Below are 55,071 nucleotides of genomic sequence, written 5' to 3' on the forward strand. Positions count from 1 at the left end.
CCCCCGGCTCCGCGGCTCCCGCGTTTCTGGTGTTGGGGGGCGCTGGGGCCGCAACCCCCCCCTTTGGGGGGTGCCCGCCCCGCGCCCGGCACTACCTTCCTTCATCCACCGGGTTCAGCGCGCCAATCCGTCCAGCAAGGGCACGCGCTGCGCGATGGCATCCCCCACCTGCAGCTCAGCGTCACTGGTTTCCAGCGGCAGTACCGCCAGCGCCAGTTCGCCGGCCACGCTGGCAATGGTGCCCAGCACCGCGCCGTCCTGCTGCACGCCATCACCGGCCTGGGCCGGTGCTGCGGTATGCAGCAGCTGCACCGCGCGCTTGGCCTTGCCGAGGAAGTGGGTGCGGGCAACGATCTCCTGGCCCGGATAGCAGCCTTTCTTCACGCTGTAACCATTCAGGCGGTCCAGCCCCAGCTGCTGCGGCGTCCACACCTCCCGCTGGCTTTCTTCCAGCCGCGGCAGGCCATAGCGCAGGTCGGCCTGGCGCCAGGCAAGAGCGAAAGCGGCCTCATCGGCCTCGCTGCCGGCGTCGAAGGCCTCGGTCGCGCCAATGCGCAGGGTGCGCGGCAGCGCGTCGCTGCCGAGGTCCAGCTCCCAGCCGTCACCTGTGATCTGCGCAATGGCGGCGCCGCTGGCGGCCTCGGGCGCAGTGAACGCACCGGCCACGGCCAGATCGCTGCGCACCAGCACTTTCACCTTGCGCCGGAACACGAAGCGCTGCAGTTGCGACGCAATCGCATCGGCGTCGCCGTCGGCCAACACCAGCAACACATGGTCTTCGGTCAGCCTAAGCAGCTGGAACACCGCCAGGGTGCGGCCCTTGGCGCTCAGCCAGGCGCTCCACTGCCAGTGCAGCAGGGGCAGGGCAGTGACATCACCACTGAACTGGGCATGGGCGAATACGGCCGCATCCGGGCCCTGCAGGCTCAGCAACTGGTGGCCGGGCAGGCGCGGATATCCGACGAAAGCAGGGGGCAGGTTGTCAGGCACGTGAACGAGGTCTAAAATTTGTGCGTTGCGAGACCAACAATGATAGGCCAAACAACCCCCACTCCCGACGACGAATCTGAAGCCCCGCTGGTCCCCGCGGCACCCGTGCCCGTGGAACAGGAAAAAGCAGAGGAATTCGGCGGCCGCGGCGGACTTGATCCGGTGCGGTATGGCGATTGGGAGAAAAACGGACGCTGCATCGATTTCTGATCAGCATTGAGCCAACGCGGCCGTGTGCCGCCCAGCCGAGACAACGAGCCCAGCGAATGGCGACCAGACAACGCCCACTTTCCCCGCACCTTCAGGTGTATCGCTGGCAGATTCAGATGGCCACCTCGATCCTGCATCGAGCCACTGGCGTCTTTCTGTCTGTTGGTGCCCTCATCATCGCCGCCGGCCTGCTGGCCCTGATGATGGGGCCCGATTCCTGGAACTGCTTCACCGGCCATGCCGGGGCCTGGTATGGCCGCGTGTTCCTGTTCGCGTGGACATGGTCGTTCGCCTATCACCTGTGCAATGGCATCCGCCATGTGGTGCAGGACTTCGCCATCGGCTTCAGCATCCCCGCCTTCATCCGCAGCAGCTGGCTGTCGGTCACCGGCAGCCTGGTGATCACCCTGCTGGTGTGGGCCTATGTGATGTTCGGAGGTGCCGCGTGAGCAAGTTCCGTACTCCGCTGAAGGGTGTGCGCGGCCTTGGTTCGGCCAAGACCGGCACCGAGCACTTCGTGCACCAGCGCCTGACCGCCGCCGCCCTGGTGGCGCTGGGCATCTGGTTCCTGGTCTTCGTGCTGGGCCTGCTTGGCTCGGACTACGCGACCGCCGCCGCCGCCGTGGCCAAGCCGTGGAACGCAGTGCCGCTGATCGGCCTGCTGATCGCCATGTTCTGGCACGCGCAGCTCGGCATGCAGGTCGTGCTGGAAGACTACATCCACGAATCGCTGCTGGCCCTGGTGCTGCAGACCGCGGTGAAGTTCGTCGCCGTGCTCGGCATGATCGTCAGTGTGTTTGCGGTGGGCCGCATCGCCCTCGGCGTTGCCTGAGCCCAGGCACCTACACAGGAATCCAGATTAGATGTCCGCTTACAAGATCACCGAACACAAGTACGACATGGTCGTGGTGGGCGCCGGCGGTGCCGGCCTGCGCGCCACGTTCGGCCTGGCCGCCAAGGGCCTGCAGACCGTGTGCCTGACCAAGGTCTTCCCGACCCGTTCGCACACCGTTGCCGCCCAGGGCGGTATCTCGGCCGCACTCGCCAACATGGGCGAGGACGACTGGCGTTACCACTTCTTCGACACCATCAAGGGCTCGGACTGGCTGGGCGACCAGGACGCCATCGAGTACATGTGCCGTGAGGCCATCCCGGCCATCATCGAGCTCGAACACTACGGCGTGCCGTTCTCGCGTACCGCCGAGGGCAAGATCTACCAGCGTCCGTTCGGTGGCATGACCACCAAGTACGGCGAAGGCCCGGCGGCGCAGCGTACCTGCGCGGCGGCCGACCGTACCGGCCACGCGATGCTGCACACCCTGTACCAGCAGTCGCTGAAGCACGACGCGCGCTTCATGATCGAGTACTTCGCGCTCGACCTGATCTTCGATGACGAAGGTGCCTGCCGCGGCGTGCTGGCCCTGGACATGTCCGACGGCACCCTGCACCTGTTCCGCGCCCAGGGCGTGGTGCTGGCCACCGGCGGTTACGGCCGTGCCTACTTCAGCGCCACCTCGGCGCACACCTGCACCGGCGACGGTGGCGGCCTGGCCATGCGTGCCGGCATCGCCATGCAGGACATGGAGTTCGTGCAGTTCCACCCGACCGGCATCTATGGCGCCGGCTGCCTGATCACCGAGGGTGTCCGCGGTGAAGGTGGCATCCTGCGCAACAGCAGTGGCGAGCGCTTCATGGAGCGTTACGCACCGCACTACAAGGATCTGGCCTCGCGCGACGTGGTCAGTCGTTCGATGACCATCGAGATCCGCGAAGGCCGCGGCGTTGGCGAGCACAAGGACCACATCCTGCTCGACCTGACCCACCTCGGCCCGGGCGTGATCGACGAGAAGCTGCCGGGCATCGCCGAGAGCGCCCGCATCTTCGCCGGCGTCGACGTGCACAAGCAGCCGATCCCGGTGATCCCGACCGTGCACTACAACATGGGCGGTATTCCGACCAATTACCACGGCGAAGTGGTGCGCAAGGATGGCGACAACCCCGATGCGGTGATCCCTGGCCTGTACGCGATCGGCGAAGCCGCCTGCGTGTCGGTGCATGGTGCCAACCGCCTGGGCTCGAACTCGCTGCTGGATCTGGTGGTGTTCGGTCGTGCGGTGGCCAACCGCTGCGCCGAGACCATCAAGCCGGGCGCGTCGCACAAGCCGCTGGCGTCTGATGCCTGCGACAAGGCACTGGGCCTGCTGGACAAGCTGCGCCACGCCAACGGCGATACCCCGACCTCGGTCATCCGCGATCGCATGCAGCGCACCATGCAGGCCGACGCGGCCGTCTTCCGCACCAGCCAGACGCTGAAGGAAGGCTGCGAGAAGATGGACAAGATCTTCGACTCGTTCCAGGACGTGAAGGTCTCCGACCGTTCGCTGGTATGGAACTCGGACCTGATCGAGACCTACGAGCTGAACAACCTGCTGCTCAACGCGGTGGCGACGATCAACTCGGCCGAACAGCGCAAGGAAAGCCGCGGCGCGCATGCGCACGAGGACTTCCCGGACCGCGACGACGTCAACTGGCAGAAGCACACCCTGGTCAGCGTCGACGAGAAGGGCAAGTGCAGCTTCGACTACCGTCCGGTGCACATGTACACGTTGACCGACGACGTGTCCGTAGTGCCGCCGAAGCCGCGCGTGTACTGATCCGACCCCGCCTACCATGCAATCCGCGCCCAAGGGCGCGGGCCGCCTGAGCCAACGAGAGCAGCCATGGCCGAGTTTTCACTCCCCAAGAATTCCAAGATCACGAAGGGCAAGCACTTCCCCGTCAAGAACGGCGGCAAGAACGTGCGCACCTTCAAGATCTACCGCTGGAGTCCGGACGACGACAGCAACCCGCGCACCGATACCTATGAAGTCGATCTGGACGCCTGTGGCCCGATGGTCCTGGACGCCCTGATCAAGATCAAGAACGAGATCGACCCGACCCTGACCTTCCGCCGCTCCTGCCGCGAAGGTATCTGTGGTTCGTGCGCGATGAACATCGACGGCACCAACACCCTGGCCTGCACCCGAGCCATCTCGGACTGCAGCAAGAAGGAAGTGCCGATCTACCCGCTGCCGCACATGAACGTGGTCAAGGATCTGGTTCCGGACCTGACCCACTTCTACGCGCAGTACGCGTCGATCAAGCCGTGGATCCGCACCCAGACCCCGGCACCGCCGGACCGTGAGCGCCTGCAGTCGCCGGAAGACCGCAAGAAGCTCGATGGTCTGTACGAATGCATCCTGTGCGCCTGCTGCTCGACCAGCTGCCCGAGTTACTGGTGGAACGGCGAGCGTTACCTGGGCCCGGCGATCCTGCTGCAGGCCTACCGCTGGATCATCGACTCGCGCGATGAGGACACCGGTGCGCGCCTGGACGATCTGGAAGATCCGTTCAAGCTGTACCGCTGCCACACCATCATGAACTGCGCCCGCACCTGTCCGAAGGGCCTGAACCCGGCGCTGGCGATCGCCGAGATCAAGAAGCTGATGATGGAACGCCGCGCCTGATCGGGCCTGGCCGTACCCGGTAGAGCCACGCCACGCGTGGCTGTGCCACCCCAGTAGAGCCACGCCATGCGTGGCTTTGCTGTATCTGGAGAAACACGATGGAAGAAGATGTTCTGCTGAAGAAGCTGCGCTGGCGCTGCCGCCGCGGCATGCGTGAGCTGGACCAGCTGTTCGGCCGTTACCTGGACCACGAGTGGAGCACTGCGCCGACCGAAGAGTGCGAGGTTTTCCTGTTCCTGCTCGACTGCGAGGACGATAAGTTGTGGCGCTGGTTCATGGGCTATGAGGCCTGCCCGCATGCGCACGCGATCCCCCTCATGCAGAAGATCCTCGCCCTCAAGCCTTGAGTGGCGGCCATCGCGGCTGCAGGCCGCTGTCCAGTTGGCGGTGCTGCTGGCCGCGCCCTGGCTCCTGCGCGCGACGGAGTTGCCGCCGCGCCTGCTGATGCCGGCCGTGCTGCTGGCTTGGCTGATGGGGCTGGCGGAGCTGGCCTGGCGCCAGCGCAGGCCACGCGTGCAGGTGCTTCTGCCAGTACCGCCCGACCCGCTGCAGGTGGCAGGGCAGGGCGTCGATGCACCACGGCTGGTCGTGCGTGGGCCTTGGCTGCTGTTGCTGTGGCGTGAGGATCGGCGCCGGCGGCGCCTGTTGTTCTGGCCCGATGTGCTCGATCCCGGGCAGCGACGTGAACTGCGACTGGCCGTGGCCGCACGTGCCGTTTCCCGTAGGCCCCGTACGATGGCACCATAAGCTGAATTGACTGGCGTGCCTGCATGTTCAAACCCATTCCCGTGGCGATCGGCCTGCGCTACCTGCGCGCCAAGCGCCGCAACGGCTTCATCTCTTTCATCTCGATGGCATCGATCCTGGGCATTGCGCTCGGCGTCACCGTGCTGATCACCACCCTGGCGGTGATGAGCGGTTTCCAGAAGGAAATCCGCAGCCGCCTGCTGCAGATGACCGCGCACACCACCATCAGCCGCGACGGCGAGCCGATGCCGGACTGGATGCGTGTGGTCGACGTGGCCCGCAAGGACCCGCGCGTGGCCGGTGCCGCGCCTTACATCGAGATCCAGTCGATGATCAGCGGCCCGCGCGTGCAGGGCGCGATCATCCAGGGCATCGACCCGGCGCTGGAGCCGAAGGTGTCGGTGATCGACAAGAAGGTCACCAAGGGCAGCTACGACAGTCTCAAGCCGGGCAGCTTCAACCTGCTGCTGGGCAAGGAACTGGCGATCTGGCTGGGCGTGGACGTCGGCGACCAGGTGCTGGTGACCTTCGCCGAAGTGCAGGGCACGCCTGCTGGCGCGGTGCCGCGGATGAAGCGCTTTACCGTGAGCGGCATCTTCGAGGCCGGCTACAACGAGGTCGACCGCGGTGTCGGCTTCGCCAACATGAAGGATCTGGAGCGCGTGCTGCGTTCCGATGGTGCTACCGGCGTGCGGCTGAAACTGCATGACATGGACCGCTCGCTGGAAGTGGGCGTGGACCTGGCACAGAACCTTGGCGGCGCCTACCGCGTGAGCGACTGGACCCAGCAGAACGCCAACCTCTACCACTCGCTGCGCATGGAGAAGGTGGTGATGGGCATCCTGCTGTCGTTGATCATCGCCATGGGCGCGTTCAACCTGGTGTCCTCGCAGGTGATGCTGGTCACCGACAAGCAGGCCGACATCGCCATCCTGCGCACGCTCGGCCTGACCCCGGGCGGGGTGATGCAGGTGTTCATGGTGCAGGGTTCGCTGATCGGCATCTTCGGCACCCTGGCCGGCCTGATCGGCGGCATCACCCTGACCCTCAATCTGGAACGCATCCTCGGCGCCATCGAGAGCGTGTTCAACGTCAAGCTGATGCCGGAGGATGTCTACTACATCACCGGCCTGCCGACCGACATGCAGACCGGCGACGTGGTGGCGATCACCGTGGTCGCGCTGCTGATGAGCTTCCTGGCCACCCTGTATCCCGCCTGGCGGGCAGCACGCACCCAGCCGGCGGAGGCCCTGCGTTATGAATAAGGTCTTCAACCGCGGCGATGAAGTGATCCGCGCCGAGGCATTGGGCAAAACCTATGCCGAGGGACGCATGCAGACCCCGGTGTTCGATGGCCTGGGCCTGACCGTGACCGCAGGCGAGACGGTGGCGATCATCGGTGCCTCCGGCGCCGGCAAGAGCACGCTGCTGCACCTGCTTGGCGGGCTGGATACTCCGACCGCCGGTGAGGTGTACGTGACCGGCCAGCGCATGTCGGCGCTGTCCGATACCGTGCGCGGCCTGCTGCGCAACCAGGCGCTGGGCTTCGTCTACCAGTTCCACCACCTGCTGCCGGAATTCACCGCGTTGGAAAACGTGATGATGCCGGTGCTGCTGGCCGGCACCGCGGTGGCCGAAGCGAGCAGCCGTGCAACGACCCTGCTGGAGGCGGTCGGCCTTGGCCATCGTCTGGACCACAAGCCGGGCGAACTGTCCGGCGGTGAGCGCCAGCGCGCGGCGGTGGCGCGAGCGCTGGTCAACCACCCGGCCTGCGTGCTCGGCGACGAGCCGACTGGCAATCTCGATGACCGTACCGCCGCCACCGTGTTCGAGCTGATGCTGGAGCTCAACCGGGCGCGGCATACCAGCCTGGTGCTGGTGACTCACGACCGCAGCCTGGCGCGCCGCCTGGACCGGGTGCTGGAGCTGCGCGAAGGGCGCCTGCACGCGCTGGCCCACGCCGACGTCTGAGGCGTTGGGCCCGCTTTGGTAGAAGCCGACCTTGGTCGGCTGCTCCTGCAGGGCAAGCGCCAACCAGGGTTGGCGACTGCCGGAATCCGGAGCCTTGGGCCTGCTTTGGTCGACCGCCGACCGGCTGCTGAATGGGGTACTGGCTTTCGCGCCGGCGTTGTCTGCGCAGGCGCATGATGGCGACAGTTCCCCGAGGAGATCGCCATGAAGACCCCGCTTCTGATGGCCGGCCTCTGCTTGGCGCTGGCCGCCTGCGCGACCACCGGCCGGCTCAGCACTGCCGAAAAGCTTGACCTGTACCGTGCCCATGCCGGCGCGCCGCAGAACGACATGCAGTTCTTCGGCAGCCTCAATGGCTGGACCGAACTGGGTGACAGCGCGCTGGCAGTGTGGACGCGTCCCAGCGAAGCCTATCTGCTGGAACTGAGAGGTCCCTGCCAGGACCTGCCGTATGCCACCGCCATCGGCCTGACCAGCCAGATGAACCGTGTTTCGGCGCGTTTCGACAAAGTGCTGGTGCGCGACCCTACCGGCGGCCCGCGCATGCCGTGCTTCATCGACAGCATCCGCAAGCTGGACGTAAAGGCGCTGCGTGCCTCCGAGCAGGAGCTGCGCCAGGCGCAGGTGCAGGAGCGCGAGGAAAGCACGAAATAGCGTGGAAGTGCCGGCCGCTGGCCGGCATCGCGAAGATGCCAGGTTGCCGGCCAGCGGCCGGCACTACCTGTGTGTCAGGCTTCCGGGGTGAAGCCTGCCGGCTTTTCCGCGTCTTTCTCGAACAGGAACTTGACCAGTTCGCCTTCGAGGAAAGCGCGATGCTCCGGCGTGCGCGGCGACAGGCGGTTTTCGTTGATCAGCATGGTCTGGTGCGCCAGCCATGCGGCCCAGGCCTGCTTGCCGATGTTGTTGAAGATGCGCTGGCCCAGCTCACCGGGGTAGGGCACGAAGTCCAGGCCCTCGGCATCGCGTTGTTCGTACTGGCAGAAGACGGTTCGGGGCATGGCACTCACTCGTGGTTGCGGGGTTTCGTGGATTTTCGTTTCGGTGCCTTGGTCGTGGCACCGTCGAGTAGTTTGCGGATCGGTGCCGGCAGGCCCAGCGCGGGCAGCTCGTCGGCGGCCACCCAGCGCAGCGTCGGTTCTTCCACGCGCAGGCCGTGCACCTGCCGCGACAGTACCTGCAGATGCAGCTTGTAGTGACTGAAGGTGTGCTGCAGCACTGGCAGCTCTTCGGCCTCTTCCAGCGAGCCGTCGACGTGCAGGTCGAACCAGTCCTGGAGCACGCTGCCGGCCTCGGCCTGTGGCAGCGTCCACAGCTGCGCCCAGATGCCGGTATCCGGCCGCTTCTGCAGCAGCACGCGCTGCTGGGCGTCGCGCAGCAGCAGCGCAACGGCCTCGCGCTCGGGCAGGGTCTTGCTGGGCTTGGGCGTGGGTAGTTCAGCGGTGCGGCCTTCGCGGCGTGCCACGCAGTCATCCTGCAGCGGGCAGATCACGCACGCCGGCTTGGCGCGGCTGCAGACCGTTGCACCCAGGTCCATCTGCGCCTGTGTGTAGTCGGCCATGCGCCCATCCGGCACCTGTGCCACATGCGCCTCGGCAATGGCCCATAGCTGCTTCTCGATCGCAGGCAGGCCCGGGAAGCCGTCGATGCCGTGGTAGCGGCAGAGCACGCGCTTGACGTTGCCGTCGAGGATCGCGAACGGATCGTTCCAGGCCTGGCTGAGGATCGCGCCGGCGGTACTGCGGCCTATGCCGGGCAGCGCGTGCAGCGCGTCGAAATCACGCGGCAGATCACCGTCGTGCAGTTCCACGCAGCGCTTGGCCGCGGCATGCAGGTTGCGCGCGCGGGCGTAGTAACCCAGCCCAGCCCACTGCGCCATGACCGCATCGTTGCTGGCCGCGGCGAGGTCAGGCAGGGTCGGGAAGTGTTGCAGGAACCGGTGGAAGTACGGGATGACCGTGGTCACCTGGGTCTGCTGCAGCATGATTTCCGACAGCCAGACCCGATAGGGGCTGCGCGGGTGCTGCCAGGGAAGGTCGTGGCGGCCGTGGTCGTCGAACCAGTGCAGCAGGCGGGCAACGAAGCTGTCTCTTTTGACCATCTCGGCGCTGGCGTGCGGCTGGCGTGGCATCGGCGTTCCGGAGGTGGGCAGCCACGCATGGGGTGGCTCTACCGGTTTCAGTAGAGCCACGCGATGCGTGGCTGCACGGTGTATCAGGCGCCCAGCGCCTCAGGCAGCAGGGCGTCGACGAAGGCTTCCGGATCGAACACGCGCAGGTCTTCCGGGCGCTCGCCGATGCCGGCAAAACGGATCGGAATGCCGAACTCGCGGGCCAGCGCGAACACCACACCGCCCTTGGCGGTGCCGTCCAGCTTGGTCACCACCAGGCCGGTAACGTTCACGGCGGCGTTGAACTGGCGCAGCTGCGACAGCGCGTTCTGGCCGGTGGTACCGTCGATCACCATCAGCACTTCGTGCGGTGCAGTGGGATCAATCTTGCCGAGCACGCGGCGGATCTTGCCCAGCTCATTCATCAGACCGGACTGGGTATGCAGGCGGCCGGCGGTGTCGGCGATCAGCACCGAAGTGCCGCGGGCCTTGCCGGCCTGCAGCGCGTCGAATGCCACCGAAGCGGCGTCGGCGTTCTGACCCTGCGCGACCACGGCCACGCCGTTGCGCTCGCCCCAGGCCTGCAGCTGGGCCACTGCAGCCGCGCGGAAGGTGTCACCGGCGGCAAGCATCAGGCTGTGGCCTTCGTCCTTGAAGCGCTTGGCCAGCTTGCCAATGGTGGTGGTCTTGCCGACGCCGTTGACGCCGACGGTCAGCACCACGAAGGGCTTGGCAGTGCGGTCGATCACCAGCGGCTTGGCCACCGGCTGCAGGATCGCGATCAGTTCGGCACGCAGCGCGGCCAGCAAAGCGTTGGCATCGACGAATTCACGCGCCTTCATGCGCTTGCGCAGGCCCTCCACCAGATCGGTGGTGGCGCCGACGCCGACGTCGGCAGTGATCAGTGCGGTTTCCAGCTCGTCCAGCAGGTCGTCGTCGAGCTTGGGATTGCGCGAGAACAGGCCGCCGAAGCTGCGCGCGATGACACTGTTGCGCAGGCGTTCGCGCCAGCCGGGCTTGCCGGCCGTGGCCGGCACGGCGTCGACAGAGGCTGCGGCAGGCAGATCGTCGGCGATCGGTGCCGGGGTCGGCGCAGGCGTGGGCTCCGGCAGCGGCGCAGGCACCGGCTCGATGGCCGGGGTCGCAACAGGGGCGACGTCGATCTGCGCGGTCGGGCTCGGAGCGGTGGGAGCCGGGACTGCCGGGACCACCGGCGCTGGAGCCACCGGGGAGGGCTCGACGGTTGCCGGTGCGACCGCTGCCGGGGGCGGCTCGACGGGGGCAGGTGCAGTTGGCGCAGCTGCCGGCGCCGGTTCCTTGTCCTCGACGGGCGCGGTCGACGGGAACGCCGCGGCCAGCTCTTCAGCCGAGTAGTGCTGGGTCTTGGGTGCCTCCGTTGCGGGGGCGTCCTGGGGCTTCTTGCGGCGGAAAAAACTGAGCATTGGCAAAAGGCGCTGAAATCAGAGGGATATGCTACCACTCGGGCCTGTCGGGCCGATGTGGACTCAAGGTCGCGGCCCATCGGCCGTTAACCGGTCCGGAGGGCTGCGCAGGGCGGCCCGGAGGCCGCCATGAACAATGTGATGGGAATCGCCCTCAGCGGAATGCGCGTGGCCCAGCAGGGCGTGCAGGTGGCCGCGCACAACGTGGCCAACCTGGCGACTCCCGATGCCCAGCGCCTGCAGCTGAAGCGTAGTGCGGTGGAGCAGGGCGGGGTGCAGGCCTCGGTGACCCCTGCCGGCGTCGATGCCGCCGCACCGCTGGGAGATCTGCTGGCAGCGAAAGCCGAAGTGGTGGCCTTCGCCGCCAATGCCACGGTGATCCGCCGCCAGGACCAGATGCTGGGCTCGCTGCTGGATCGCGAAGCCTGAACCCCCTCGGTCGGCGCCAACCGCCGCCCCTGGTAGGTGCCAACCTTGGTTGGCACGCTCGACTCGCCCCGGTAGGTGCCAACCTTGGTTGGCACGCTTTTCGAGCGTCAACCAAGGTTGCCGCCTACCCGGGCAAAAGTGCCAACCAAGGTTGGCATCTACCAGAGCAGCGCCGGGCCATGCCCGGCGACCACCGCCTCGATCAGGCCGACAACTCCAGCAGCAGCTTGTTCAGGCGTGCCACGTAGGCGCCCGGGTCCTTCAGGCTGTCGCCGGCGGCCAGCGCAGCCTGGTCGAACAGCACCCGGCCCAGGTCGTCGAAGCGTGCGCCATCGGCTTCCGCATCCAGCTTGGCGATCAGCGGATGACCTGGATTGATCTCCAGTACCGGCTTGCTGTCCGGCACCTTCTGCCCGCTGGCTTCCAGGATCTGGCGCATCTGCAGGCCCAGGTCCTGTTCGCCGATGGCCAGCACCGCCGGCGAATCGGTCAGGCGGTGCGAGACGCGCACTTCGGCCACGTCATCGCCCAGCACCGCCTTCAGGCGCTCGACGAGGCCCTGCTTGTCCTTTGCTGCCGCTTCCTGCTCCTGCTTGTCGGCTTCGCTTTCCAGCGCACCCAGGTCGAGGTCACCACGCGCGATGTCGACGAAGCCCTTGCCGTCGAAATCGGTCAGGTAGCCCATCAGCCACTCGTCGATGCGGTCGGTCAGCAGCAGCACTTCCACGCCCTTCTTGCGGAACACTTCCAGGTGCGGGCTGTTGCGCACCTGGCTATAGCTCTCGCCGGTCAGGTAATAGATCTTGTCCTGGCCTTCGGCCATTCGGCCAATATAATCGGCCAGCGACACGCTCTGCGCATCGCCGTCGCCACGGGTGGAGGCGAAGCGCAGCAGGCCGGCCACCTTCTCGCGGTTGTTGTAGTCCTCGGCCGGGCCTTCCTTCAGCACCTGGCCGAATTCCTTCCAGAACGTGGCGTACTGCTCCGGCTTGTCGGCGGCCAGCTTGTCCAGCATGTCCAGCGAGCGCTTGGTCAGCGCGGCCTTCATCGAATCGATGACCGGGCCGGACTGCAGGATCTCGCGCGAAACGTTCAGCGACAGATCATTGGAATCAACCACGCCCTTGATGAAGCGCAGGTACAGCGGCAGGAACTGCTCGGCCTGGTCCATCACGAACACGCGCTGCACATACAGCTTCAGGCCCTTGGGTGCATCGCGGTGATACAGGTCGAACGGCGCGCGGCCCGGCACGTACAGCAGCGAGGTGTACTCGAGCTTGCCTTCGACCTTGTTGTGGCTCCACGCCAGCGGGTCGCTGTGGTCGTGCGCCACGTGCTTGTAGAACTCGGTGTACTCGGCGTCGCTGATTTCAGTACGCGGACGGGTCCACAGCGCGCTGGCGCGGTTGACGGTCTCCCACTCGACGGCCGCGCCTTCTTCGCTGTCTTCCTTCGGCATCTGGATTGGCAGGCCGATATGGTCCGAGTACTTCTTGAGGATGCTGCGCAGGCGCCAACCGTCTGCGAAATCGTGCTCGCCGTCCTTCAGGTGCAGCACGATGCGGGTGCCGCGCTCGGCCTTGTCGACGGTGGCAACGTCGAAATCGCCTTCACCGCGGGAGGTCCAGCGCACACCTTCGCCTGCAGCCAGGCCGGCGCGGCGCGAGGTCACTTCGACTTCGTCGGCGACAATGAAGGCGCTGTAGAAGCCGACGCCGAACTGGCCGATCAGCTGCGAGTCCTTCTTCTGGTCGCCGGACAGCTGGCGCAGGAAGTCGCCGGTGCCGGACTTGGCGATGGTGCCGAGGTGGGCAATGGCTTCGGCGCGGCTCATGCCGATGCCGTTGTCTTCGATGGTGATGGTGTGGGCGGCGGGGTCGAAGCTGACGCGCACGCGCAGTTCGCTGTCGCCTTCCAGCAGGGCGGGCTGGGTCAGGGCCTCGAAGCGCAGCTTGTCGGCGGCGTCGGCGGCGTTGGAGACCAGCTCGCGCAGGAAGATCTCCTTGTTGGAGTACAGCGAGTGGATCATCAGCTGCAGCAGCTGCTTGACTTCGGTCTGGAAGCCAAGGGTTTCGGTCTGGGTGGTCTCGGTCATCGATAAGGCTCCGTGTGCAATGCCGCGCCAGCGCGTGCGGCCTCGCCAAGGGGTATGGCTGATTGTCCCGAAATCAAGGGGTTGGTCGGCCGGGCTGCGCCCGGCACCCGCTCAGTGCAACTGCAACTGCAACTGCCAAAGCCAGAGCCAGAGCCAGAGCCAGAGCCAGAGCCAGAGCCAGAGCGGCATTCCGTGGGATGGCGGGGCACTGTGGGTTCGCGGGGACGGCGCAAGTACGTCCATGTAGCCTTGGTCGCCGCATCCATGCGGCTCACACCCCGCGAACCCACAGTGCCCCGCCTCTGACAGGTTCACGCGGCTGTTGGTAGGTGTCGACCTTGGTCGACACATCTGTCAGATATCGATACATCAAATGGGGTCAGATCCGTTTTCCGCAGGAAAACGGATCTGACCCCAAGAGATGTTCCGACAGATCGCAGAAAACTGTCGAAGGCGGGGTGGGTCAGGTTGTGGGGGTGTCCGCGGCATGGATGCCGCGGCCAAGCCCCCATGGACGGGTTTACGGCTTCCCCCACAGCCTGACCCACCCCGCCTACCCACAGGAAACCAGCTTTTGCCGTTGCTCTGGCTGTTGCTTCGGCCGTTGCTTCGGCCTCTGCGGGTTCCGGGCGCCGCCCGGACGACTACAATCCCCTCCATGCTGAAATTCTCGAATACCTCCCGCCGGGGGCGCCAGTGAGCGGCCGTGGCGGCAATGACGGCCAGGTCCGCATCATCGGCGGTCGCTGGCGCAATACCCGCCTGCCGGTGCCGACCCTGCCGGGCCTGCGGCCCAGCAGCGACCGCGTGCGTGAGACCCTGTTCAACTGGCTGATGCCCAAGCTGGGCGGGGCACGCGTGCTGGACCTGTTCGCCGGCAGCGGCGCGCTGGGGCTGGAAGCCGTCTCGCGCGGTGCCGCGCACGCCACCCTGGTCGAGCGCGATGCGCAACTGGCGCGCAATCTGTCCGCTGCCGTGGCCAAACTGCAGGCAGGCGACAGCGTCACGGTCGCCCAGGCCGATGCGCTGCGCTGGCTGCAGGCCGCGCCCGCGCAGCAGGCCGATCTGGTCTTCATCGACCCGCCATTCGCCGATGGCCTGTGGCAGGACGTACTGGCCCAGCTGCCCCGGCACCTGACCACCGATGCCTGGCTGTACCTGGAGTCGCCGGCCGGCCACATGCCGGCGCTGCCGCCGGAATGGCTGCTGCACCGCGAGGGCAGTACCCGCGAGGTGCGCTTTGCCCTGTACCGCCGCGCCACTGCTACACTTTGACCTCATCTGAACATCTGCTACCGCCCATGACCGTGGCCAACCGCCGCATCGCCGTCTATCCCGGCACGTTCGACCCCATCACCAATGGTCATATCGACCTGGTGAGCCGGGCCGCGCCGCTGTTTGAAAAGGTCGTGGTGGGCGTGGCGCAGAGCCCCTCGAAGGGGCCGGCCCTGCCGCTGGAACAGCGCGTGCAGCTGGCGCGTGGCGCCCTGGGCCACCATAGCAACGTCGAGGTCATCGGCTTCGATACGCTACTGGCCCATTTTGTACGTTCGGTGCAGGGCGGTGTGCTGCTGCGCGGGCTGCGCGCGGTGTCCGACTTCGAGTACGAATTCCAGATGGCGAGCATGAACCGCCACCTGATTCCGGAGGTCGAGACCCTGTTCCTGACCCCGGCCGAGCAGCACAGCTTCATTTCGTCATCGCTGGTCCGCGAGATCGCGCGCCTGGGCGGCGACGTGTCCGGTTTCGTGCCGGCCGCGGTGCTGGAAGCCCTGCGCAAGGTCCGCGAAGCGAAGTCGGCGCAGTCGTAAGCCCCGCGGTACCCGCACCCCCTTTACGTACAACACCACGCACCATTCCGGGAGGAAACCCATGAACACCACCATGCGCGCGATGCTGATCGCTTCGTTGGCCCTGGCCTTCACCGCCTGCAAGAAGGAAGAGGCCGCTCCGGTCGACGAGGCCAAGCAGGCCCTGGTCGCTCCGGCCAAGGACGACGATGCAGGCTGGAAGAAGTACCTGCAGGAAGTGGCGATCCAGAACATGGGCAACATCACCAACAGCCCGTTCCTGTACTACCTCTCCCCGGAATCGGATCCGGACTTCCAGGCCAAGTACGAGCGCCAGACCGAAAGCGCGACCCAGGCCGTGGCCCGTGGCGTGCAGCCGGGCAACATGCTGGCCTTCGGTTCGTCGGCCTCGGGCAAGATGGCTGACATGATCCAGGCTGTCTTCAAGGACGTGTCGCCGGATTCGATGAAGGGCGTGCGCGTCGTCTTCATCGGCCAGTCGGCCGACAATGCCCGCGTGCAGGCTGCCATCCAGCCGACCGGTGCCGAGTACATTTTCGTCGAAGCCAAGTAATACCGAGCCATGGCGGCCATGCTCCGGCATGGCCCGGGCGGCGTCCTGCAAGGGCGCCGCTGATGACCTGACCGGCCCGCGCGCCCGCGTTGGCCGGTCCTTTGTCACAGGGCGCGGGCGAGGAGTATCGCCGTGTCGCTGAAAATCAACGAGCTCTGCGTCAACTGCGACGTATGCGAGCCGGCCTGCCCGAACCAGGCCATTGCGATGGGTGAAACCATCTACGTGATCGACCCTGCGCGCTGCACCGAATGCGTGGGTCATTTCGACGAGCCACAGTGCGTGGTCGTCTGCCCGGTCGAGTGCATCGACCCGGACCCGGAGATCGTGGAAACGGAAGACCAGCTGCTGGCCAAGCTGCGCCAGCTGCAGCACGATCACCCCGAACTCTACGCGGAGCCCCCATCCGAATGAAGACGCTGATCGTCCGCCCCTTGTTGCTGCTTGGCCTGCTGCTGAGCCCGATCGCCTGGGCCGACAGCCCGGTCCGGGCCGAGCGCCCCGATGGTGCGGCCATCGCCAGTGGCCACCGACTGGCCACCCAGGCCGGCATCGACATCCTGGCGCAGGGCGGCAACGCCTTCGACGCCGCAGTGGCGGTGTCGTCCACGCTGGCGGTGGTCGAGCCGATCAGCTCGGGCCTGGGCGGCGGCGGCTTCTTCCTGCTGCATGATGCGGCCACCGGCAAGGATGTGATGCTGGACGCGCGCGAGACCGCGCCGGCCGCTGCGACCCCGCAGGCCTACCTGGACAAGAAGGGCGACCTCGACCGTGACCGCTCGGTCAACGGGCCGTGGTCGGCTGGCATCCCCGGCCTGCCGGCGGCGCTGGTCGAGCTCTCGGCCAAGCACGGCAAGCTGCCGCTGTCGGCCTCGCTGCAACCGGCGATCCGCATCGCCCGCGAAGGCTTCCCGGTGTACGACCGCATGGCCAAGGGCTATGCCTCGCGCCGTGAAGTGATGGAACGCTACCCCGGCACGCGCGAGGTTTACCTGCGCAACGGCAAGCCGATCGCCACCGGCGACCTGTTCCAGCAGCCGGAGCTGGCGCAGACCCTGGAACGCCTCGCCGCTGACGGCTTCGATGGCTTCTACAAGGGCCAGACCGGCAAGCTGCTGCTGGCCGGCGTGAAACAGGCCGGTGGCAAGTGGACCGCCGAGGAGCTGTCGGGCTACCGCGTGAAGCTGCGCGAGCCGATCGTCTTCAACTACCGCGACTGGAAGATCACCACGGCGTCGCCGCCGTCTTCCGGCGGCATCGCGCTCGCGTCGATGCTGCAGATCCTGGAAGGCTGGGACCTGAAGTCGATGGATGAGGCCCACCGCACCCACCTGGTGGTGGAAGCGATGCGCCGTGCCTACCGTGACCGCACCTTCTTCCTCGGCGATCCGGACTTCGTGCAGATCCCGCAGAAGGTGCTGACCAGCAAGGATTACGCGCAGGGCCTGCGCGCCACCATCCATCCGGAGAAGGCCACGCCCAGCGACCTGCTGTCGGGCAACCCGACCCCGCTGGAGGACGACGAGACCACCCATTTCTCGATCATCGACCGCGACGGCAACCGGGTTGGCGCCACCCAGACCGTCAACCTGCTGTACGGCTCGGGCCTGATTCCGAAGGGCACCGGCGTGCTGCTGAACAACGAGATGGACGACTTCGCGCTCAAGCCGGGTACGCCCAACGCGTTCGGCGTGATGGGCTATGAGGCCAATGCGCCGAAGCCGGGCAAGCGCATGCTCAGCTCGATGACGCCGACCTTCATGGAAAATGCCGACAAGGTGGTGGTACTGGGCACGCCGGGCGGCAGCCGCATCATCACCATGGTGCTGCTGGGCATCCTCGGCTACGACGCCGGCCTGGACGCGCAGCAGGTCGCCGCGCTGCCGCGCTACCACCACCAGTGGCTGCCGGACCTGATCGAAGCCGAGAACGATGCGTTCGACGCCGGCACGGTGAAGCAGTTGCAGGCGATGGGCCACAAGATCGACCTGCCGGGCGATGTCGCCGCCGGCGGCCGCGGTTCCAGCCACGTCTGGGGCAACCTGCAGACCGTGGAATGGGACCGCAAAGCGAACAAACTGTTCGGTGGCAGCGACCCGCGCAACCCGGTGGGCAGTGCCCAGGTTGTACCGGCGCATTGATGCTCCGGCAGCGCCGGGCCATGCCCGGCGTACGGAGGGCCTGGAGACCCCGCCAACCGGCGGGGTTTTCCGTTTCGAATCTAGCGATTATTTAACGAGCCGACGCCGATAATTGGCGCATGAAACTCTGGTCGATTCGTGGAAACTCGCAGCGCCTTGATGGCGGTGCGATGTTTGGTAACGCGCCGCGCGCGTTGTGGGAAAAATGGGCGGCACCGGACGAGCTCAATCGCATCGAGCTGGCCTGCCGTGCGCTGCTTGCCAGCCCTCTGGAAGGCAAGACGGTGCTGTTTGAAACCGGTATTGGTGCCTTCTTCGATCCACGCATGCGCGAACGCTACGGCGTGCAGGAAAGCCAGCACGTGCTGATTGATTCGCTGCGCGAAGCCGGTTTCGAGCACGAGGATATCGACGTGGTGGTGCTCAGTCACCTGCACTTCGATCACGCCGGGGGCCTGCTCGCGGCCTGGAGCGAAGGGCGTGAGCCGGAGCTGCTGTTCCCCAACGCGACCTACGTGGTCGGTGCGCAGCACTGGCAGCGTGCACTGCAGCCGCACCCGCGCGACCGTGCCAGCTTCATTCCGGAACTGCCGGGCCTGCTGCAGGCCAGTGGCCGTCTGGAAGTGGTGGACGGCGAATATTCGAAGGCGTTGGGGCGCACTGTGCGTTTCAGCTACAGCGATGGCCACACGCCGGGGCTGATGCTGGCCGAAATTGTCGGCCACGCGCGTGCCGATGAATCACCGAAGGGCGGCGTAGTGTTCTGTGCCGATCTGATCCCGGGCCGCTCGTGGGTGCACGTGCCGATCACCATGGGCTACGACCGCAATGCCGAGTTGCTGATCGACGAGAAACGGCAGTTCCTCGAAGACAAGCTGGCGCGCAATGTGCATCTGTTCTTCACCCACGACCCGCAGGTGGCGCTGGCGCAGCTGGGCCGCGATGACAAGGGTCGTTTCGTAACCCTGCACGAGCAGGGCGAGCTGAAGGCGCGCGCCCTGGGGTAAATGTAGAGCCGAGCATGAGCTATGCCGGTCGTCCTGACCGACACCCTGCGGGTCGTCGCGAGCGACGTTGGCAGCGGCTCCTGCCGCTGCCTTCGGCTCTACAGCAGGAGTCAGCCGCTACGACGCCTTCAGGCAGCTGCTCATGAAGGTCTTGCGTGCATCACCGGCCAGCTTCTTCGTGCCCGCATCGGCGTTGCACTTGCGCATGCGTTCCTGCGGTGTGGTCGCGGCCTTGCTGTCGGTAGCGTGGCCGCTGAGGCAGGAGCTCTGCGCGGTCTTGTAGGCGTCGCCCTTGAGCCCCTTGTTCTTGGCCGAGCAGTCGGCCATGCGTTGCTGCTGCGGAGTGGTGGCATTGGCAGCCAAGGGGAGGCCGACCAGCAGGACGGCGGCCAGCAGGAAAGAGGCTTTCATCGAGAGCTCCAAGGGTGGCGGGTGCGCGGAGCATTCGCTTCCCGGCGCCAAGAGCACGTGAAGAATCGCAACGCGGCCGCGACGCGCCGCGCTGTTGAGGTCAGAACCCTTTCGGCACGAAAGGGCTCTGACCCCGCTGGCATTCAGCCGACGCGGGTACCGAAGATGCGATCACCGGCATCGCCCAGGCCGGGCAGGATGTAGCCCTTGTCGTTGAGCTGGGCATCGATGGCCGCGGTGTAGATCTCCACGTCCGGGTGCACGGCCTTGACCGCCTCGATGCCTTCCGGCGCCGCGACCAGGAAGATGCCCTTGATGCGGCGGGCACCGGCACGCTTGAGCATGTCGATGGTGGCGATCAGGGTGCCGCCGGTAGCCAGCATCGGATCCAGGATCAGCGCATCGCGTTCTTCCAGGCGACCGGTCAGGCGCTCGAAGTAGGGCACCGGCTGCAGGGTTTCCTCATCGCGCTGCAGTCCGACCACGCTGACGCGGGCGGCCGGGATCAGCGACAGCACGCCGCTGAGCATGCCCAGGCCGGCGCGCAGGATCGGCACCACGGTGATCTTGGCCCCGGCAATGCGCTGTACGGTGACCGGGCCGGCCCAGCCGGGGAGGGTGTGCGGCTCGGTCTCGAGGTCGGCGGTGGCCTCGTAGGCCAGCAGCGTGCCCAGCTCGTTGGCCAGTTCGCGGAAATCCTTGGTGCTGAGCGCGGCGTTGCGCATCAGGCCGATCTTGTGCTGCACCAGCGGGTGGCGCACTTCGACGATCTTCATGGTCGGGAAGGGGGAAAAGGAGAGAGGACGCCATTTTGCCGGATCGGCGGGCCGAACCCAAACCTGGCCCGGAGCAGCCTTACATGAAATGTGCAGGCGCATGTCACGGCCATGCAACCTTGCGGACATACCGTGCAGACCCATTCTTAACAGGAATGGGGATTCCCAGTGCATATCAAGACTCCGTTGGCCGTTGCCATCACCCTGACCCTGGCGATGGGGGCCGCAGCTCCGCTGCAGGCGGCCGGGCAGCAGGCGGTTGCCGCCACCGGCGCCGTGGCCGCTGAGGCGGTCGATCTGGACCGCATCGAAGTGCGCGCCCAGCTCGAATCACAGATCCGCGCCGTTGACCTGAAGCGCAGCAGTGATGCGATCGAAGATGCCGTGTCCTCCGATGCACTGGGCCAGTACCCGGACAAGAATGTCGCCGAATCGCTGCAGCGCCTGCCGGGCATCAGCGTGACCCGCGACCAGGGCGAAGGGCGCTTCGTGGTCATCCGCGGCCTGGACGCCAACCTCAACAGCGTCAGCGTGGACGGCATTGCCGTCGGTACGCCGGAAGATTCCAGTCGTGCCGCACCGCTGGATGTGATTCCATCCGATTCCACCGAGCGCCTGCGCGTAGTGAAGTCGCCGACCCCGGACATGCCGGGTGATGCCATCGGCGGCGCCGTGCTTGTGGAGTCGGCCTCGGCCTTCGACCGCGACGGTCGCAGCCTGCGTGGCAAGATCGAAGGCAGCCACCAGCAGCTGTCCGGCGAGACCAGTCCCAAGGCCGCCTTCAACTACAGCGAAGTGTTCAACGACACCTTCGGTGTGGCGCTGGGCGTGAACTACCAGAAGCGCAAGTTCGAGTCGGACAACACCGAAGTGGAGTATGACGGCGAGGACAACGCCGTCCCCGGCGATGTCACCGCGATCAACCTGCAGCATCGCAAGTACGAGATCGAGCGCAAGCGCATCGGTGCCAACCTCAACCTCGACTGGCGCCCGAATGAAGACAGCAAATACTACCTGCGCACGCTGTACAGCCAGTTCGACGATGCGGAGACCCGCCAGCGCGTGATCTTCAACTTCGACGACGCGAAGATGGTCAAGACCGGCACCGACCAGTATCGGCTGGATGGCATGCCGAAGGATTCCATCGACAAGCGCATGCGCTACCGCACCAAGAAGGAAAACACCTTCGCGGCAAGTCTCGGTGGCGAGAACAAGCTGACCAACGCCGTGGTCGATTACCGGATCGGCTACACCCGCACCGAAGAGCGGGTGAACGACGAGATGGAGGCCCGTTTCAAGCTTGATGGCAAGGCCTTCAATGGCATCCTGGACCAGCGTAGCCGCCTGCCCAGCTACAGCTTCGACAACCCGCAGTGGCTGGACAATGGCAACTACGCGTTCGACCGCTTCGTGCTCTCGCCCAAGCAGGTCAACGACAAGGAACACAGCGCGCAGGTCAACGTGCGCTTCGACGGCGACAGCAGCAGCATCAAGTTCGGCCTGCTGGGCCGCTGGCGCGACCGCGACGTGAATGTGGACGAGCGCGAGCTGCGCGTCGGCCCGAAGGTGGCGCTGTCGAGCTGGACAACCTCCTCGCCGGAACACCGCCACGGCAACCTGGGTGACGGCATGGATTCGGCCGCGATGCGTGCCTTCTGGGCGGCCAATGGTGGCCAGTACAGCGCTCGCCCGCAGGATGTCGGTGGCAACGCGATGACATCGCTGGAAGAGGACTACGTGGCCAGCGAAGACATCTTCGCCAGCTATGCCATGGGCACCTGGGACGTGGGTGCACTGCGCATCATCGGCGGTGTGCGCGTGGAAAACACCCAGTTCAAGGCAACCGGCAACCAGGTGGACGTGGCCGCCAACGGGCGCAGCTTCACGGTTACCCCGCGCGTGGCCAACAGCAGCTACACCAACGTGCTGCCGGGCCTGCACCTGCGCTACGACGCGGCCGATGACTGGGTACTGCGCGCCTCGGCCAACAAGACCGTATCGCGTCCTTCCTTCGGCGATGTCTCGCCACGCGTGGGCTACAGCCGCGGCGACGAGGAAGTGCGCCTGGGTAATCCGGAACTGGATCCGTACGAGTCGAAGAACATCGACCTGTCGGTGGAGAAGTACATCGGCAGCACCGGTATCGTTTCACTTGGCCTGTTCCACAAGTCGATCGATGGCTACATCGTGCAAACGGTGCGGACCAATGATCCCGCTTATGGCGGCTTCGACGTGACCCAGCCGATCAATGGCCGCAAGGCCACCGTGCGCGGTGCGGAATTCAACTGGCAGCAGCAGCTGGCTTTCCTGCCAGCCGGCCTGGACGGCCTGCTGGTCGGCGCCAGCGGTACCTGGCTGGATACCAGGTTCGATGCCGGCATCAAGGACCGCGCCGGGGAGGATTTCACCCTGCCGCGCGCCTCCAAGCATGTCTACAGCGCCCACATCGGCTATGAAAAGTATGGTGTCAGTACGCGGCTGGCGGCGGTGTACCGCAGCGAGTACCTGGACAGCATCGGCAAGGGCCGCGCATTCGACATCTACGTTGCACCCAACACCCAGCTCGATTTCTCGCTGGACTACAAGTTCACCCCGCGTGTGAGCATGTACTTCGAGGCGCAGAACCTGCTGGACAAGCCGCTGGAGCTGTACCAGGGGACGCGCTCGCGCACCCTGCAGATGGAAGAGTACGGCCGTACCTATGCGCTGGGCCTGAAGGTGGCGCTGTGATGGGGCGCCGCATTCCGGTCCTTGCCGCGGCATTGGCGGCTGCTCTGCTGGCAGGCTGCACGCCTGCCACCGGCAATGATCCGGCCGTGGCCGCCCCAGCAGCGAAGCCCGCGGCACAGCGGGCGGTGGCGACCATCGCCGAGGCATTTGTCACTCCACTGACCCCGGCCGACAACATCGATTCGCCGGCGGCGTGGCGTGCGCCGGATGGCAAGCTGTGGCTGATTGCCACCGCCAAGGCCACCGACAAGCTGGTGGTCTACGATGGCAGCACCGGCCAGCACCTGCGTGACGTTGGCAGCAGCGGCACCGGGCCAGGGCAGTTCGATCGCCCAAACGGCATTGCAGTGACCGACGACCTGCTGTGGATCGTGGAGCGCGACAATCATCGTGTGCAGGTGCTGAGCCTGCCGGACTTCACCCCGCTGGCAACATTCGCTGCCGAGGATCTGCGCAAGCCGTACGGGTTGTGGGTCGACCGCCGTGCCGATGGCTACAGCGTCTACGTCACCGACTCCTGGGACAACGGCGAGGATGCGCAGGGCCGTGACATCCTGCCGCCGCTGGCCGAGCTGGACAAACGCGTGCGCCAGTACCACGTGACCCGCGACGGTGCCAGGGTCGAAGCGAAGCGCGTGGCGGACATCGGGGATACCAGCGAGGCTGGCGCACTGCGTGTGGTGGAATCGATCTGGGGCGATCCGGAGAACGATCGCCTGTTGATCGCTGAAGAGGATGAAAGCTACGCCAGCGAGTTCAAGGTCTACACCCTGGCCGGGCGTTTCACCGGCACCACCTTCGGCCGCGATGTGTTCAAGGCGCAGGCTGAAGGCGTGACCCTGCGCACCTGTGGCAAGGACGGCTGGTGGATCACCACCGAACAGGGCAAACAGCGCAGCGTGTTCCATCTGTTCGACCGGCATACGCTGAAGCCGGTGGGTGCGTTCCAGGGCAATACGGTGGCCAACACCGATGGCATCTGGTTGATGCAGCGGGCCAGCCCACGCTTCCCGCACGGTGCGCTGTATGCGGTGCATGACGACCAGGGCGTGGTGGCCTTCGACTGGGAGAGCATCGCCAAGCAGCTCGCGCTGCCGCTGGAGTGTGGCGCATGAGCGGCCAGTGCGTGGTGCGTTCGCTGGTGCTTGGCCTGCTGCTGGTATTGCCGTCGCTGGTGTCTGCGGCGGCCGAGCCGAACACCCAGCTGCCGGCAGGCAGCCGCTACTACGCAGCATCCACGGTGCCGGATCGCATCGTGGCATCGCCCGCGGCCGATCCCGGCCATGGCTTTGCCGTGGCCTGGCGTACTGATGGCAGCGTGCAGGCGCCGCTGCTGGAGATTGCCGTGGCCGGTGACTCACCGGCCATTGAGGGGGTCCGCCAGGTGCGTGCGACGACCCGCGCACTGCAGACCGAGAACGGGCTGTCGCATCATCACCGCGCGGACATCAGCGGCCTGCAGCCGGATACCCGGTACGTCTACCGCGTGCAGGGCAATGGCAGCTGGAGCGCCTGGAACCAGCTGCGTACGCTGGCCGCCGCCGACCAGCCGTTGACGCTGCTGTACTTCGGCGATACCCAGAACAAGAACGTCAGCCATGTCAGCCGCGTGATCCGTGCCGCGCAGAAGGCCGCACCGGAGGCACGCATGAGCCTGTTCGCCGGTGACCTGGTCAGCGGCGGCGACAACATGGATGACAGCGAGTGGGGCGAGTGGTTCGCTGCCGTCGGCTGGCTGGCGCAGGAAACACTGGTGGCGCCGGCGATAGGCAACCACGAGTACTTCGAGGAATTCGAGGACACCCCGCAGGAACGCCGCGTGCTGGGCAAGCATTGGCCGGTGACGTTCGCGCTGCCGGGCAATGGCGCCACCGCCGCGCAGCAGACCAGCTACTGGTTCGATGCACAGGGCGTGCGCGTGGCCGTGGTTGATGGTACTTCGGCACTCGACCTTGGCACGGCCAAGGCGCAGGCGAAGTGGCTGGACAAGGTGCTGACCGGCAATCCGCAGCCATGGACCATCGTGCTGCTGCACCAGCCGTTCTATTCGCCGCGCGAAGGCCGCGAGAACGCCGCGCTGCGTGATGTGCTGTTGCCGGTGGTGCGCCGCCACAACGTGGACCTGGTGCTGCAGGGCCACGATCACACCTACGGCCGTCGCGGTGAAGGGCAGGGCGCCACGCCTCAGTACGTGGTGACCGTGGCCGGGCCCAAGCAGTACCGCCTTTCCGGCGAAGCACGCAGAACGATGGATCCGGTGGCCGAAGACACCCAGCTGTTCCAGGTGCTGCGCATCGATCCGCAGCAACTGCGTTACGAGGCGCGCACGGTGACCGGTCGCCTGTACGACGCGTTTGAACTGCGTCGTGATGCCAAGGGCGGCAAGCAGCGGCTGGAGCAGCGCGAGGGCCGCATCACTTCGCGTGAATGCCCCCGTGCGCAGACTGCCAAAGGTCGCGCAGACCGTTGTTGGGAGTGAGAGGAAACGCCATGACGACACGTCGTATCGTCCCGATGGCCGCCATCGGCGGTGCACTGCTGATTCTGGCCGGTGCGGTTGCTGCTGCCGACGCGGTGCTGCATCCGTTCCTGGTCGCGCAGCCGAAGCAGGCCCCGCTGGAGGTGAACCTGGCGGTGGAGATCCCCGCTGGCAGCTTCACCAAATACGAGATCAAGGAAGACGGTCTGGTGCATGTGGACCGCTTCCAGTCGATGCCGGTGGCCTATCCGGCCAACTACGGCTCGATGCCGCGCACGCTGGCCGGTGACAACGATCCCCTGGATGCGCTGGTGTTGACCCGTGAACCACTGCATCCGGGCGTGATCGTGCGCTTCCGGCCGATCGGCTACCTGAAGATGATCGACGGCGGCGAGCATGACGAGAAGATCATCGGCGTGCCCACCGACAAGGTCGACCCGACCTACGCCAACATCCGCGACCTGAAGGATCTGCCGGAAGTCGAGCGGCAGCGCATCGAGGCGTTCTTCCGGGTCTACAAGGACCTGCCGACAGGCCGCAATCCGGTGCAGCTCAACGGCTGGGGCGATGCCGCCGAAGCGCGTGTGCTGATCAGCGAGGCGATGCAGCGTTTCGAGAGGTAGATCCACGCCATGCGTGGATTCAGCCTCGCAGTGTTTCCAGCAGGCACTCGGCATCCAGGCGGTTGCCAAGCACCTGCGCAACCGCCTGCACCGCGGCTTCCTCGTGCACGGCACGGATGCCCCCATCGTCATCATCGTCGTAGAGGTCGTCGCCGGCCTCCAGATACACGGTGCCGGCCGCCGCCAGAGCCGCCATCAGAGTGGGGACGTCGGCAACAATCTCGCCGGCATCCAGCAGGCCAGCACCGTGATGACTGAACAGCACGCGGCCGTCGTCCAGGTCGAGGATGAAGGGATCGGCGCCGCGGTCGGCAATCACCAGCCAGTTCGATGGCCAATCGTCGATGGGCTCGCCACTGATGCCGTGCCAGCGATAGCCGGCCTGGTGGCTCCACAGGCGCTGCAGCGGCGGTATCCAGACATCAAGGCCAGGGATGGTGATACCGGCTGCACCCACCTTGGCACTGATCTCATCGCCCAGCGGTCCGACCTGCGCGTAGAAGCGCGCCAGCACTGGGGGTAACGGGAATGGGCCCTGCCAGTCACCTTCGCGCTGGGCATGCAGCAGCCCGAAGCGGGCAAATGAGGTGTGCAGATCATTCATGGCAGGGTCCAGCGGGCAGCGGCCCGGCAGCCTAGCAGACGCGCTTCGCCTGCAATGCCTTCACCGCGGCTGGCTATCATGACCGCCTTCCATAACGAAGGCGGTGCATGTGTCGGTAGCGTTGCTATGGTTCCGCCGTGATCTGCGGCTGCAGGACAATCCTGCCCTGCAGGCCGCGCTGGACGCCGGTCACGAGGTGGTACCGGTCTACATCCACGCGCCGCACGAGGAAGGCGAGTGGGTACCCGGTGCGGCCTCGGATGCGTGGCGCCACCGTTCACTGGGCGCATTGGACGCCGACCTGCGCGCGCGCGGTTCCTCACTGGTGCTGTGCGCCGGTGACAGCCTGCCGACCTTGCAGGCGTTGATCCAGCAGACTGGCGCCGAAGCGGTGTACTGGAACCGCAAGTATGAACCCGCCACCCAGCCACGCGACGCCACCATCAAGCGCACGCTGCGCGAGCAGGGCATCGACGCACAGAGCTGCAATGGCAGCCTGCTGTTCGAGCCGTGGGATATCGCCACCCAGCAGGGCCAGCCGTACAAAGTATTCACGCCGTACTGGCGCAACGTGCTCAGCCACTGGTGCCTGCCCGCGCTGCAGGCCGCACCGAAGGCGCTGACGGCACATTCGGTCGACAGCCTCGGGCTGGAGGAGTTGCGGCTCGCGCCCACGCTGGACTGGGACACCGGCTTCTGGGAGCACTGGCAGCCGGGCGAAGCCGGTGCGCTGGAGGCGTTGTCCGTGTTCGAGGACGGCGCGTTGCGCGGTTACCGCGAGCAGCGTGACCTGCCGGATCGCGTGGGCACCTCGCGAATGTCGCCGCACCTGCATTTCGGCGAGATCGCACCGTGGCGCATCGCCCACGCGCTGGAAGGGCTGCGCAGTGCGGGCACCGACGCCGATATCGATGGTTACCTGCGCCAGCTGGGCTGGCGTGATTTTGCCTATCACCTGCTGCACCACTTCCCGAAGACGCCCACAGACAACCTCAACCCGCGCTTTGACCGTTTCCCGTGGTCCACGCCCAGTGCCGCGCAGCTGCACGACTGGCAGCGCGGCAACACTGGCGTCCCGATCGTCGATGCGGGCCTGCGCGAGCTGTGGCATACCGGCTACATGCACAACCGGGTGCGCATGATCGTTGCCAGTTACCTGTGCAAGCATCTGCGTGCGCACTGGCTGCACGGTGCGCGCTGGTTCTGGGACACCCTGGTCGACGCGGACCTGGCCAACAACACGATGGGCTGGCAATGGGTGGCCGGAACCGGTGCCGACGCAGCGCCGTACTTCCGGGTATTCAATCCAGTCACCCAGGCCGAGAAGTTCGATCCGCAGGCCCGCTACATCAGCCGCTGGGTGCCCGAGCTGGCAGCATTGCCGGTGAAAGCGCGCTTCGCGCCCTGGCAGCATCCGTTGCTGCTGGCCGCACATGCCCCGGACTATCCGCGCACGCCGCTGGTGGATCTGGCCGCGGGCCGGGATGCAGCGTTGGCCGCCTACCGTCAGTCGGGGGCAGGGTAAAGCGCTCCTTGGTCGATCCAGTCAGTTAGCTGAACGCGGCCCTGTCGGCGTGCGGGATCATCATTCCGGCATCGCATTGGGCTGTTTATTCTCTTTGCGCCCGCAAGCCGCCGGCCCGACCGGAAACCAAGGAGAACCCCATGATCCGCAACACCACCCGCAACGTCGCACTGGCCCTGATGAGTGCGGCCGTCCTGTCGGCCTGCGCCACTGGCGGCTCCTATGTGCAGAGTGACCAGTACGGCAACCCGACCGAGCAGCAGAACCGCACCGGCCGCAACGCGCTGATCGGTACCGCCATCGGCGTGGCCGCCGGCCTGCTGACCGGTGACAGCGCCACGGAGCGTCGTCAGCACGCGCTGATCGGCGCCGGCATCGGCGCGCTCAGCGGCGCGGCCGTCGGCCAGTACCAGGACCGCCAGGAACGCGCACTGCGCGAGCGCACCGCCAACACCGGCATCGATGTGCAGCGCCAGGGCGACAACATCATGCTGAACCTGCCGGACGGCATCACCTTCGACTTCGGCAAGGCGACCCTGAAGCCGCAGTTCTACGGCTCGCTCAACGGTGTTGCAGGTACCCTGCGTGACTACAACCAGACCATGATCGAAGTGGTTGGCCACACCGACAGCATCGGCAGCGACGCAGTGAACAACCGTCTGTCCAAGGAACGTGCCGACTCGGTCGCGCAGTATCTGGTTGGCCAGGGTGTGCAGAGCGTGCGCATCGAAACCCTGGGCGCTGGCAAGTCGTACCCGATTGCCGACAACAGCACCGATGCCGGCCGCGCCAAGAACCGCCGCGTCGAAATCCGCGTGATTCCGCTCAAGCAGTAACGCTACGCGTTATTGCTTGAGCCGGTCCGGCCATCGGCCGGAACGAAAATGCCGCCCTTGCAGGCGGCATTTTTGTGGGTGCCGAGCTTGCTCGGCAAGCCGATAGCGTTCCCGGTCGCGGCTGTTCCAATGGCGCCGACCAAGGTCGGCATCTACCAGGAAATTGGCGCGCGGCATCGTTGTGGACTACGCCGCCGAAGCCGCGACCTTTTCCAGGATCCGCTTGCCGCTGATTTCCAACGCAGCGTCTTCCTTTTCCTTCTGCTGCTGCGCCAGCTTCGCGCCCGGGCACTGCGCCAGCATGTAATTGGCGTCGAAGTTGAGCTTCTCGACCAGGAAGTCGACGAATGCACGTACCTTCGGCGAGACCAGGCGGCCGCCGGCGAACACGGCATTGAAGTCCACCTCCGGTCCGGTCCAGCCAGCCAGAACGCGGCGCACCATGCCTGATTCGACGAACGGCTTGGCCATCACATCGCCGGTCAACAGCAGGCCTTCGCCACACACCAGCGCACCATTGAGCGCGGACATGTCGTTGGCGGTCATCAATGGGGTGACCGGGAAGTCACGCAACTCGCCGCCATTCTCGCCCAGCTGCCAAGTGAAGCGCGGCGAGTTGCCGGTGTGGTACGGCTTGCGCATCGCCAGGATACGATGGAACTGCAGCTCTTCCGGATGCAGCGGCTCACCATAGCGTTCGATGTAGGCCGGGCTGGCGAACACCTGCGTGCGCAGGCTGCCGAGCTTGCGTGCCACCAGGTTGGAATCGGGCAGGGCACCCACGCGCAGAGCCAGATCGGCTTCGCCGGCAATCAGGTCCAGCTTCTCATTGCCCATATGCATGTCGAGGCGGATCTCTGGATACTGCGCATGGAACTGGCCCAGCAGCGGCGCAATCCAGGTGATGCCGATCGAATAGGGCACGGTGAAGCGCAGCCAACCGCGTGGGCCGGACTGCAGCTGGCTGACCGCGCTTTCGGCTTCTTCCAGTTCGCGCGCGATGCGCTGGCAGTGCTCGTGGTAGATCGAGCCGGCTTCGGTAAGGCCAAGGCGGCGCGTGGTCCGGTGCAGCAGGCGCGCACCCAGGCGCGTCTCCAGTTCCTGCACCTTGCGGCTGACCGTGGTCTTGGGCAGGCCGAGCGATTTGGCAGCGGCAATGAAACTGCCTTGCTCGACCACTTTGACGAAGATCAGCGTCTCGTTGAGATCGTGGGACATGGTCTGGGATCCTGGACGTCGGGGATGGGACAATCGTGACAGAACGATTGGACCGGGAGCGGGATGATTATTCCCCTTAATCAGGACTAATCAAGTAAAGGTTTGAGGTCTATCGTGGCGCCATTCGTTATTTGGAGCCCGTCCGCCATGAGCCTGCGCAACATTCTTGCCCGTCTCCGGAACGCCGACCAGAGCACCCTGGACCTGGCAATGACCGTTGAAGTCCGCCCGAGTTCCTTGGTGCACAAGGACTTCCGTGAGTTTACCGCGCCCATGCGTCAGCAGCGTGGCGGTGCCATCCGCCTGGTTCCCCACAAGGGCGACCGACTGCGCCGAATTGGGACTATCCCGGATTTGGGAGGAAATGTCCCGTGAATGGGATGTTGACGCCCGAAGTTCTGGTTCTCGGCGGCACCGGTGCCGTGGGGCAGGGCGTGGTTGGCGCATTGCTGGAAGCCGGCAGCCCGGTGCTGGTGGTCGGTCGCGATCCGGGCCGGCTGGCAGCGCTGCATGAGCAGTTCGCCGATGAGCCAGGCCTGGAAACGCTGCTCGGCTCGCTCAGCGACGATGGTTCGGCGCGTGCGTTGGCCGAGCGGGTCGCGCAGCGCCCACGGCCGCTGGCCGCTGTGATCGCGGCCATGGGCGGTCCCTACCGCCGCGGTCGCGTGGTCGATCGCAATGGCAATGAACTGCTCGGCGCGCTGCAGGCTGACCTGATGCCGCACGTGCACGCGGTGCGCCACCTGCTGCCGTTGCTGCAGGACAACGTGCACGCACGTCGCTACGTGATGATCGGCAGCCCGGCCGCCGTCAAGCCGTGGGCCGGTTACGGCGAAAGCTCGATCACGGCTGCCGCGATGCGCATGTACGCGCAGGTGGTGCACCAGGAAGCGCAGGCGATCGGCGTGCGCGCGCAGATGCTGGAAGTCTGCAGCCCGGTGTGTACCCCGGCCAACGCGGCCAATGCCTGCATCGAGTGGCCGAGCTCGCTGCTGGTCGGCCGTCGCGTGGTCTCGCTGCTGGATGGATGCCGCGACAACCGCGCCGTCGTCCGTTGTGACAGCAGTGATGCCGAGCTGCCGCGTGGCCTGCTGCACCTGGAAATTCCACCTTTGTGGCGCGATACCGCCGGCGTTGCTTGACCTCGACCTTGGTTGAGGTCGCAGGATACGCCGCCCGTTTTTGCAACACGTTCTCATCTAGCTGTACCACCCCTCCGTACGGATGCATGCCATGACTTCCCCCAATACCACCCCACATCGTTTCGGCCATCGCATCGCGATGGTCGGCGTGTCGATCCTCGCCGCAGCCGTGCTTGCGGCCTGCAGCGGCGGCCACGCCGAAGAAGCGGGCGCACCGCCGCCGCCGCAGGTCAGTGCCGCGCCGGTCCTGGTCAAGCAGGTCAGCCAGTGGGACGAGTTCAGCGGCCGCGTCGAGGCGGTGCAGAGCGTTGAACTTCGCCCGCGCGTGTCCGGCTACATCGACAAGGTCAACTACGTCGAAGGCCAGGAAGTGAAGAAGGGCGAAGTGCTCTTCACCATCGACGCGCGCAGCTACCAGGCCGAGTACGATCGCGCTGCTGCCGAACTGGCCCGCGCCCGCACCCAGGCGACGTTGGCCCGCAGCGAATCGGAGCGTGCCAAGCGGCTGTCCGAGCAGCAGGCCATTTCCACCGAGACGGCCGAGCAGCGTCGTGCTGCGGCCGACCAGTCCGGTGCGGCCGTGCAGGCGGCGCAGGCGGCGGTGGATGCCGCCCGCCTCAACCTGGAGTTCACCAAGGTGCGGGCCCCGATCGACGGCCGTGCCGGCCGCGCGATGGTCACCGCTGGCAACCTGGTCACTGCGGGCGACAGCGCCAGCGTGCTGACCACCCTGGTGTCGCTGGATACCGTGTTCGTCTACTTCGATGCCGACGAAAGCACCTTCCTGCGCTACGCACAGATGGCACGCAAGGGCGAACGCCCGAGCGAGCGTGACAGCGATCTGCCGGTGAAGGTCGGCCTGTCCGGCGAAGAGGGCTACCCGCATTCGGGCAAGGTCGACTTCCTCGACAACCAGGTGGCCCGCAGCACCGGCACCATCCGTGTCCGTGCACTGCTGGACAATGCCGACCGCCAGTTCACCCCGGGCCTGTTCGCCCGTGTGCAGCTGCTCGGCAGCGGCCAGTTCCAGGCCCTGCTGATCGACGACAAGGCGGTACTGACCGACCAGGATCGCAAGTACGTCTACGTGGTCGACAAGGATGGCAAGGCCCAGCGCCGTGACATCCAGCTCGGCCGCACCGCCGACGGCCTGCGCATTGTCGAACACGGCCTGGCCGCCGGCGACAAGGTGATCATCGACGGCGTGCAGAAGGTCTTCATGCCGGGCATGCCGGTGCAGGCCAAGGCCGTGGCGATGCAGCCGCAGGCTGCGCCGCCGGCACCGGGTCGCGATGCCACCGCTGCACTGAACCACTGAACCGCGTCCCCGCTTAGCTGCCGGCGCCAGCGGCAGCCTTCCCTGCCTTCGTCATATCGGCGAGGGGCAGGGTGGCTGTTGCCCGCCGAACGCCTTTTCCAGGAATTCCTCCATGGACTTTTCCCGTTTCTTCATCGACAGGCCGATCTTCGCGGCGGTGCTGTCGATCGTGATCTTCGCCGCAGGCCTGATCACAATTCCCATCCTGCCGATCAGCGAGTACCCGGAAGTGGTCCCGCCGTCGGTGGTGGTGCGCACGGTGTATCCGGGCGCCAACCCCAAGGTCATTGCCGAGACCGTCGCCACGCCGCTTGAAGAAGCAATCAACGGCGTCGAAGGCATGATGTACCTGAAGTCGGTTGCCGGTTCCGACGGCGTGCTGCAGATGACCGTCACCTTCCGCCCGGGCACCGACCCGGACGCGGCCGCGGTGAAGGTGCAGAACCGCGTGGCGCAGGCGCAGGCGCGCCTGCCCGAGGACGTGCGCCGGCAGGGCGTGACCACGCAGAAGCAGTCGCCGACCTTCCTGATGGTGGTGCACCTGACCTCGCCGCAAGGCAAGTACGACACCCTGTACCTGCGCAACTACGCCCGCCTGCACGTCAAGGATGCGCTGGCGCGTATTCCGGGCGTGGGTGACGCGCAGATCTTCGGTGGTGGCGACTACGCCATGCGTGCCTGGCTGGACCCGGACAAAGTCGCCTCGCGCGGCCTGACCGCCAGTGACGTGGTGCGCGCCATGCGCGAGCAGAACGTGCAGGTCTCGGCCGGCCAGCTGGGCGCCGAACCGCTGCCGAACAGCCAGTTCCTGACCCTGATCAATGCCCAGGGCCGCCTCAAGTCCGAGAAGGAATTCGGCGACATCGTGCTCAAGAGCGGTGTGGATGGCGAGATCGTTCGCCTGGCCGACGTGGCCCGCCTGGAACTGGGCGCCGGTGACTACACCCTGCGCTCGCAGCTGGACGGCAAGAACGCAGTGGGTATCGGTATCTTCCAGTCGCCGGGTGCCAATGCACTGGAGATCCGTGACCAGGTCATCTCGACGATGGACGAGATGCAGAAGACCATGCCGGCCGACGTGAAGTACGAAGCGGTGTATGACACCACCATCTTCGTGCGCGACTCGATCAAGGCCGTGGTCTCCACGCTGCTGGAAGCCATCGCCCTGGTGGTGCTGGTGGTGATCCTGTTCCTGCAGACCTGGCGTGCCTCGATCATCCCGTTGATCGCGGTGCCGGTGTCGGTGGTGGGTACCTTCGCAGCGCTGTACCTGCTGGGCTTCTCGATCAATACGCTGAGCCTGTTCGGCCTGGTGCTGGCGATCGGCATCGTGGTCGACGACGCGATCGTGGTGGTGGAGAACGTCGAGCGCAACATCGAGGAAGGCCTGTCGCCCACTGCGGCGGCACACCAGGCCATGCGTGAGGTGTCCGGCCCGATCGTGGCGATCGCGCTGGTGTTGTGTGCCGTGTTCGTGCCGATGGCGTTCCTGTCCGGTGTCACCGGCCAGTTCTACAAGCAGTTCGCGGTCACCATCGCCATTTCCACGGTGATCTCGGCGATCAATTCGCTGACCCTGTCGCCGGCCCTGGCCGCGCGCCTGTTGAAGCCGCATGACGCGGCCAAGGACGCTCCGACCCGGATCATCGACCGCCTGTTCGGCTGGGTGTTCCGTCCGTTCAACCGCTTCTTCAAGTCCAGCTCGGAGAAGTACGAGCGTGGCGTGTCGAAGATCCTCGGCCGTCGCGGTGCGGTGTTCGTGGTCTACGCGATCCTGCTGGTCGGTACCGGCGTGATCTTCAAGCTGGTGCCGCCGGGCTTCATCCCGACCCAGGACAAGCTGTACCTGATCGCGGGCGTGAAGCTGCCGGAAGGCTCGTCGATCGCGCGTACCGATGAAATGCTGCGCAAGGTTGCCAAGATCGCCCAGGAAACCGATGGCGTGGCCCACACCATTTCGTTCCCGGGCCTGAACGCACTGCAGTTCACCAACACCCCGAACACCGGTGTGGCATTCATTCCGCTCAAGCCGTTCGCCGAGCGTCATGGCCGTACCGCCGCGCAGATCAACGCCGAGATCAACCAGAAGATCGCCGGCCTGCAGGAGGGCTTCGCGTTCGCGATGATGCCGCCGCCGATCCTTGGCCTGGGCAACGGCAACGGCTACCAGATGTTCATCGAGGACCGTGGCAACCTGGGCTATGGTGCGCTGCAGAACGCCGTGCAGGCGATGCAGGGTACCGTCGCGCAGACCCCGGGTATGGCCTTCCCGATCAGCAGCTACCAGGCCAATGTGCCGCAGCTGGATGCTGAAGTGGATCGCGTCAAGGCCAAGGCGCAGGGCGTGCAGCTCACCGAGCTGTTCGACACGCTGCAGACCTATCTCGGTTCGGCCTACGTCAATGACTTCAACCAGTTCGGTCGTACCTGGCAGGTGATCGCCCAGGCCGACGGCCCGTTCCGCGAGAGCGTCGAAGACATCGGCAAGCTGCGTACCCGCAACGACCGTGGCGAGATGGTGCCGATCGGTTCGATGGTCACCATCAAGCAGACCTTCGGCCCGGACCCGGTGCTGCGCTTCAACGGCTACCCGGCGGCTGACCTGGCCGGTGAGGCCGACCCGCGCCTGCTGTCTTCGGCCGAGGCGATGAACAAGCTGACCGAGATCGCCGGCAAGGTGCTGCCGGTGGGCATGACCACCGAATGGACCGACCTGAGCTACCAGCAGGCAACCCAGGGCAAGGCTGCCTTCATCGTGTTCCCTGTGGCGATCATGCTGGCCTTCCTGGTGCTGGCCGCGCTGTACGAGAGCTGGTCGCTGCCGCTGGCGGTGATCCTGATCGTGCCGATGACCCTGCTGTCCGCGCTGTTCGGCGTGTGGCTGACCGGAGGTGACAACAACGTGTTCGTGCAGGTCGGCCTGGTGGTGCTGATGGGCCTGGCGTGCAAGAACGCGATCCTGATCGTCGAATTCGCCAGAGAGCTGGAGATGGGCGGCAAGGGCATCGTTGAATCGGCACTGGAAGCGTGCCGTCTGCGTCTGCGCCCGATCGTGATGACCTCCATCGCCTTCATCGCCGGCACGGTGCCGCTGGTGCTGTCGCATGGTGCGGGTGCCGAAGTGCGCTCGGTGACCGGTATCACCGTGTTCGCCGGCATGCTGGGCGTGACCCTGTTCGGCCTGTTCCTGACGCCGGTGTTCTACGTAGCCCTGCGCAAGTTCGTCACCCGCAATGGTGGTGGCAAGCTGGTGCAGCACGGCGAGCCGACCATCCATCACTGACATGGAACCCCGTCGCCGCCGGTCACTGGCCGGCGGCGGCTTTCCCCTCACAAGGCATGAATCCATGAACTCCCATCAGAACAAGATCGCGCTGGTCACCGGCGCTACCCGCGGCATCGGCGCCGAGACCGTGCGCCAGCTGGCCCAGGCCGGCGTGCACACGCTGCTGGCCGGCCGCAAGCGCGAGACCGCCGTCGAGCAGGCACTGAAGCTGCAGGCCGAGGGCCTGCCGGTGGAGGCCATCCAGCTGGACGTGACCGACGCGGCCAGCATCGCCGAAGCGGTCGAGCAGGTACGCCAACGCCACGGGCGCCTGGATATCCTGGTCAACAACGCCGGCATCATGATCGAGAACCCGGCGCAGGCGCCGTCCGAACAGTCGCTGGATACCTGGAAGCGCACCTTCGACACCAACGTGTACGCGCTGGTGGCGGTGACCCAGGCCTTCCTGCCGCTGGTCAGGCAGGCCAAGTCCGGGCGCATCGTCAACGTATCCAGCATGCTCGGTTCGCAGACCCTGCACGCTGATCCGACTTCGGGCATCTACGATTTCAAGATTCCGGCGTACAACGCCTCCAAGGCGGCGGTGAACAGCTGGACACTGGCGCTGGCCCATGAACTGCGCAGCACCCAGATCAAGGTCAACACCGTGCATCCGGGTTACGTGAAAACCGATATGAACGGCGGCCACGGCGAGATCGAGATCAGTGAAGGCGCACGCTCCAGCGTGCAGATGGCACTGATCGGCCATGAAGGTCCGAACGGCAGCTTCACTTACCTGGGTGAGGTGCTGCCATGGTGATCCGCACGTTGGCGATGGCCGTCTCCAGCCTGGTGCTGGCAGGCTGTGTCAGCGTCGGCCCGAACTACAAGGCGCCGGTGCAGGAACCGGTGGTCCTGCAGGGTGCGCAGCAGCCGGTATTCAGCACCACCTCGCCGGTCGCCAGCTGGTGGGCGCAGTTCGATGATCCGGTGCTGGAAGAGCTGGTGCATGGCGCACTGTCGGACAACCTGGACCTGCGTGTGGCCGTGGCCCGCGTCAGCCAGGCCCGTGCGGTGTTCGTCGAGAGCCGCTTCGACCAGGCGCCGCATGTCACCGCAGGCGGCAGCTATGATCGCCGCAAGCAACCCGATCCGCAGCTGGGTGGGCAGCGGGTGTTCAGTGAAAGCTACCAGCTCGGCTTCGATGCGGGCTGGGAGCTGGATCTGTTCGGCCGCAAGCGCCGTGCTGCAGAAGCCGCGCGTGCCGACCTCGATGCCGAGCAGGCCAACCTGGCCGATGCGCAGGTGCTGGTCGCCGCCGAAGTGGCACGCAACTACTTCGAACTGCGCGGCACGCAGAAGCGCATCGCCGTGGCCCAGCACACCCTTGTCAATCTGCGCGAAACGCAGAAGCTGACCGAGGCGCGCTGGGAACTGGGCGCCGGCAGCGAGCTGGACGTGCAGAGCAGCCGTGCACGGCTGAAGGCGATCGAGGCCGATATTCCGCTGCTGGAAGTGGCCGAGACGCAGTCGCGCAACCGACTGGCGGTGCTGCTGGGCCAGCGTCCGGAGACGCTGACCGCGATGCTGGCACCGCACGAAGTGCCGGCCTATGCCAAGGCGTTGCCGCTGGGTGATACCCGTGAGCTGCTGCGCCAGCGTGCCGACGTGCGCGTGGCCGAGCGTCGCCTGGCGGCGGCGACCGCACGTGTGGGCGTGGCCACTGCCGATCTGTTCCCGCGGCTGTCGCTGTCCGGCTTCGTCGGTTTCCTTGGGGGTGACGCCAGCGGTCTGGTCAACGGCAACAACAAGGCCTGGTCGCTGACCCCGTCGTTGAGCTGGGCGGCGTTCGACTTCGGCACTGTGCGTGCACGCCTGCGTGCCAGCAAGGCCGAGGCCGAAGGTGTGGCCGCGCAGTACGAACAGGCCGTGCTGCTGGCACTGGAAGACACCGAGAACGCGCTGACCCGCTATTCCAAGCAGCAGGCGCGCCTGGCCATCGTGGTCGAGCAGGCGCAGGCGGCACGGCGCGCCGAGTCGCTGGCGCAGATCCGCTACCGCGAAGGTTCGGAAGACTTCCTGACCCTGCTCGATGCACAGCGCACCCAGCTGTCCGCTGATGATGCATTGGCCGCGGCCGAAGCCGAGGTCAATGTCAGCGTAGTGGGTGTGTACAAGGCGCTGGGCGGCTGGGGGCAATCGCCGCAGCAACCCAGCGTGGCGCAGGTGCAGTAAACCGGAGGGGACGGACGCAGTGGCTTCCGTCCCCTTCTGCTTTCAGGGCCAGTGATTGGCCGATACCTCACGCTCGCGCATGTGCACGATGCAGAAGCGATGCCCGGTGGGCGCTTCCATGACCCACCAGCGTTTGACGAAGCCAATCCGGCGCGCGCCAAGCTTCTCCAGGCGGTCGGCCTCGGCGTCGATGTCGTCGCTCTCGATGTCCAGGTGCACCCGTGAAGGGTGATCGACACGTTGCACTTCCACGTTCAGGCCCGCGGGTGCGCCCTGCAGGTCGGCGTACTCGGCGCCGCCTTCGGCATAGGCGGGTTGCGCCTTCAGGCCAAGCGCGGCGGCCCAGAAGCGTGCGCCTTCGTCGGGGGAATGCCCTCGCAGTCGATGATGAATCCGGCCAGGCGGCTCTGGTGTGCCATGCCCTTCTCCACAGTTCGGGAATGGAGGAAGGGTAGCGCGTCGCGTGCTGTGGACGTTGTCACAGTCATGACGTTTCTGACTCTGCCAGAACCGGGGCCCGCGGTGTAACTAGTGGGGCAGATTCAAGGAGGGAAGGCGATGAGCGATGACAAACGCGATACCCAGCGCATGCTGTTTGGTGATCCGGGACCGCCTGGCGCAGGGCTGTCGGTAGCGGTCGTAGTGCTGATGGTGTTGGCTACGATGGCGGCTGCGATCGGCTTCGTGCGCCTGCCGGATCAGATGCTGGGGCTGGGCCTGATCGGCATCTCCGTGTTCCTGGCGATCGGCGCGCGCATCTGCCAGGCGCGCAACCAGCATCAGGCGTTGTACCGCCTGTTGTCACGGCAGCCGCCACCGTAGTCGCGGCTGCCGCATGGGTTTCAGTGTGCCGGCCAGTCCAGCTCGACCACCAGCGGGAAATGATCGGACGGCAGCACGCCATCGACGCGCCGGTCATCGGTGAGGAAGCTGCGCGCATGGAAACCACGCACCAGCACCCAATCCAGCTGGGAGGTGGCCTTGCCGGTGAAGTCGTGGAAGGTCAGGCGCGGGCCCTGCGGCGCCTTCACCTGGGGACGGGTGTCCTGCAGCACGCGGGTAAACGCCTTGTAGGTGTCGCCGCCCGGTTCGCTGTTGAAGTCTCCGGTCAGCACCACCGGCAGGTCGGCCGGCAGCAACGCCAGGCGCTTGCCGATCAGTTCGGCACCCTTCACCCGGCGCGGCTCGTCCTCGTCGCGGTAGGGCAGGTGGGTATCCATGAAGTAGAAACGACGGCCATCATCCAGACGCCGGAACAGGGCCCAGGTGACCATGCGCGGATACAGGTTGCCCCAGCTGATGCTGCCGGGCACGTCGGGCGTATCGGACAGCCAGAAGTTGCCGGACTCCTCGATGGCCAGCACCGTGCTGTCGTAGAACACGCCCATGTGTTCGTCACCGCTTCCACCGCGGCGGCCTTCGCCGAACCAGCGGTAACCGGGCAGGTGCTCGGACAGGTAGTCGGCCTGCTCCTTCACCAGTTCCTGAGTGCCGATCACGGCCGGGTGTGCATCGAGGATGACCTTGACCATGGCATCGCGACGGTCCGGCCAACGTTTACCGGGCTCGGTATCAGCTGGGGTGCGGACATTAAATGACATCACTTTCAGTGGTGCAGGTGTGGCAGCCCAGGCGACGGCAGGCAGCGCAAGCGCCAACAGCACACACAGTGCAGAGCGGTGGAAACGCGACAACATCGTGGAATCCCTCCATTCCATGAAAACGGTTTCACGGAGCATCGCATGGATTGCCGGTTCCTGGGTGTGCCCGCGCTGGCGGTATCCGCTGGCTGTCCCCAGCGTATTCAGGTCAACGTTGACGGCGTATTGACCTGCCTGCGCGGGTTCGCGTGCTAGAACGGCGCTGCCGGGCCGTTGATTCCGGCACCCGCAACAGCAACCCACAATGGATCGACAAGGAGCTGTGCCATGACACGATTGATTCGCGCTCTTCAGGTATCGCTGAACCTGCGTTCGGACAATTCCACGCAGTGCATCCGTTCCAAGTACCGCTACTGGAACATCTTCTGAGCGCAAGGACTCCGTGTATTCGATGACACATCGCCAGGGATGGCCGATGGCCATCCCTGGCCTCAGGAGAGGGGCATGGATGAGCGTGCAGCGGATGCGGAAGTCGTGTCCATCGACGACCTGCTTGAGCGGGTGCGGCGCGAAGGACCGGTACTGCGGTTCCAGAATGATGTGGTTGGCATCTTCGACCCGGCACTGGCGGTAAAGATCGACAAGGCCAATACCGACCGGCATACCGTGCCGGATTCGTTGATCGATTTTCTTGGCCTGCGCAGCGCCAAGGATCCGGTTGCGTGGCTCGAAGTGCGGGCGTTGTTGAGCGAACAGGCCGGACGGCTGGCCAGCCCGGCGCACATGCGCTCGCTGTATGCACGCATGCAGGGTTTCCTCGCCGAACGTGCAGGCCGCCCACATGACCTGAGCGCGCTGAGTTGGTGGACGATCTCGCAGTCGTTGCTGCCATTGCTGATCGACGGCCTCAGCCGATCCGATGTCGATGCGCTCATCGGCGAGCAGAAGACCCGCTACAACGCCATCGTGCTGCAGAACTTCTCGTTCTGGCGGCGCGTCATCGATTTCCACCTTTCCCGCCGCGCGGCGCGCACGGTGTCACGCCATATCCGCCGCCGGTCTTGCGAGACGCAACCACGCGAAGACTTCCTGCAATCGCTGCTGCCATTGGTACAGCGAGTGGGTGTGGACCGCGTGGCTTACCTGGTGTCGATGGTGCTGGCTGGCATGTCGGGGTTACCGGGCATCACTGCCGCCAGCCTGCTGTATGCCATGCACCGCTTCCCGCAGTGGCATGCTCGGATCCGCGAGGAGACTTCCACGCTCAGCACGGACGAACTGTATGCGCTGCCGATCAAGTCGTTGCCGTGCACATCGCGCTTCGTCAAGGAAACCCTGCGGTTGTGGCCTGGGTTGTTCGCCCTGCATCGCCCGGCGTCGCATGACATCGATATTGACGGGGTCTGCATCCGCAAGGGCGGTGCCTATGAGTTGTCGTCGTACTTCCAGCATCATTCGCCGGACTACTGGCAGTCGCCTGATAGCTTCGATCCGGACCGCTGGTTGCCCGAGCGCCGGCAGCCGAACAAGGGGGCCTACGTCCCGTTCGGTTTTTCTTCGCGTGCGTGCATCGGCAGCGCGGTCGGCCATGCACAGCTGCTGTTGTTCTGTGCGCTGGTGACGCGTGATTTCGAACTGGAGGTACAGGATCAGCCGGCCCCGTGGATGCAGCTGGAAGGGTTCGCGATCCCCGTCGATTTCATCGGCACGCTGACGCCACGTCGCGCTTGAAGACCGTAGCTGCAGCCGTGGAGACCGGGCGGGCGATGGACGCCCACCCGGTGAATTGAAGATACAGTCGCTCAGTCGGCCGGGAGGTACCACTGGCCATTCTGGTCAATCCAGTACACGCGGACGTACGGTTGGCCGTTCTCGTCGAAGTACGTTACTTCACAGCGCTGATGGTAGTAGGGCCCCATCTTCACTGGAACGCAGTTCGTGTTCTCCGGGCCGCCCCCACCCGGACGGGCGTCCGCCATCGGGGCCAGGGTCGCAGTTGCCACTACCAGAGCGGCCATCGCGGCCAGTTGCAGTTTCATAAGCATCATCCTTGCTTTCTGCAATCGCGCACATGCGCATGGCGTGTGTAACACGTGAATCCGACTGCCGGAAGTGCCTTGCCGGGATCAGTCCTCGATCTCGCCGCGACGGCTGGCAGCGCGTACCGCCTGCGCGGTGGTCGCCACGCCCAGGCGCTGGCGTGCGCGCCGCAGGTGGTTTTCCACGGTGCGTGCGGACAACCCCAGCGTGGCGGCGATCTCGGCCTGGCGACGGCCCGCGGCGACCCAACGCAGCACTTCGCGTTCGCGCGTGCTCAGTGCGCCGGCCGGCAGTTCGGCGGGGGCTTCGGCCAATCGTCGCGCCGTGCGGAATGCTGCGGTCGCAACAGCCTCCAGCAGCAGCCGCGCGCGTGCGGAGGCATCGATCGCGGTCCCGGCGAAGCTGATCGCGCCCTCCAGGCCGGTGGTGCCGAACACCGGCACCTGCAGACCGTGCAGGCCCTCGCCACGTGGCTGCTTTACCACTTGGTAGCGTTCGCCGCGCACGCCCTGGCGCTTGCTCCAGAAGAACGGTGCATCGCTGTCCAGTACGTGGCGATTGACCGGACAGGTGTGCAGGTAGCGGGCGAGGTCGGTATCGTTGCCATCGCCGAGCCAGTCGCCCTCTATCCAGTACACGCGCTGCGCGTCGCGCTCCAGCCCGGTGCCGGTGGCGAATACCAGCACACGATCGTAGCCAAGTGGCGCGGCGACGCCGCGCAGCAACGCGCCCACCGCAGCCAGCGAGTGGGCGTTTTCAAGGCCAAGCAGTGCCTGCACCAGCTCGGCCATCGGGGTCAGCGCCCGGCCAGTGTGTCGAGCAGGGTGCGTGCGGCCAGCTTGCCCAGCGCGTTGCCGGCAAGTGGGCTGTCGCCGGTCAGCAGCAGGCGGTCCTGCAGCACGCTGCCGTCGATGCCTTCGTTGACGATCTGCACGCCCTGCTGCGCAAGCCGTTCACCGAAGAACCACTGCAGCTGCCCCGGCATGTAGCCGATGTCGGGTGTCTGCCGGTCCATTGCATCGGGGAACGCGCAGATGCGATAGCCACGGAACAGTGAGCCGCCATCGGCTTCGTCGACGCCGGCAGCCAGCAATGCAGCAGGGCCGTGGCAGAGGGTGATGATGTGGCGTTGCTGGGCAATTGCCCACTGCAGGGTGGCCTTCACCGCGCGGCTTTCCGGCAGGCCGATCAACGCGCCATGGCCACCGGGGATGAACACTGCTGCGTAGTCCGAATCGGCATCGAGGCCGGCCACCACGTCGTGCAGCTGCAGCGGCTGGCGGAAGCGCTCTTCATAGCGCTCATACAGTCCGCCGATCTCCTTGTCCTCGCGCGGGAATGCCCACCATTCGAACTTGGTGGCATTGCCGGACAGCGTCGCCACGTCGATCTCGAAGCCGGCCTTGTCCAGGTGGTACATCGGCAGCAGGGTTTCCACCGGGTGGTTGCCGGTGGAAAAAAGATGGCCGTTGGCGGTGGGCAGATAGCGCTCGTCGGCGGCGATCATCAGCACCTTCCAGCGGCCATCGCGGCGCGCATCCGGGTAGTCGGCGCCGGACAGGTCACTCTTCGCCGAAGTGAACTGCGACAGCGCGTACGGGGAAGGGAAGAAGGCGTCACGCTCGGCCGGATCGGGACTGGGCTGGCGGCTGGACTCTTGCGTGTTCATGCGGACCTCCTGCGGGGAAAGTGGGGCCAGCATAGAAGGGCCGCTGCGCACGTGCGATGAGGGAATTCCCCCAATCTGCCACGGTCCTGATGTTGCACCGCGCCACATGGCCTGGTTGGACAGCAGCATTATGTCGTGCTATCTAGCCGGTGCCGGGATAATCCCGGCATAACCACACAGCAAGCAAAGGAATGAAAATGAAAAGATTCGCCCGAGCATTGCGCGTCACTCTGAATATCCATCCGAACGAGAAGAGCAGTGTGTGGAATACCTGGCCGCTCTGGGTCGAGTTCTGATCCTGCGGGGCAACCCCGCGTTTGAGCGGTAGCAAGACGAAGGGACTCGTCTTTCGAGTCCCTTCCTGCCGGAGGCGCACTGCATGCAAGGGATGTCGAATGAAGGCAGCACCGTTGCTGCCGAGCGGTTGGCCGCGCGCGTGGAGCGCGAAGGACCGGTACTGCATCTGGAAACCGGCGGCATCGGGGTGTTCTGCCCGGAGCTGGCCGGGAAGGTTGACAAGGAGAATTCCGAGCACCTGTTCGTGGTTGAATCGCTGGCCGATCTGTTCCGCCGGCACGAGCGCGTGCGCTGGACCGAAGTACGCAGCCTGATTGCCGCCTGCAGTGCCGAGCTCACTGGCGTGGATACCCTCAAGACGCTGCAGTCGCGCATGCGGCAGGCACTGGATGCGCTGTGCGGGCATGAATTGGATGCGACGCCGGCGGTGTGGAAAGTGATGGCGCATCCGCTCGTTCCTCTGGTGATCGACGGGCTTGATGCACGCGGTACCGCTGCCATCGAACGTGCCCTGCATCTGCGCTACACCACCCAGGTCGAGCAGGTCATCCACCGGCGCCACCTGCTGCGCAATTTCCTCATCGGCCGTGGTGAGTCGCGGACGATCCATGCAGAGTTGAAGCGCCGCGTCCGTAGCGGGCGCTCTTCGCTGGACTACGCGCAGTCACTGCTGACGCTGCGTGAGCGCATCGGGCTGGACAAGGTCACCTATCTGGTTACGGTGCAGTTGATTGCCATCTCCGGGGTGCCGGGCATGATGGCTGCCTGCCTGCTGCTGGCCATGCAGATGCATCCGCATTGGCGGCAACGCATTGAAGAGGAGTTCGCGCCGCTGTCGGACGCTGAGATCCATGCATTGCCCATCGCCCGCATTCCCTGCACGATGCGGTTCCTGAAGGAAGTGATGCGTCTGTACTCCACGCCTTTCAACAATCGACGCGTGGCGGCCTGCGATCTGCAGGTGGATGGGCAGGCCATCAAGGAAGGCACGGTGTTCGAGCTGAGCTCGTTCATCCAGCACCGGTCGTCGAAGTACTGGGACGATCCGCTGTTGTTCGATCCAGACCGCTGGTTGCCCGAGCGTCGCAAGCGGACGGCCGGCATCTATGTGCCTTATGGCTTCCCATCGCGTTCCTGCGTGGGATCGGCGGTGGGAAATGCGCAGCTGGTACTCCTGTGCGCGCTGCTCGCACGCGAATATCGATTCACCCCCGGCGCGGATTACCGCCCGGAGGTGCGCATGGAGGGCTTCGCGATCCCAGCAGCGCTGCAGGGTACGTTCTCGCGCCGCGCCTCGGCTTCCTGAGGAGAGGGACGGGCGGATCAGTTGCCCGCGCGGTCATGCTCCTTCATGTCCTCGTGCAGGATCCGCCGCAGTTCGACGATTGCCGGGGTTGCCTCCTGCACGCTGTGCCCGGACACGATCACCTTTTCCGAAACCGCATGCGGCAGGTGCGAGCTCCAGTACGGCACCAGCCCATCGTCGGTCTTCTCCAGCGGGCCGTCGGCCTTGGCGCGGGCGATGATCGAGTGGTAATGCACCTTCGGCGCCATTGGCAGGTCGGCCACGGCGCGCACGAAGGGATCGTCCTTGTCCAGGTTCTGGATGCTGTTCATCTGGTAGCCGTGCTTGCCGTCGTTGCGATCGATCTTGCCGTCGTTGGCGATAGTGGCCACGTCTTCCAGAACGGTCAGCGGCAAGCGCACCAGGCGGCCGATCCAGCGGCCCAGGCGGGTGCTCGCCACATCGGTACCGCGGTGCGGCGTGGCGATGAACACCACGCGCGATACTTCCGGTTCCGGCAGGAAGGTCAGCACCGGCGCGCCCTTGGTGCGCAGCAGTTCCTGCTGCGCCGGCGTCATCTGTGCGGTGGCCAGCAGGGTATCGACCAGGTGGTCGCCTGAAGAGGAGATCATCAGCCGCGCAATCACGCCGCCCATGCTGTGCCCGACCAGCACCATGTCATGCGAGGCCTGCGCCTTGCCGCTGGGGTCGAAGTGCTGGAAGACCTCGGCCAGCGTATGACGCATCGCATCGTGGCTCATCGCGATCGGCATGTTGGTCGGGTAGTAGAACTGCCAGATCTGGAAATCCTGGCGGATCTCCTCGTCGCGCATCAGCTCGTTGGCGACGTTGACCCAGGCTTCCGGGCTGCTGGCCAGGCCGTGGATCATCAGCAGCACGCGACGGTTCGGATCGTACGGCTGCATCATGTACAGGTGCGGCGTATCGATGCCGCCCTTGCCACCGAACAGCGAGCGCAGCGACTGGTGGCTGAAGTTCGAGCGCGCCAGCCACAGTGCGTAGCCAGCGGTGAAGTTCGCGGCCAGCGGCACTTCCTGTCCGTGCAGGGTGACTTCCGTGACCTGGTAGGGATCGTGAATCTCCAGTTCCGGCTCGTCGTCGTGCAGCACTTCCCACAGGTTCTTTCCGGAGAAGCGCAGCAACACTGTCATCGATGGCGAGGGCATCTCGCTCCAACTGCGCTGCGTCGCTGCCGTCGCGGTGGTAGACGCCGTAGAGGCCGCAGTTGGCGTGGCGCTGGCATTGGCTGGATCATTCATCACAGCCACCAGCTCCGCGCCGAAGCCATCGCGGCGGTGCACGCTGCGCAGCGTGCCGGTGAACGAGAGCGAGGCAGCGGGCACCAGCTCGGTGGGGGTACGCGTGTCCAGTGGTGAAGCTTCGCCCGATGGGGCGAGTACGAAAGTCCAGCGGCCGAGCTGGAAATGGCTGGCTTCGCTGTGCACGCGGCCGGTGGCATAGGCGTTGTACAGCTGCACCGAAGCTTCCTGCACGGCCAGGTTGTAATAGTCACGCACCTGGGTCTGGCGATCTTCGAAGCCACGCTGGTTGGCGGTGCGCTCGGTGAAGAACAGATACCCGTAAGCCTGCCGCGCGACCTGCATCCAGGCATCCAGGCGCGGCTGGAAGTCGGCGTCCAGTTCGGTGATGGTGGTCTTGGCCCGGCCCGAGGCGGAGTACTCGCGTTTCGGTGCGGGCAGGGTCATGGCGTACTGCAGCCACAACTCGGCAAGGCTCGAGCGCTTGTCCTCCTCGCGCACCACGATGGTGGCTTCCATCGCTTCGATGCAGGGCAGGCCAGGTTTGGCGCAGACGCCTTCGTCCAGGCCGGCCACGCGCAGGGTTTCCGTCGTTGCCGAGCTGAGCTTGCCGGTGGTGAGGATGTCGCCGCGCTTGAGCGCGATGTACTGGCCGGGCGTGACCGAGGCCACCTGCACCGACGGCCCGAACTGGCGCAGCGTCGCGCAGCCACCAAGGGTGAGCAGCACGGTGATGATGAGGGTCGTGCGGCCGATGAAGCCCAAGCCCGTGGTTGCCATACGATCCTCCTGCGCGGTGGCGACACTCTAACGACAGGCCTGTCAAAGCGGAAGATACCGGGCAGTCGGTTTGCCAAGCCAAAGCACCGCCACCCGGGCGATTCAGGCATTTCCGTGTGACACTGGGGTGAATGGGGTGATGCAGGGACTGCGATGCGGTGGCTTGAAACCCGTGTTCCACCACCGCTGGTGATGCTGCTGTGTGTCGCTGCCGGTTACCTGGCCAGCCGCCTGTGGCCGGGCACAGTGTTGTCATTGCCGATGCCGGCACTGCTGGCGGGCGGGGTGATGGCCATCGGCCTGGTGCTGAACCTGCTGCCGAAGCTGGCTTTCCAGCGTGCGCGTACCACGGTGAACCCGCTGCGTCCCTCGGCGTCGAGCGCGCTGGTCACGCACGGGGTGTATCGCTACACGCGCAATCCGATGTATCTGGGCCAGGCGACCGTCCTGGCCGGTGCGATGCTGTACCTGCAGAACCTTACCGCGCTGCTGGCCGTGCCGCTGTTCGTGCTGTACATCACCCGCTTGCAGATCGTGCCGGAAGAGCGGGCACTGTCGGCCCGCTTTCCCGAGGCCTATGCAGGCTTCCGCCAACGCGTGCGGCGCTGGCTGTAGACCTGTGCCGTTACGGAGTGATCTGGCACTTCACCGCCGCCGAATAACCTTCGTAGTCGTCGCCGGCGATCACGTGCAGGGTGTGGCGCTTGTCGATGGCTTTCACGTAGGAGGGGGCTTCGGTGTTGGCGTGCTCGTTGACCGTGGTTACCGACCAGGACTTGGCCAGGCGCTGCGAATCGACACCGTTCAAGTACACGAAGATGCTTTTCTCACCCGCGGCCACGTTCACATCGGCACTGCTGATGGTGCCGCCGAACAGGGCAACCGGCGAGCTCTCAGGCTCGAACGTACCGCCCGGCTTCTTTGCCAGGCCGGCTGCCTGCAGCGCGTCGATCGCCTCGGCCGCGCTGAAGTTCGAACCGGCCTTGCAGGCGAGCAGGGCTTCCAGCGTGGCGGTACCGGGTGGCGCGATGGCCGCATGGGCGGCCGGACCTGCGACAAGGGCAGCCAGGGCAAGGGCGAATACGGTGGGTGCGGTTTTCATTGCAGATCCTTCTGTTCGTCTCGGAGCAGGGTACGTTCCGATAGGGTCACAGAGTCTCGATCATGCGCCGCCATTCCGGCGTGACGAACGTACCGGATCGGATCACCGGCAAGCAGCGCAGCGGTCTCGGAAGGCCGCTGCGCCATGCCATCAGTTGCTGGCGGCCTTCACCGCTTCTGCGGCGTCGACAATGCCCGGTCCGCAACCGCCGGGGCAGTTCGCCGCCGCGATCGGGTGCGCGGTTCGACGCAGGATGTCCTTGACCTGGTCGGTGGTCTTGGGCACCGGCGCCACCGCCTGCATCAGCGCGACGATGCCAGCGACGTGGGGCGCCGCCATCGAGGTGCCGGACATGAAGTCAAAGGCGTTGTTACCCACGGTGGACAGGATGCCCTGCGCCGGATGCTGGCGGGTGGGTGCGCAGTTGGCCTGGCTCGGCGGCGTGGCCAGTGGCAGGAATTCGCCCACCGACGCACGGCACGACCAGGTCTCACCACCCGGTGCGGTGATGTGGATGCCTGCGCCATAGTTGGAGTAGAACGCACGACGACCGCCCTGATCGTTGGCAGCAACCGCGATCACACCCTTGCAGTTCGCCGGGGCGAACTCGGACACATCAAGATTGCTGTTGCCGGCGGCGACCACCACGATCGTACCCTGGGCCGTGATGTCGTCGATTGCATCCTGCTCGGCCGGCGAGCAGGCGCGGCGGCCGCCCAGGCTGAGATTGATGACTTCGGCCGGGTTGGCATTGGCAGGGACATTGGGCACGTTGATACCGGCACTCCAGAGCATGCCGTCGATGATGTCAGCGGAACCACCATTGCCCTGGTTTCCCAGTACGCGCACCGGTACGACTTTCGCGTTGTAGGCCACGCCGGCCACGCCGATCTGGTTGTTGGTCACCGCAGCGACCGTTCCGGCGACGTGGGTGCCGTGTGCAATGCCTGAGGCATCGAATGCATCGGCGTCGCGTCCGTCACCATCGTCGGAGCCACCACAGCCGGGATTCATTCCCCCGATGATGCACTGCCAATCACTGAACGGACGGGTTGACGAGATCATGTCGTAACCCGGCAGCAGGTTTGCCTGCAGGTCGTTGTTGTTGAGGTAGCCCGAATCAACCACCGCAACCACCACACCCTGGCCGGTGGAGCGATCCCACGCGCCGGGCAGGCGAGCGCCACTGGTCGGGTTGCTGTAGTGCCATTGCTCCCCATAGCGCGGGTCGTTCGGCGTGGCGAATGCACTCATCATGTAGTTCGGCTGCACATACTCGACGTCCGGATCGTCGGCGATGCGCTGCATCAGGATCTCGGCCTCCGGACGGTCCAGTGGCTTGTCCGTGGTGACCACGTCGGCGCCGCCGCCCATGCGGCGTTGATGGGTTACGGACGCAGCCGAAGTCGGTGCGCTGCCGATCGAACGCTTGCTGCGCTGCTGGACGCCGAGGCGCTTCTTCAGCGCGTCCTGGGCGGTGTCGGCGGAGACGCGCTTGCTGCTGCCGTCCCGGTACTTGACGATGAAACTGCTGTACTGCTCGTTGCTGGCCATGCCTCGCGTCCATACCCGTTCGGTGGGTTGGGCGAAGGCGGGGGCGCTGGCCAGGACCAGGGTGATGGCACTGGCAAGGGAAACCCGAAGCGACGTACGCATGGATACAGTTCCTTTGTGGAAGATGTGTCGAACAGGCCGTGCCCCTCGGGCTCGGCTTCGGTGTGTAGGATGCAGGTGACCCGTGGTCTCCTCTTGATGGCGACCAAGGACGAACGGCTTCGCGGGCACATCCCCCCCAAGGAGAGGGTGGGAAATTTCTGAAGTGGTTTAGTGATGTCGAAAGCGAGAGAAGATGTGCAATGCCGACATTGCTTGACGGCATCGGGTCGCGACTGCGCCTGGGTGGTGAATTTCGCAGCGAGGCGAGGCGGGCAATAAAAAAGCCCGGAAACCCACGTTGGTGGAATTTCCGGGCTTCTTCGGTTCGTGACGAACCGTTCGTTGGTGGAGGTGGGCGGAATTGAACCGCCGTCCGAAGGCACTCCATCCCCAGCACTACATGCTTAGCTCACCGTTGGATCTCATCCCCGAGCAGCACGGTGTGCAAAGCGCACCCGGGAACCAGCCTGTTGTGTTCTAGTGCCGGACTGACAGGCAGCCGCCCAGCGCGATTCCATGATAATGACTCTACGCTGCGAGCATGGACACAAGCAGTTTCGAGGCTCCGCCTAAGTCGGCAGAAGGTCACGCACCGCAGTTTTTAGGCTGCGAGAGCGACCGGAGCGTAGTTGTCGTCGTTGGCAACTAGAGTTTTGCAGCTGGATTTACGAGGAAAGCTACCCCCTCGGCATGCGCCAGGCGACTTCACAACCCCCGTCGAAACCAATGCACCCCCGGTTTCTTCAAGTCTTGCAAGGCTTTTAGGGTCAATGCTGGCAAAAAGCTGGCACTGACCCTGCCCAACAACCCGAATAGTACGGCAATCTTCCTGAACAGTCACGCTCGCCCTCCCAAGTCGCGCTATCAGCTGAGGCGGTCGACAGTGACGGTAGTCAAGCCCTGAGATATGCTCCCGGAATCGTTCAGCAAAGGATGCTGAGGGGGAGCGATGCTGCAGTTTGCAACCTTGGTGAACTCGCTCGGGCCGGCCGGTACCGGGATCAATGAGGCCGTGAGAGGTGTCGTCCGCACCTCCGCCGGAGACATTGAAGCCTATGTGAAGAAGCTAGCCACGTCTCGCGAAGTCCTGGTCGAGGTCGCCTGCGCGGTGATGGCTCGGCAACTGGGCCTTCCTGTGCCCCAGCCCCTACTGGTGTATGTTCCTGACCATATGGGGGGGCCCTACGTGGCCTATGGCAGTGCGGCGGTGGGAAATGGCGACCTGTCTGCATTCGTCGAGACCGGGCAATTCCACGCGATCCTGGATCGCCTTCGTGCTTGGCCTGGTCTAATCAAGGCGGCGTGCTTTGACGAGTGGATTGCCAACTGCGATCGCCATGTCCGAAACATCCTCTACAACGGTCTTGGCGAGTTCTCGCTAATTGATCACGGGCTGGCCGTGAATGCAGGCCTCCCTGTGGACGCGTTGGCTCCCATGAACCAACTGTTCGAGCTAGCCGTGCACGGCAAGGCGGAGAACGAGCTGCTTCGAATGCGCCCTGTGGCCCTTGGCGTCATGGAAGCCTTCCAGCAGCATCCAACTTCGCCGGTCGATCTTGGGTTGCCCAGCGGCCTATGGTCCGACGAGGAGTCAGATTCAGTGCTTGCGTGGCTGGCATCCCGGCAGACGCATCTGATGCGACTGGCCAGCGAGAGAATCCCCGCAATGCAGAGCGAGATGTTCGATGGCAATGACCGCTGACTCCCGAATGTTTCCCCCTGTTCCTGACATCCAGGCCAAGTGGGCGCCCCTGTACATTGAGCCGATGCACGGAAGCGGCGAGCGAATTGTCGTTGCCACCGCTGCGGTCGACAGTGGCGGTTCGTTCTACGTGCACGCTACCTTGTCGCAGCGTGTTCTGCAGTGCATGTATGGCGACCGCGCAGAAGTGCTTGACGGACTGATCGACCTCGCTCTGGACGTCCTCCAGACCTACCTGGCGACTGGTGGGAGTCTGGAAAATTGGATGCCGCCTTTCCGTTCTTGTCATCTTGGAACCTGTCGCACTGCAATGGGATCAAGCTTGGAGCACGTCGCTCGCAGTGGAGCAGTTCTCACTTCGAGCTTGACTGCGAAGCTCGCGGACTACAGCCTCGAGCAGGGCCAAGAGTCTGTCGGCCCGGGGCTTGATGTAGACCGGTGGGTTCAGCAGATCCGCGAACGGGTCTGTGTCCAAAGTCCACATCTCGATGCCCGTTTCAATGGCGAGATACTTGTGCGCCCTGGCGCGTCACCTACCAAGATCGGCTACTTGGGAGGGAATATTGCTGCCAATTTCGACATGCTGATACCAGGCTCTAACCTCTCGAACAGAAGGTTTCGATCCAAGTCCAGGCTGTTGGACTTGCAAATTCTCAAGGATCAAGTCGACAACCTCTTGCCTAGGACTAGTTACGAGCTTCTTCTTTGGATTCCAGAAAGGGACTCGCCGGGTTTTTCGCCGAGACAACTCGATGCCGCTCATGGGGCTCTGTCAGAGCTTCAGGCATTTGCTGATGATCACTCTCTGATGGTGCGCCCATACCATCGAGCTGAAGAGGCGGCGCAGCGAATTCTCACGGCAGAGTTGAGCTAAAGCGTCCGCAGGCTTTCCTCTTCAGTCGGCGGACTAGGCTACCAACCACGCTGCTGATGCTTTGGAGCCCGCATCGGGCACCATCGATGGAATCCATCTGCCGTACTTCTTTGCGGTGATGGTCCAGTCCCGGTGGCCCATCTGCTTCGCCACCCACATGACGTTCTCGCCAGCTCGGCATCGAGGCGAAGCTGCAGCTCAACGCCAAGGTGGCGGATCAGATCCTGCCGGCGCACTGGAGCAACGCCGACCAGCGGGGCCCGGACTTTAGGGCTGTGCTGGTTCCCAGTACGACGGCAGCAAACTACGGCATTGCACGCATGCTCGATGCGCTGGGCGTGCAGGTCCTGGTCCCAGACAGCTGCACCGGCCGGTGGAAGACGGAGCCCGGGCAGCGGATCCAGCGCGAGGTGCATCGGCATTGCCTGCACCAGGCCGCCCCATGGGACCGCGCATCCGGCGATCTCCGCGAGTGGGGTCCCACAGCATGGTTCGACTGGAACCCCACAAAGCGCTGTGAGCTGCCTGAGTTTGTGCCGAAAGTGGCCGCAGGTGTGCCTTCGCCGCTGCAGTTGACACCCTGGAAGGTGGGCGCGTTGAAGGTGCTGGCCGGTATCGAGCTCGATGGTTTCACGACGGCGAAGGGTGTCCGGGCCCATGGCGTGGATCCGCGCCGCTTCTGTGCGACCGACGGATGGCTGAAGCAACTGGGCGGCGGGAAATGGGCCCGCGGAACCCTCCCTGCTTTCGAGGATCAGCACCCCGAGGCCTATGCCGAGGTGCTGGTCCAAGCGCGCGCCGCGCGCGCTGCGGAGGACACAAAGAAGACCCAGGAACAGACGCCATGAACGAAACTGCAGTCGGTACCAGCGGCGCCAGCCATTTGCCGGTCTGGCCAAGTCGGCCAAGATGCGCAAGGGCAACTACATCAAGGCCCACAAGTGCGCGAGCGCTGTCCTGCAGGAGGCGCTACACGGCGGTAGGTTGGCATTCAAACGAGCAATCTGGCCAGGTCAACTTCGCAACGTGAGGTGAGCATCAAAGAGGCTCGGAATGCGCGAAGTTGCGATATCGGCCTTTTTCTCAACGTCCCTGAATTCTTCAGCGAGAGCAATGTACTGATCTCCCTTGGACACCCTCATCCGCCCCCTGACCGATACCAGAGTCTCCATAGGCTCAATGATCTGCGACCTGAGTTTGGAGGTGACGTCCTCGCCGAAGAGCCAGCGGATCTCGTGCAACAAGCTGTACGCGCTCTCGATAGCTTTTTTAGCGTCATCCTCGCCACTATCACCCTCGGCGCAGAACGCGTCCGCAATATGGTCCACAAACTTGTCGTAGGCTCTGAACCGCCGGTCAAACAGATCGGCAATAAGCTTCTTGCGTGCCGTTTCGGCCTGCTGCTGCGCAGTACGCCACTGCCGCCAAGCAATCACGCCAACCGCTGCCGCGACCAAGATCTGCCCGACTGCCGTGAACAGTTTGATCTGCAGGTCCGTCAGACCTGCCACAGTCTCAATCATTGCGACCCCCTCCCTGTATTGGCCGGGATTATCACATTTGTTAAGGTTTGTTAAGGCTGGATGGGCCCAACAGGGGGCTAAATGGATGCTTTAAGCGAGAATGTTCTAATCGGCCTGGGTACAGGGCTAGTAACGGGATTGGTCACAGGCTTGCTGTCTGGCTACTACGCAGGCGTAGTGATCAGCAGGACGACGCGGTTCTACGCGTTGATGAGGGATGCCCAGAGGGCACTCAAAAAGGTCGACTATATGCAGGAGGAGAGGAGGGTCTCTGTAAGGTTCTGGGAGCCGCTGGTAGTGGGCGCGATCGCAGATGATCTAGCGACCGACCGACAAGTAGCAGCCTCGTTAGAAGTGCGATCACAGGCCGATAGTATTAGCGACGCAGTGTTCAAGGCGTCTCATGGCCAATTGAACGTTGAGACGTTTGAGGCCCAAATCGTGGAAGCGAGGCAGAAGATTGCCAAATTGCGACCTTCAAAGCGCGTTTTGCTTCCTTGGGGTGCGCTATGAGTTGCTGGGCGCTCGAGGTCGACTGGGCCGCAGTCGGGTCAATGTTTCAGGGCCTCTCTGCCATTGTTGTCGCAATCGCAGCAGTGGTTGGCCTGAATGCGTGGAGGAGGCAGTTGCAAGCAAGCAAACACCAAGCGCTGGCCGAGGATGCGCTGAGTTTGGTATATCGACTGCGAGACGCGATCGACCATATGCGTCAACCTTGGGCGTTCGTCGGGGAAATGAACAAGGTCGAGCGTCTAGAGGACGAGTCTGAAGAGTCCTTTGAGGGAAGGAAGCACTACGGCGTGGCTGAGGTCAGGTACCGGATGCATGCCGACGCTGCTACTCAGCTAGAGGCGATTCGATATCGAGTCAGAGCAGTGCTTGGTGACGAAGCAGCCTCCGGGGTTGAGGACGTTCTGGCCGTCTTGCGTCGAGTCCGCAACGAAGCCAGCAACGCGGTCCGGAACAAACAGCGGCTTGTCCTGGCGGCGTCGCGGCTGACGGGTTCGCGTTCAGATGAGAGTACGAAGGAATATGACCTTGCCCATACCCGATTGGCTGAGTCGGAGTCTTGGATCTGCGCTGTCGAAGGT

At 65.1% G+C, this 55,071-nt stretch carries 54 protein-coding genes, 1 other RNA gene and 1 pseudogene (1 of these 56 running past the window's edge); 37 read left to right on the top strand and 19 right to left on the bottom strand.

The features are described from left to right. Window positions 1–114: 114 nt before the first annotated feature. Entirely contained in the window at window positions 115–990 is an 876-nt protein-coding gene (gene ygfZ, locus V9K93_RS00165; RefSeq protein WP_253079480.1) for a CAF17-like 4Fe-4S cluster assembly/insertion protein YgfZ, read from the bottom strand. 39 nt (window positions 991–1,029) lie between these two features. Between ygfZ and V9K93_RS00170 the strand changes: the two genes are divergently transcribed. The 10 genes from V9K93_RS00170 (at window position 1,030) to V9K93_RS00215 (ending at window position 8,078) form a co-directional block, all read left to right on the top strand. Then, window positions 1,030–1,200, top strand: a complete 171-nt coding sequence (locus V9K93_RS00170; protein ID WP_005409075.1) for a DUF1674 domain-containing protein — start codon at window positions 1,030–1,032, stop codon at window positions 1,198–1,200. A gap of 56 nt (window positions 1,201–1,256) precedes the next feature. Further along, on the top strand, window positions 1,257–1,649 hold the full coding sequence (gene sdhC / locus V9K93_RS00175; RefSeq protein WP_136638819.1) for a succinate dehydrogenase, cytochrome b556 subunit: 393 nt from the start codon (window positions 1,257–1,259) through the stop codon (window positions 1,647–1,649). Beyond that, entirely contained in the window at window positions 1,646–2,032 is a 387-nt protein-coding gene (sdhD, locus tag V9K93_RS00180; protein WP_004153152.1) for a succinate dehydrogenase, hydrophobic membrane anchor protein, read from the top strand. The genes sdhC and sdhD overlap by 4 nt, the downstream gene beginning before the upstream one ends. A 31-nt stretch (window positions 2,033–2,063) precedes the next feature. Then, window positions 2,064–3,854: a succinate dehydrogenase flavoprotein subunit gene (gene sdhA, locus V9K93_RS00185; RefSeq protein ID WP_004153153.1), complete on the top strand. Its 1,791-nt coding sequence runs from the start codon at window positions 2,064–2,066 to the stop codon at window positions 3,852–3,854. A 66-nt stretch (window positions 3,855–3,920) separates the two neighbouring features. Next, the gene (locus tag V9K93_RS00190) at window positions 3,921–4,706 is read left to right on the top strand and encodes a succinate dehydrogenase iron-sulfur subunit (RefSeq protein ID WP_337301905.1); all 786 of its coding nucleotides are present in this window, start codon (window positions 3,921–3,923) and stop codon (window positions 4,704–4,706) included. 98 nt (window positions 4,707–4,804) lie between these two features. Continuing rightward, window positions 4,805–5,053, top strand: a complete 249-nt coding sequence (locus tag V9K93_RS00195; protein WP_337301906.1) for an FAD assembly factor SdhE — start codon at window positions 4,805–4,807, stop codon at window positions 5,051–5,053. Then, on the top strand, window positions 5,004–5,453 hold the full coding sequence (locus V9K93_RS00200) for a hypothetical protein (protein WP_337301907.1): 450 nt from the start codon (window positions 5,004–5,006) through the stop codon (window positions 5,451–5,453). The genes V9K93_RS00195 and V9K93_RS00200 overlap by 50 nt, the downstream gene beginning before the upstream one ends. 23 nt (window positions 5,454–5,476) lie before the next feature. Next, a complete protein-coding gene (locus tag V9K93_RS00205) occupies window positions 5,477–6,718 on the top strand; it encodes a lipoprotein-releasing ABC transporter permease subunit (RefSeq protein WP_046987012.1) in 1,242 nt (413 codons plus the stop codon). After that, window positions 6,711–7,424: a lipoprotein-releasing ABC transporter ATP-binding protein LolD gene (gene lolD / locus V9K93_RS00210; RefSeq protein WP_337301908.1), complete on the top strand. Its 714-nt coding sequence runs from the start codon at window positions 6,711–6,713 to the stop codon at window positions 7,422–7,424. The genes V9K93_RS00205 and lolD overlap by 8 nt, the downstream gene beginning before the upstream one ends. 204 nt (window positions 7,425–7,628) lie before the next feature. Beyond that, window positions 7,629–8,078, top strand: coding sequence for a DUF6491 family protein (locus V9K93_RS00215; protein ID WP_337301909.1), 450 nt, complete (start codon window positions 7,629–7,631; stop codon window positions 8,076–8,078). Between the two features lie 74 nt (window positions 8,079–8,152). Here the strand turns inward: V9K93_RS00215 and V9K93_RS00220 are convergent, their stop codons facing one another. The 3 genes from V9K93_RS00220 to ftsY form a co-directional block, all read right to left on the bottom strand. Next, complete coding sequence (locus V9K93_RS00220) at window positions 8,153–8,422, bottom strand: oxidative damage protection protein (RefSeq protein WP_014036808.1); 270 nt, start codon at window positions 8,420–8,422, stop codon at window positions 8,153–8,155. Window positions 8,423–8,427: 5 nt separating this feature from the next. Further along, window positions 8,428–9,552, bottom strand: a complete 1,125-nt coding sequence (gene mutY / locus V9K93_RS00225; RefSeq protein WP_136638817.1) for an A/G-specific adenine glycosylase — start codon at window positions 9,550–9,552, stop codon at window positions 8,428–8,430. 83 nt (window positions 9,553–9,635) lie between these two features. Next, complete coding sequence (ftsY, locus tag V9K93_RS00230; protein WP_295377962.1) at window positions 9,636–10,973, bottom strand: signal recognition particle-docking protein FtsY; 1,338 nt, start codon at window positions 10,971–10,973, stop codon at window positions 9,636–9,638. Window positions 10,974–11,102: 129 nt separating this feature from the next. Between ftsY and V9K93_RS00235 the strand changes: the two genes are divergently transcribed. Beyond that, entirely contained in the window at window positions 11,103–11,402 is a 300-nt protein-coding gene (locus V9K93_RS00235; RefSeq protein ID WP_136638815.1) for a hypothetical protein, read from the top strand. 202 nt (window positions 11,403–11,604) lie between these two features. Here V9K93_RS00235 and htpG read toward each other — a convergent pair whose 3' ends face one another. Continuing rightward, a complete protein-coding gene (gene htpG / locus V9K93_RS00240) occupies window positions 11,605–13,497 on the bottom strand; it encodes a molecular chaperone HtpG (protein WP_337301910.1) in 1,893 nt (630 codons plus the stop codon). Window positions 13,498–14,193: 696 nt separating this feature from the next. Between htpG and rsmD the strand changes: the two genes are divergently transcribed. The 6 genes from rsmD to V9K93_RS00270 all read left to right on the top strand — a co-directional run bounded on the left by rsmD (window position 14,194) and on the right by V9K93_RS00270 (window position 19,009). Next, entirely contained in the window at window positions 14,194–14,772 is a 579-nt protein-coding gene (rsmD, locus tag V9K93_RS00245; protein ID WP_046983393.1) for a 16S rRNA (guanine(966)-N(2))-methyltransferase RsmD, read from the top strand. Between the two features lie 26 nt (window positions 14,773–14,798). After that, window positions 14,799–15,308 carry a pantetheine-phosphate adenylyltransferase gene (gene coaD / locus V9K93_RS00250; protein WP_008267036.1) on the top strand — a complete coding sequence of 170 codons (510 nt, stop codon included), beginning with the start codon at window positions 14,799–14,801 and terminating at the stop codon, window positions 15,306–15,308. 61 nt (window positions 15,309–15,369) lie between these two features. Further along, window positions 15,370–15,861 carry a hypothetical protein gene (locus V9K93_RS00255; RefSeq protein WP_005409092.1) on the top strand — a complete coding sequence of 164 codons (492 nt, stop codon included), beginning with the start codon at window positions 15,370–15,372 and terminating at the stop codon, window positions 15,859–15,861. Window positions 15,862–15,993: 132 nt separating this feature from the next. Next, complete coding sequence (locus V9K93_RS00260; RefSeq protein WP_004153175.1) at window positions 15,994–16,275, top strand: YfhL family 4Fe-4S dicluster ferredoxin; 282 nt, start codon at window positions 15,994–15,996, stop codon at window positions 16,273–16,275. Further along, on the top strand, window positions 16,272–18,002 hold the full coding sequence (ggt, locus tag V9K93_RS00265; RefSeq protein ID WP_253078898.1) for a gamma-glutamyltransferase: 1,731 nt from the start codon (window positions 16,272–16,274) through the stop codon (window positions 18,000–18,002). The genes V9K93_RS00260 and ggt overlap by 4 nt, the downstream gene beginning before the upstream one ends. Before the next feature lie 119 nt (window positions 18,003–18,121). Beyond that, the gene (locus V9K93_RS00270) at window positions 18,122–19,009 is read left to right on the top strand and encodes an MBL fold metallo-hydrolase (RefSeq protein WP_004153182.1); all 888 of its coding nucleotides are present in this window, start codon (window positions 18,122–18,124) and stop codon (window positions 19,007–19,009) included. 117 nt (window positions 19,010–19,126) lie between these two features. Here V9K93_RS00270 and V9K93_RS00275 read toward each other — a convergent pair whose 3' ends face one another. Both V9K93_RS00275 and upp read right to left on the bottom strand, forming a co-directional pair. Beyond that, complete coding sequence (locus tag V9K93_RS00275) at window positions 19,127–19,420, bottom strand: PsiF family protein (protein WP_004153183.1); 294 nt, start codon at window positions 19,418–19,420, stop codon at window positions 19,127–19,129. 143 nt (window positions 19,421–19,563) lie between these two features. Further along, window positions 19,564–20,196: a uracil phosphoribosyltransferase gene (gene upp, locus V9K93_RS00280; RefSeq protein ID WP_004153184.1), complete on the bottom strand. Its 633-nt coding sequence runs from the start codon at window positions 20,194–20,196 to the stop codon at window positions 19,564–19,566. Between the two features lie 216 nt (window positions 20,197–20,412). Between upp and V9K93_RS00285 the strand changes: the two genes are divergently transcribed. From V9K93_RS00285 to V9K93_RS00300, 4 genes are read left to right on the top strand one after another with little or no spacing between them, the layout of a single operon-like run. Further along, on the top strand, window positions 20,413–22,926 hold the full coding sequence (locus tag V9K93_RS00285; RefSeq protein ID WP_426355764.1) for a TonB-dependent receptor: 2,514 nt from the start codon (window positions 20,413–20,415) through the stop codon (window positions 22,924–22,926). Then, on the top strand, window positions 22,926–24,041 hold the full coding sequence (locus V9K93_RS00290; RefSeq protein WP_337301912.1) for a phytase: 1,116 nt from the start codon (window positions 22,926–22,928) through the stop codon (window positions 24,039–24,041). Before V9K93_RS00285 ends, V9K93_RS00290 begins: the two co-directional genes overlap by 1 nt. Next, window positions 24,038–25,405, top strand: a complete 1,368-nt coding sequence (locus V9K93_RS00295; protein ID WP_337301913.1) for a purple acid phosphatase family protein — start codon at window positions 24,038–24,040, stop codon at window positions 25,403–25,405. Before V9K93_RS00290 ends, V9K93_RS00295 begins: the two co-directional genes overlap by 4 nt. A gap of 11 nt (window positions 25,406–25,416) precedes the next feature. Then, entirely contained in the window at window positions 25,417–26,028 is a 612-nt protein-coding gene (locus tag V9K93_RS00300) for an inorganic diphosphatase (protein WP_046983387.1), read from the top strand. Between the two features lie 19 nt (window positions 26,029–26,047). Here V9K93_RS00300 and V9K93_RS00305 read toward each other — a convergent pair whose 3' ends face one another. Next, window positions 26,048–26,632 (bottom strand): SMI1/KNR4 family protein, encoded by a 585-nt coding sequence (locus tag V9K93_RS00305; protein WP_136638810.1) that lies wholly within the window; start codon window positions 26,630–26,632, stop codon window positions 26,048–26,050. A gap of 109 nt (window positions 26,633–26,741) precedes the next feature. Here V9K93_RS00305 and V9K93_RS00310 point away from each other — a divergent pair, with 109 nt between their 5' ends. Beyond that, a complete protein-coding gene (locus V9K93_RS00310; protein WP_046983385.1) occupies window positions 26,742–28,157 on the top strand; it encodes a cryptochrome/photolyase family protein in 1,416 nt (471 codons plus the stop codon). 140 nt (window positions 28,158–28,297) lie between these two features. After that, window positions 28,298–28,993: a YiaD family glycine zipper/OmpA-like lipoprotein gene (locus V9K93_RS00315; RefSeq protein WP_012510724.1), complete on the top strand. Its 696-nt coding sequence runs from the start codon at window positions 28,298–28,300 to the stop codon at window positions 28,991–28,993. A gap of 186 nt (window positions 28,994–29,179) precedes the next feature. On the opposite strand, the gene V9K93_RS00320 is transcribed toward V9K93_RS00315, so the two are convergent. After that, window positions 29,180–30,211, bottom strand: coding sequence for a LysR family transcriptional regulator (locus V9K93_RS00320; protein WP_046983384.1), 1,032 nt, complete (start codon window positions 30,209–30,211; stop codon window positions 29,180–29,182). Between the two features lie 147 nt (window positions 30,212–30,358). Between V9K93_RS00320 and V9K93_RS00325 the strand changes: the two genes are divergently transcribed. The 6 genes from V9K93_RS00325 to V9K93_RS00350 all read left to right on the top strand — a co-directional run bounded on the left by V9K93_RS00325 (window position 30,359) and on the right by V9K93_RS00350 (window position 38,171). Continuing rightward, on the top strand, window positions 30,359–30,586 hold the full coding sequence (locus V9K93_RS00325) for a hypothetical protein (protein ID WP_337301914.1): 228 nt from the start codon (window positions 30,359–30,361) through the stop codon (window positions 30,584–30,586). Next, window positions 30,583–31,353: an SDR family NAD(P)-dependent oxidoreductase gene (locus V9K93_RS00330; RefSeq protein WP_032969666.1), complete on the top strand. Its 771-nt coding sequence runs from the start codon at window positions 30,583–30,585 to the stop codon at window positions 31,351–31,353. The genes V9K93_RS00325 and V9K93_RS00330 overlap by 4 nt, the downstream gene beginning before the upstream one ends. A gap of 91 nt (window positions 31,354–31,444) precedes the next feature. Then, complete coding sequence (locus tag V9K93_RS00335) at window positions 31,445–32,671, top strand: efflux RND transporter periplasmic adaptor subunit (protein WP_046983395.1); 1,227 nt, start codon at window positions 31,445–31,447, stop codon at window positions 32,669–32,671. 112 nt (window positions 32,672–32,783) lie between these two features. Further along, complete coding sequence (locus tag V9K93_RS00340; protein ID WP_012510729.1) at window positions 32,784–35,954, top strand: efflux RND transporter permease subunit; 3,171 nt, start codon at window positions 32,784–32,786, stop codon at window positions 35,952–35,954. 64 nt (window positions 35,955–36,018) lie between these two features. Next, window positions 36,019–36,756 carry an SDR family oxidoreductase gene (locus V9K93_RS00345; protein WP_012510730.1) on the top strand — a complete coding sequence of 246 codons (738 nt, stop codon included), beginning with the start codon at window positions 36,019–36,021 and terminating at the stop codon, window positions 36,754–36,756. After that, a complete protein-coding gene (locus V9K93_RS00350; protein ID WP_004153207.1) occupies window positions 36,750–38,171 on the top strand; it encodes an efflux transporter outer membrane subunit in 1,422 nt (473 codons plus the stop codon). The genes V9K93_RS00345 and V9K93_RS00350 overlap by 7 nt, the downstream gene beginning before the upstream one ends. A gap of 42 nt (window positions 38,172–38,213) precedes the next feature. Here V9K93_RS00350 and V9K93_RS00355 read toward each other — a convergent pair. Next, window positions 38,214–38,590, bottom strand: a pseudogene (locus V9K93_RS00355) (VOC family protein). Window positions 38,591–38,729: 139 nt separating this feature from the next. Here V9K93_RS00355 and V9K93_RS00360 point away from each other — a divergent pair. Beyond that, on the top strand, window positions 38,730–38,993 hold the full coding sequence (locus tag V9K93_RS00360) for a hypothetical protein (RefSeq protein ID WP_046983382.1): 264 nt from the start codon (window positions 38,730–38,732) through the stop codon (window positions 38,991–38,993). Window positions 38,994–39,013: 20 nt separating this feature from the next. On the opposite strand, the gene V9K93_RS00365 is transcribed toward V9K93_RS00360, so the two are convergent. Further along, window positions 39,014–39,868, bottom strand: coding sequence for an endonuclease/exonuclease/phosphatase family protein (locus V9K93_RS00365; protein WP_337301915.1), 855 nt, complete (start codon window positions 39,866–39,868; stop codon window positions 39,014–39,016). 408 nt (window positions 39,869–40,276) lie between these two features. Here V9K93_RS00365 and V9K93_RS00370 point away from each other — a divergent pair, with 408 nt between their 5' ends. Further along, window positions 40,277–41,503, top strand: coding sequence for a cytochrome P450 (locus V9K93_RS00370; protein ID WP_337301916.1), 1,227 nt, complete (start codon window positions 40,277–40,279; stop codon window positions 41,501–41,503). A 71-nt stretch (window positions 41,504–41,574) separates the two neighbouring features. Here the strand turns inward: V9K93_RS00370 and V9K93_RS00375 are convergent, their stop codons facing one another. From V9K93_RS00375 to hchA, 3 genes are all read right to left on the bottom strand, one after another. After that, window positions 41,575–41,811, bottom strand: coding sequence for a hypothetical protein (locus V9K93_RS00375; protein ID WP_253078891.1), 237 nt, complete (start codon window positions 41,809–41,811; stop codon window positions 41,575–41,577). 87 nt (window positions 41,812–41,898) lie between these two features. Then, on the bottom strand, window positions 41,899–42,603 hold the full coding sequence (locus V9K93_RS00380; RefSeq protein ID WP_337301917.1) for a PA1136 family autoinducer-binding transcriptional regulator: 705 nt from the start codon (window positions 42,601–42,603) through the stop codon (window positions 41,899–41,901). 5 nt (window positions 42,604–42,608) lie between these two features. Then, on the bottom strand, window positions 42,609–43,481 hold the full coding sequence (hchA, locus tag V9K93_RS00385) for a glyoxalase III HchA (protein WP_046983377.1): 873 nt from the start codon (window positions 43,479–43,481) through the stop codon (window positions 42,609–42,611). Between the two features lie 379 nt (window positions 43,482–43,860). Here hchA and V9K93_RS00390 point away from each other — a divergent pair, with 379 nt between their 5' ends. Then, the gene (locus V9K93_RS00390; RefSeq protein WP_046983376.1) at window positions 43,861–45,084 is read left to right on the top strand and encodes a cytochrome P450; all 1,224 of its coding nucleotides are present in this window, start codon (window positions 43,861–43,863) and stop codon (window positions 45,082–45,084) included. 17 nt (window positions 45,085–45,101) lie between these two features. Here V9K93_RS00390 and V9K93_RS00395 read toward each other — a convergent pair whose 3' ends face one another. After that, a complete protein-coding gene (locus V9K93_RS00395) occupies window positions 45,102–47,123 on the bottom strand; it encodes an esterase/lipase family protein (RefSeq protein WP_337301918.1) in 2,022 nt (673 codons plus the stop codon). Between the two features lie 153 nt (window positions 47,124–47,276). Between V9K93_RS00395 and V9K93_RS00400 the strand changes: the two genes are divergently transcribed. Continuing rightward, window positions 47,277–47,738, top strand: coding sequence for a methyltransferase family protein (locus V9K93_RS00400; protein WP_295377912.1), 462 nt, complete (start codon window positions 47,277–47,279; stop codon window positions 47,736–47,738). Window positions 47,739–47,748: 10 nt separating this feature from the next. Here the strand turns inward: V9K93_RS00400 and V9K93_RS00405 are convergent, their stop codons facing one another. The 3 genes from V9K93_RS00405 to ssrA all read right to left on the bottom strand — a co-directional run bounded on the left by V9K93_RS00405 (window position 47,749) and on the right by ssrA (window position 50,617). After that, window positions 47,749–48,225 (bottom strand): hypothetical protein, encoded by a 477-nt coding sequence (locus V9K93_RS00405; protein WP_046983373.1) that lies wholly within the window; start codon window positions 48,223–48,225, stop codon window positions 47,749–47,751. Window positions 48,226–48,375: 150 nt separating this feature from the next. Further along, complete coding sequence (locus V9K93_RS00410) at window positions 48,376–49,881, bottom strand: S8 family serine peptidase (RefSeq protein WP_248298466.1); 1,506 nt, start codon at window positions 49,879–49,881, stop codon at window positions 48,376–48,378. Window positions 49,882–50,224: 343 nt separating this feature from the next. Continuing rightward, window positions 50,225–50,617, bottom strand: a transfer-messenger RNA (tmRNA) gene (gene ssrA / locus V9K93_RS00415). 213 nt (window positions 50,618–50,830) lie between these two features. Between ssrA and V9K93_RS00420 the strand changes: the two genes are divergently transcribed. From V9K93_RS00420 to V9K93_RS00430, 3 genes are all read left to right on the top strand, one after another. After that, on the top strand, window positions 50,831–51,583 hold the full coding sequence (locus tag V9K93_RS00420; protein WP_337301919.1) for a HipA family kinase: 753 nt from the start codon (window positions 50,831–50,833) through the stop codon (window positions 51,581–51,583). Next, the gene (locus tag V9K93_RS00425; RefSeq protein ID WP_337301920.1) at window positions 51,567–52,457 is read left to right on the top strand and encodes a hypothetical protein; all 891 of its coding nucleotides are present in this window, start codon (window positions 51,567–51,569) and stop codon (window positions 52,455–52,457) included. The genes V9K93_RS00420 and V9K93_RS00425 overlap by 17 nt, the downstream gene beginning before the upstream one ends. A 320-nt stretch (window positions 52,458–52,777) precedes the next feature. Further along, window positions 52,778–53,305: a hypothetical protein gene (locus tag V9K93_RS00430; RefSeq protein WP_337301921.1), complete on the top strand. Its 528-nt coding sequence runs from the start codon at window positions 52,778–52,780 to the stop codon at window positions 53,303–53,305. Between the two features lie 165 nt (window positions 53,306–53,470). Here V9K93_RS00430 and V9K93_RS00435 read toward each other — a convergent pair whose 3' ends face one another. Beyond that, entirely contained in the window at window positions 53,471–53,980 is a 510-nt protein-coding gene (locus V9K93_RS00435; RefSeq protein WP_337301922.1) for a hypothetical protein, read from the bottom strand. Window positions 53,981–54,534: 554 nt separating this feature from the next. Between V9K93_RS00435 and V9K93_RS00440 the strand changes: the two genes are divergently transcribed. Then, window positions 54,535–55,071: the 5' portion of a hypothetical protein gene (locus V9K93_RS00440; RefSeq protein ID WP_337301923.1), read on the top strand. Its footprint extends 102 nt past the window's final position; 537 of the gene's 639 nt are visible here — the first part of the coding sequence; the start codon lies at window positions 54,535–54,537; its stop codon lies beyond the right edge, outside the window.

It is taken from the genome of Stenotrophomonas sp. CCNWLW162, from assembly GCF_037203745.1.
In the GTDB taxonomy this organism is placed as follows: Bacteria; Pseudomonadota; Gammaproteobacteria; order Xanthomonadales; family Xanthomonadaceae; genus Stenotrophomonas; species Stenotrophomonas maltophilia_AQ.

Bases quoted from the DNA above. Each gene is read 5' to 3' on its own strand.
- V9K93_RS00170 (WP_005409075.1), top strand. From the start codon at position 1,030: ATGATAGGCCAAACAACCCCCACTCCCGACGACGAATCTGAAGCCCCG.
- sdhC (WP_136638819.1), top strand. From the start codon at position 1,257: ATGGCGACCAGACAACGCCCACTTTCCCCGCACCTTCAGGTGTATCGC.
- sdhA (WP_004153153.1), top strand. From the start codon at position 2,064: ATGTCCGCTTACAAGATCACCGAACACAAGTACGACATGGTCGTGGTG.
- V9K93_RS00190 (WP_337301905.1), top strand. From the start codon at position 3,921: ATGGCCGAGTTTTCACTCCCCAAGAATTCCAAGATCACGAAGGGCAAG.
- V9K93_RS00195 (WP_337301906.1), top strand. From the start codon at position 4,805: ATGGAAGAAGATGTTCTGCTGAAGAAGCTGCGCTGGCGCTGCCGCCGC.
- V9K93_RS00200 (WP_337301907.1), top strand. From the start codon at position 5,004: ATGCGCACGCGATCCCCCTCATGCAGAAGATCCTCGCCCTCAAGCCTT.
- V9K93_RS00205 (WP_046987012.1), top strand. From the start codon at position 5,477: ATGTTCAAACCCATTCCCGTGGCGATCGGCCTGCGCTACCTGCGCGCC.
- lolD (WP_337301908.1), top strand. From the start codon at position 6,711: ATGAATAAGGTCTTCAACCGCGGCGATGAAGTGATCCGCGCCGAGGCA.
- V9K93_RS00215 (WP_337301909.1), top strand. From the start codon at position 7,629: ATGAAGACCCCGCTTCTGATGGCCGGCCTCTGCTTGGCGCTGGCCGCC.
- V9K93_RS00220 (WP_014036808.1), bottom strand. From the start codon at position 8,422: ATGCCCCGAACCGTCTTCTGCCAGTACGAACAACGCGATGCCGAGGGC.
- mutY (WP_136638817.1), bottom strand. From the start codon at position 9,552: ATGCCACGCCAGCCGCACGCCAGCGCCGAGATGGTCAAAAGAGACAGC.
- ftsY (WP_295377962.1), bottom strand. From the start codon at position 10,973: ATGCTCAGTTTTTTCCGCCGCAAGAAGCCCCAGGACGCCCCCGCAACG.
- V9K93_RS00235 (WP_136638815.1), top strand. From the start codon at position 11,103: ATGAACAATGTGATGGGAATCGCCCTCAGCGGAATGCGCGTGGCCCAG.
- htpG (WP_337301910.1), bottom strand. From the start codon at position 13,497: ATGACCGAGACCACCCAGACCGAAACCCTTGGCTTCCAGACCGAAGTC.
- coaD (WP_008267036.1), top strand. From the start codon at position 14,799: ATGACCGTGGCCAACCGCCGCATCGCCGTCTATCCCGGCACGTTCGAC.
- V9K93_RS00255 (WP_005409092.1), top strand. From the start codon at position 15,370: ATGAACACCACCATGCGCGCGATGCTGATCGCTTCGTTGGCCCTGGCC.
- ggt (WP_253078898.1), top strand. From the start codon at position 16,272: ATGAAGACGCTGATCGTCCGCCCCTTGTTGCTGCTTGGCCTGCTGCTG.
- V9K93_RS00270 (WP_004153182.1), top strand. From the start codon at position 18,122: ATGAAACTCTGGTCGATTCGTGGAAACTCGCAGCGCCTTGATGGCGGT.
- V9K93_RS00275 (WP_004153183.1), bottom strand. From the start codon at position 19,420: ATGAAAGCCTCTTTCCTGCTGGCCGCCGTCCTGCTGGTCGGCCTCCCC.
- upp (WP_004153184.1), bottom strand. From the start codon at position 20,196: ATGAAGATCGTCGAAGTGCGCCACCCGCTGGTGCAGCACAAGATCGGC.
- V9K93_RS00285 (WP_426355764.1), top strand. From the start codon at position 20,413: ATGGGGGCCGCAGCTCCGCTGCAGGCGGCCGGGCAGCAGGCGGTTGCC.
- V9K93_RS00290 (WP_337301912.1), top strand. From the start codon at position 22,926: ATGGGGCGCCGCATTCCGGTCCTTGCCGCGGCATTGGCGGCTGCTCTG.
- V9K93_RS00295 (WP_337301913.1), top strand. From the start codon at position 24,038: ATGAGCGGCCAGTGCGTGGTGCGTTCGCTGGTGCTTGGCCTGCTGCTG.
- V9K93_RS00300 (WP_046983387.1), top strand. From the start codon at position 25,417: ATGACGACACGTCGTATCGTCCCGATGGCCGCCATCGGCGGTGCACTG.
- V9K93_RS00305 (WP_136638810.1), bottom strand. From the start codon at position 26,632: ATGAATGATCTGCACACCTCATTTGCCCGCTTCGGGCTGCTGCATGCC.
- V9K93_RS00315 (WP_012510724.1), top strand. From the start codon at position 28,298: ATGATCCGCAACACCACCCGCAACGTCGCACTGGCCCTGATGAGTGCG.
- V9K93_RS00320 (WP_046983384.1), bottom strand. From the start codon at position 30,211: ATGTCCCACGATCTCAACGAGACGCTGATCTTCGTCAAAGTGGTCGAG.
- V9K93_RS00325 (WP_337301914.1), top strand. From the start codon at position 30,359: ATGAGCCTGCGCAACATTCTTGCCCGTCTCCGGAACGCCGACCAGAGC.
- V9K93_RS00335 (WP_046983395.1), top strand. From the start codon at position 31,445: ATGACTTCCCCCAATACCACCCCACATCGTTTCGGCCATCGCATCGCG.
- V9K93_RS00340 (WP_012510729.1), top strand. From the start codon at position 32,784: ATGGACTTTTCCCGTTTCTTCATCGACAGGCCGATCTTCGCGGCGGTG.
- V9K93_RS00345 (WP_012510730.1), top strand. From the start codon at position 36,019: ATGAACTCCCATCAGAACAAGATCGCGCTGGTCACCGGCGCTACCCGC.
- V9K93_RS00350 (WP_004153207.1), top strand. From the start codon at position 36,750: ATGGTGATCCGCACGTTGGCGATGGCCGTCTCCAGCCTGGTGCTGGCA.
- V9K93_RS00360 (WP_046983382.1), top strand. From the start codon at position 38,730: ATGAGCGATGACAAACGCGATACCCAGCGCATGCTGTTTGGTGATCCG.
- V9K93_RS00365 (WP_337301915.1), bottom strand. From the start codon at position 39,868: ATGTTGTCGCGTTTCCACCGCTCTGCACTGTGTGTGCTGTTGGCGCTT.
- V9K93_RS00370 (WP_337301916.1), top strand. From the start codon at position 40,277: ATGGATGAGCGTGCAGCGGATGCGGAAGTCGTGTCCATCGACGACCTG.
- V9K93_RS00375 (WP_253078891.1), bottom strand. From the start codon at position 41,811: ATGAAACTGCAACTGGCCGCGATGGCCGCTCTGGTAGTGGCAACTGCG.
- V9K93_RS00380 (WP_337301917.1), bottom strand. From the start codon at position 42,603: ATGGCCGAGCTGGTGCAGGCACTGCTTGGCCTTGAAAACGCCCACTCG.
- hchA (WP_046983377.1), bottom strand. From the start codon at position 43,481: ATGAACACGCAAGAGTCCAGCCGCCAGCCCAGTCCCGATCCGGCCGAG.
- V9K93_RS00390 (WP_046983376.1), top strand. From the start codon at position 43,861: ATGCAAGGGATGTCGAATGAAGGCAGCACCGTTGCTGCCGAGCGGTTG.
- V9K93_RS00395 (WP_337301918.1), bottom strand. From the start codon at position 47,123: ATGGCAACCACGGGCTTGGGCTTCATCGGCCGCACGACCCTCATCATC.
- V9K93_RS00400 (WP_295377912.1), top strand. From the start codon at position 47,277: ATGCGGTGGCTTGAAACCCGTGTTCCACCACCGCTGGTGATGCTGCTG.
- V9K93_RS00405 (WP_046983373.1), bottom strand. From the start codon at position 48,225: ATGAAAACCGCACCCACCGTATTCGCCCTTGCCCTGGCTGCCCTTGTC.
- V9K93_RS00410 (WP_248298466.1), bottom strand. From the start codon at position 49,881: ATGCGTACGTCGCTTCGGGTTTCCCTTGCCAGTGCCATCACCCTGGTC.
- V9K93_RS00420 (WP_337301919.1), top strand. From the start codon at position 50,831: ATGCTGCAGTTTGCAACCTTGGTGAACTCGCTCGGGCCGGCCGGTACC.
- V9K93_RS00425 (WP_337301920.1), top strand. From the start codon at position 51,567: ATGGCAATGACCGCTGACTCCCGAATGTTTCCCCCTGTTCCTGACATC.
- V9K93_RS00430 (WP_337301921.1), top strand. From the start codon at position 52,778: ATGCTCGATGCGCTGGGCGTGCAGGTCCTGGTCCCAGACAGCTGCACC.
- V9K93_RS00435 (WP_337301922.1), bottom strand. From the start codon at position 53,980: ATGATTGAGACTGTGGCAGGTCTGACGGACCTGCAGATCAAACTGTTC.